The organism is Hominibacterium faecale, from assembly GCF_020734085.1.
Lineage (GTDB): Bacteria > Bacillota > Clostridia > Peptostreptococcales > Anaerovoracaceae > Hominibacterium > Hominibacterium faecale.
The window spans coordinates 173,015-230,685 of record NZ_JAJAGH010000006.1; the positions used below are offsets into that span (position 1 = coordinate 173,015).

The window sequence follows — 57,671 nt, forward strand, 5'->3', positions numbered from 1 at the left end:
AGCTCCAAGAGAATGGGAACGGCTAAGAAAAACAGAGTCTACAAGCTGAAGGCCAAGACCAAGGACGGAAAATGGGGTCAGCTGAAAACCAACGGTTACTGGATTTGTCTTAAGGGCTACACCAAAAAAGCATGATTCAGGGAAGGATAACCATGAAACGACCAATCCGATTTTTTAGCTACTTTATTTGTGTCACACTCATCGCATCGATGTTTTCTTTTGCGCCCGGCGTATTTGCGGCGGAGAAGGATGCAGCCAAAGAGAGCGCAGCCAGCGACCGGGAGACCGTTTCTCAGCCAGCTGATCTGCAAGAAACGAAGGAGATGCCCGGCCTGCAAAAAGCAGCGCCGTTGTCAGAGCCTGCGGATCCGACAAATCCGACGATCCCTACGGACCCGACTGATCCTACCGACCCAACGGAGCCTCCGGCAAAGAAATACTGTAAAATCACGGTCTCTCAGACCAGCGGCGGTATTGTGACGGTGGATCAGACTTCGGTAGAGCAGGGCGCAGCGACAACGATCCATATTACCGTTACTCCCAATAAAGGATACGGAGTTGCATCCCTTACCGTGGACGGCCAACAGGTGGGAGCCACCTATTCCTATGATTACACTTTTACTCCGACAAAGGATGAGATAAAAATCAGCGCATCTTTCCGAAGGAGCAGCAGCTATGTGTTTATCATGCTGGATGCGGGCCATTATGGAAAGGTCAATCGCAGCCCGGTATACAAAAGCTACTATGAATCCTTGATGACCTGGCCCCTGCATCTTTATTTGAAGCAGGAGCTGGAGCAATACAGCAATGTGGTGGTATCCACCACCAGAAGTTCCCAAAGCAGAGACTTGGGCGTTTATGAACGGGGAACAGCGTCTGCCGGCTATGATCTGTTCTTGTCGTTGCATTCTAATGCTGCCGGATCCAGAGCTGCGGACTATCCTTTAGTCATAACGCAGAAAGGGAACACAACGGATCCTTTGGCCATTTCGTTGGGCCAGACCATTGAATCGGTGATGGGAACAAAAGATGGTTACCGAATATGGCAAAAGCTGAACAAGGATAAAAAGACCGAATATTACGGCGTTCTTCGTGGCTCTAAAGCAGTGGGCACGAAGGGAATGATCGTAGAGCATTCTTTTCATACCAACCTGGCTGCTGCCAAGTGGCTGTCCAGCGATGCCAATCTGCGGAGAATGGCCGAGGCGGAAGCTGCGGATATTGCCGCATATTATGGGCTGACCAAAAGCGGCGCAGATGTGATTACGCCGTCAAAGTCCAGTCTCAGCATCGCCAATACCAACTACAATACACTGACGGTCAAGTGGAAAAAATCCATCGGCGCTACCGGTTATGTTCTTTACCGCGCGACCAGTAAAAAAGGTTCCTATAAAAAAGTAAAGACCATTACCAGGGGAGCAACCCTCAGCTATAAGAATAAGAAGCTGAAAACAGGCAAGACTTATTACTATAAAGTACGGCCTTTTAGAAAAACGGCCAGCGGGACCAGATATGGTTCTTATTCCAGTATCAAATCCGCTAAAGTAAAACCCAATACGCCATCGGTCAGCAGCAAGGCGGGCAAACGCAAGATAACGGTTAAGTGGAAAAAGGTTTCCGGTGCCAGCCGGTACGTGGTCTACCGTGCCACGAAAAAGAAGGGCAAGTATAAAAAAGTTGCTACCCTGAAAAGCAATCGAAGAAGCTATACCAATAAAAACCTGAAGAAAAAGAAACGGTATTATTATAAAGTCCGGGTTTATAAAACGGTAAAAGGTAAGAAAATTTACAGCAATTACAGCGGATATACGACGAAAAAAGCCAAATAGGGGCAGAAAACGTTTTGCTGCGACAAGGTTCTCGACTCACGCTTAATCGCTTGCGCGATACCTGAGTCTGCGGAGTTTGTCTACGCAAAACGTTTTCTGTTCACTGATAGATTATGGAATAGGGCAGCGTCTCTTTCAGGATGGTTACGTTGTATACTTTAAGATAGTAGGTCTGATTTGGGTCGACCTCAAATTTGCAATCATATCTGCCGTTTTCCATTTTTATTTCTTTTGATAACCCTCTTTTACGATAATCACATAACTGGATATCCGCAGAATCCACGCTGAGCTGGACGGTCATCATGGAAGTTTGGGGTTTGAGCTTTAAATAGGTTTCCCTTTTTCCTCCTTCTGTAAAGAAATAAAAATCTTTTCCCGCAGGCACTTCATATTCCGGCAGAATGTCGCTACGCCAGCTCTGGTATTCGATTTGCATGTGATCCTTTGGATTTGAAGTGAATAGCCCTATATAATAGGTGCCTGGCGGTACCATAATCACGCCGTCACGCTCATCCGAAATTTCTCTTGGAATGCCAAGTTCCGCCTCTGCATAACTCTCATCACCCCAATCGACAAACAGAGTTTCTTCAACCGGTTGGGACAAATCTTTATCCTGGTAAACGCCAGCTCTCACGTCCTTGCACTGTATCTGATCGCTGCCGTAGATTTCCATCCAAATATTCGTTTCTTTCGTATATGTAACTTTTTTGCGAAACCCATATTTTCCATTCGATATAACGGCTTTATCTTTAAAATTAAAGACAGCCGGTCCCTGATCGGTGTTGATGTTTTCGAGAACTGTCTCCCAGGTTGGGATATCTAATGCTTGTGTATCGCCCTGAACGATTGGTATCTTGCTTATGATTGCAGCTCGCTGCATTGAAAAAAAGATCAGTATTCCAACGAATAAAAGCACGATACAGATACCCATCAACAAGACTGTTCGGCCTCTTCCTGTTTTATAAAACATGAGGTTCCTCCTTTAAAGACGTCTTACGATACAGGACTTCTATGGTCATTATATCGATAAACCATAACCTTTTCAACCAATGCCATTATAGAAAGGAGGGTGCTTGTTTTTTGACGGAATTTTCTTCCTTTAGCATAACTTGATATGCAGGCACAAAAAAACGGAGCCGCCGTACCAGGGAAAACCAGTTTCCACGGCGCGACAGCCCGTTAAGGACATATGCTTGAAAAGCAAACTATTTAATCAATCCGTAATCCTTCATCTGACTCATGATTTCATACAGGGAAAGGTTTTCCGGCTCACAGAGGGGCAGCCGGTATTCGGACTTGATCTTATCCATCATCGAAAGGGCGGCTTTGACCGGAATGGGATTGACTTCTACGAACATGGCGTCAATCAAATGCTTCATTGCAAGCTGCATTTCCATAGAACCTTTCACATCGCCGCGAAGGTATTTGTGTATCATGCTGCTGGTATCCGAAGGAATGATATTGGCGACTGTTGAAATGGCGCCCACGCTGCCCACGGACAGCAGGGGAACAATCATATCGTCATTGCCTGAATAAAGGGCGAAGTCATCGGATACATAGCGGGCGATTTCCACCACCTGGGACATGTTGCCGCTAGCCTCCTTAATTCCCACGATGTTTGGGTGGCGGGAAAGAGCGGCAACAGAAGAAGGACTTATATTCACACCAGTCCTTCCGGCAACGGAATAAAGAATAATCGGAATATTGACCGAATCCGCGATTTTCTCGTAGTGTTTAATAAGTCCTCTTTGTGTACATTTGTTATAATAGGGCGTTACGATCAAAAGACCGTCCGCACCCACTTTTTCCAGTTCCTGCGCCATGAAAACGGCGTGGCCCGTGTCGTTGCTTCCTGCGCCTGCGATGACAGGCACTTTTTTCTTTACTGCATCAACAGTAAACTTTACCGTATTTATATGTTCTTCATCATTAAGTGTAGAAGCTTCTCCTGTGGTACCGCAGCTTACAATAGCGTCGATACCGGAAGAAACCTGCCAGTCCAGCAGACCGGCCAAGCTGCCGTAGTCCACGTGTCCCTCCGAAAAAGGGGTTACAAGAGCTACGCCAGCGCCTTTAAATAAGGTCACTTTGCCTCATCCTTTCACTTAATTATTTGATCAGTTCCTCCGCGATCTGCACCGCATTGGTAGCGGCTCCCTTGCGAATGTTGTCAGAAACAACCCAAAGGTTAATTCCGTTTTCCACAGAAAAGTCTCTTCTGATACGGCCTACATACACTTCGTTGTGGCCGGCAGCTTCCCGAGCCAGCGGATATACGTTATTGGCCGGATCATCCTGCACAACGATTCCAGGGAAATTGGCCAAAGTCTCCCGCACTTCATCCACATCGATCGGCTTTTCGAACTCGATGTTGATGGATTCGCTGTGGGAATCGAATACCGGCACCCGGACTGTGGTGGCCGTTACCTTGATGGTGTCGTCGCCGAGGATTTTATGGGTTTCGTTAATCATCTTCATTTCTTCTTTGGTATATCCGTTATCCAGGAAAACATCGATGTGCGGCAGACAGTTCCCCGCGATCGGGTGGGGATACGCTTCGCACTTGTCGTTTCCCTTCAAGCCTTCTTCTAAATCGCTGATTCCTTTAACCCCTGATCCGGAAACGGCCTGATAAGTAGAATAGATCACTCTCTTTATTTTATATTTGTCATGAAGCGGTTTCAGAACGACCATCGCCTGAATGGTGGAGCAGTTGGGGTTGGCGATAATGCCTTTGTTCCATTCCACATCCTGCGGATTTACTTCAGGAACAACAAGAGGTACTTCTTTATCCATACGCCATGCGCTGCTGTTGTCAACGACGGTTACGCCGTGCTGTGCTGCGATGGGCGCGTATTTCTCGCTGATGCTTCCGCCAGCAGAGAACAGCGCGATATCAATATCCTTGTCAAAAGAATGCTCGTTCAGTTCTTCCACGACATAATCTTTGCCCTTGAAGGTGACGGTTTTTCCGGCCGATTTGGCGGACGCCATCATGTATATGTTTTCAAAAGGGAAATCCCTCTCTTCCAATACTTTGAGGAACGTAGTGCCAACTACTCCCGTGGCGCCCACAATTGCGATGTTTGGTTTTTTGATCATTTCTTCTTCCTCCTATTTATGTTAATATTTTTTGAACGAAATAACAGCGTAATTCGCAGTCCGCATGGCCGTCCGCGTGAATCAATGCGGGTTCCTTTGCGGCACCTGCGCCCAGATGAATGGATTTATTATATCATTTCCAACCGTACTTTGTAAAACCTTTCTTATAATTTTATGCGCCGTCCAGCCTGAACTTGCGGCTAATGGTAATTTGGCCGGCCGACCGGGCGTAATCGAGCAGACCTTGCCGGCCTGTACCCCGGGATGAAGCTTCATAATATATAGAATATAGTATATGTTTTTATCGGGATTTGTGCTATAATATATGTTGATTTTTTATGTTTTTGAGGAGGATGAGATTGTGACGTTTATTCAAGCTATCATTTTGGGGTTAGCTCAGGGGCTGGCGGAATTTCTGCCTATCAGCAGTTCCGGCCACTTGGCATTACTGCAGTATTTTTTTGATATCAGCGCGGAGAACGTACTGCCCTTTGCAGTACTGTTGCATCTGGGCACGCTGATCTCGGTGTTTGTTGTATATTGGAAGGACATCGTCGATCTGATTTGCGAACTCTGCGCGTGCATCAAGGATCTTTGTACGGGCAAGGGGCTGAGGATCAACGCCAACCCCACCAGAAGACTGGGGTTTATGATCATTGTGGCCACCATACCCACGGCTATTATCGGCCTGGCGTTCAACGATTTGTTCGCAGGCCTGTATCTGTCCCTTTATGCCATTGGCTTCGGGCTTTTGATCACCGGAACCATTCTCGTCATCGCGGAAAAAATGGCAAAGGGGAAAAAGCGCGTTGAACAGATGAAATTCAGAAACGCTGTGCTGGTTGGTTTGATGCAGGGGATCGCCATCTGGCCGGGAATTTCCAGATCCGGTTCGACCCTTTTCGGCGGACTGATTTCAGGTCTCAACCGGGAATTCGCCGTCAAGTTCGCTTTTCTGATTTCCATACCATCGATTTTGGGCTCGGTCATCGTGGAAGCGCCGGACGCCTTCAGCGCCGGCATGAGCATGGGCGATCTGGGGCCAGTTATCGTCGGCGTAATCGTTTCTGCAATATCCGGTTTTTTTGCCATCAAAACAATGATTCGAGTGGTATCCAATAAAAAGCTCACCGGATTTTCCATTTATACTTGGGCACTGGGCGCCCTAGTATTACTCTATGCGTTTTTCCTCGCATAGGATACAGAAAGGGATAAAAAATAATGGCAGAAGCAAAGAGAAAGCCTGGAAGACCTCCAGGCTCGAAAAATAAAAACAGCAGCAAGAAGAAAACTGCCGGCCAACCTACCGTTTCTGCAGCAAGGACCATGGATCCGGCCGTCAAGGATGAGATCTGGTCCATCGTAATCATAGCGCTGGGAGCCTTTCTTGTGGTGGCGTTTCAGACCCATGCGGCGGGAGCCGTTGGAGAAGGGCTGTCGCATTTCTTTAAAGGATGCCTGGGGATGATCGCATATGCGTTTCCTTATTACTTGATCCTTTACGGAATCCTGCTCTTCGCAAGGAAAACCATCCACATTGGCGGTAAATCGGTGGTTTTGCTGTTCATCATTTTACTTACCGCGTCCATCATCAATTCGGCCAGGTTTATCGATCCGCAGGTTCTGGCTTTCGGTCTTGCCGATGCGGCGGACTATTACCGGGACGGGACCCTTTTGGACAGCGGCGGACTATTTGGCATGTACATAGGAAGTTTGCTGGTAAAAGCCTTCGGCATTCCAGGGCTTTATATCATTTCCTTTGTGGTGGTCATCATTTGCCTGCTGCTTGTGATCAACACGCCCATCTCCCGATTCTTTGAACGGGCGGCGGAAAAACGCCGGGCAAGAAAGGAAGCCGAGCTTTTGGATGATTTGGCAGACGAACAAGAAACCCGCCCCTTGCTTGCTGAAAGGACGGAGAAAAAAGAAAAGAAGCGGACTCCTATTCGAGAAAAGCTGGTGAAAGATCAGGGGATTCAGGAAAAAATGGATTTGCAGGCCGCAGAAGTGTCCGTGCCGCCTTCTGAGGCAGCCCGGCAGCGTGCCCAGCAAGAGACCGCCTATGTACCGGGAAGGATCTCCCAGGGCCAGCGGAATATTTTAGAATACATGAAGGATGAAGACTTGTTCGCAGGCGGCTCGGAAGAAGCAGGATACGGGCTGGATGAGAGTGAAATGGAACATGAGGACGGGGTTGGTCTTGCGCTGGACTTGGGCCTTGACACTGGCCTGGAACCTGTGATGACGGAGATGGAAGCACCGGACCCGGATCAGAGTCTGGGACTTGTGGAGGATGAAAACCAGGATCGCCAGCAGGAAAATCCGGGATTAACAAAAGGCGTTCAGGAAGTAATGCCTACTTCTGGCACTTTGAAAAAAGAGCCGGATAAAATCACCAACAGCCAGGCGGCCAAAGCCGCGCTGGATCCAAACGAAATTAATACGGCGGCCCCGCCGGCCCATGCTTATAAATTCCCGCCGGCAGAGCTGCTGAATAAAGGCAGCGCTCCCCAGAATCGGTCGGGCGTTACGGCTTCGCTGAAAGCCAAGGCCATGAAGCTGGAAGAAACCCTGCGCAATTTTCATATTGACGCCCAGGTAGTCCAGGTGACCCAGGGACCGGCTGTTACACGGTATGAAATTCATCCCAACGTCGGGGTAAAGGTAAAGAGCATCGTCAATCTGGCCGATGATATCGCGTTGAACCTGGAGGCGAAGAGCATCCGTATCGAAGCGCCTATTCCGGGCAAAGCAGCTGTGGGCATTGAGGTGGAAAACGACAAAGTAAACATGGTCACCATCCGGGAAATCATTGATTCTAAGGAATTCAAGAACGCCAAATCCAAGATCACCTTTACGGTGGGCAAGGATATTGCCGGAAACGCAATCACAGCTGATCTCAAATCCATGCCCCATCTATTGATTGCGGGTTCCACCGGTTCGGGAAAGAGCGTCTGCGTCAACAGCATTATCACCAGTATCCTCTATAAGGCCAAGCCGGAGGAGGTCAAACTGGTTCTGATCGATCCCAAGGTGGTAGAGCTGACCAATTACAACGGGATCCCCCACCTTTTGATACCTGTGGTCACCGAACCGACCAAGGCGGCGGCAGCGCTTAATTGGGCGGTTGCGGAAATGGAGGACCGGTATAAAAAGTTCGCTGAAGAAGGGGTTCGGGAGCTGGCCAGCTACAACACGAAAGTGAAAAAAGACGGAGAAGATGATAAATTTCTGCCCCAAGTGGTTATCATCATCGATGAACTGGCGGATCTGATGATGGCGGCGCCGTCCCAGGTGGAAGAATCCATTTGCAGGCTGGCTCAGAAGGCCAGAGCCGCTGGGATGCACTTGATCGTGGCGACCCAGAGACCATCGGTGGATGTTATCACCGGCGTGATCAAAGCCAACATTCCTTCCAGAATCGCCTTTGCCGTGTCCTCCCAATTTGACTCGAGGACGATCCTGGACATGGCGGGCGCTGAAAAGCTGGTGGGAAAAGGGGACATGCTTTTCAACCCCATGGGCGGTGGAAAACCGACCCGGGTGCAGGGGACGTTCATATCCGATTCAGAAGTCCACGACGTCATAGAGTTTGTCAAGGAACAGGTGGAAGAAGCCGAATATTCCGATGAGGTCATCCATACCATAGAGAAGGTCAACACACCGGAAAAAGCCGACGACACGGACGAACTGCTGCCGGAAGCCATAGAAACGGTTGTTTCAGCCGGTCAGGCATCGGTCTCCATGCTCCAGAGGCGTTTTCGCATCGGCTATAACCGGGCGGCCAGGATCGTGGATATGATGGAAGCAAGAGGGATCATCGGACCCTCGGAGGGCAGCAAGCCCAGACAGGTATTGATGAGCGAAGCAGAGCTTTACGCCCTGCAAACGGATACAGAGGAGATGGAAGAAGAATAGATGAAGATTTTTATCGAAACATTGGGCTGTCCCAAGAATTTTAATGATTCGGAAATGGCAGCGGGAATTCTGGAACATGCGGGACATACCATGGTCCCATCGCCCCAGGAAGCGGATCTGATCATGGTCAATACTTGCGGCTTCATCAACGATGCCAAAACCGAATCCATTGAACGGATTTTCGATATGGCCCAGTATAAGGGGGAGGACAAGATCCTGGCGGTGACCGGCTGTCTTTCCCAGCGCTACGAAAATGAACTGTTCGAGGAAATGCCGGAAGTGGACTTGTTTCTAGGGGTCAACGATTATCAAAGGCTGCCGCAGATTCTGGAAAAGTTTCAAAAAGGAAAGCGGGAAAAACATCTGAGTGATTACAATAAAATATTTATGGAAACCCCATTTCGAAAGCTGGGGAAAAACCCTTATACAGCGACCTTAAAAATCGCAGAAGGCTGCAATAATGTGTGCGCATACTGTGTCATTCCCAGCATACGGGGTAAATATCGCAGCAGGAAGCAGGAGGATATTGTGGCAGAAGCCAGGATGCTGGCGGAAAAGGGCTGCAGGGAGCTAATTCTCATCGCACAGGACGTGACCGCCTATGGCATGGATCTCTACGATGGATTCGTCCTGCCGCAGCTTTTGCGCAAGCTGTGCCGGATCGAAGGCCTTCACTGGATCCGCCTGATGTATTGCTATGAGGACAGGATCTCTGACGAGCTGATTCAGGTGATGGCGGAGGAAGAAAAAATCTGCAAATACATTGATATTCCGCTGCAGCATATCAGCGACCGGGTGCTGAAAGGCATGAACCGCAGATCGACGGCGGCCGGGATCCGCGGCACCATCGAGCGTCTGCGCCGAGCCATGCCGGATATTCATATCCGTACGACTCTTATAACTGGGTTTCCCGGCGAAACGGAGGAAGATTTTGAAGAACTCCTGGATTTTGTAGAGACGACTCGTTTACAGCGGCTGGGCGTTTTCACCTATTCCCAAGAAGAGGGAACGCCGGCGGCGGAGATGGAGGATCAGGTCGATGAGGAAGTAAAAGCTCTGCGGCAGGATGCCATTATGCGCAGACAGCTGGACATCTCTCTGGCAGCCAATCAGGAAAAGATCGGCAAGGCGCTGGAGGTGCTGGTTGAGGCAGAAGAAGGGGACGGAAGTTATCTTGGCCGGACTGCTTATGATGCTCCGGAAATCGACAATTCCGTCATATTTACCGCAAAGCGGCAGTTGGTGCCGGGCGATCTGGTGCAGGTCGAGATAACGGACGCTTTTGATTATGATCTGGCTGGCAAGGAGGTTTAAACATGAATTTGCCTAATAAATTAACAATTCTCAGGATTATCGCAATTCCAGTTTTTATCGTTGTACTTCTTATGGGACACCGGTATATCGCGACGGTTATTTTTATCGCCGCCGCACTGACCGATATGCTGGATGGCCATATCGCGAGAAAATACAATATGGTGACCAACTTCGGCAAGCTGATGGATCCCCTGGCTGACAAGCTGCTAGTCATGTCGGCGCTGCTTTTGCTGGTGCAGCTTGGCAATGTGGCAGGCTGGATGGCTGTCGTCATCCTGGCCAGAGAGTTTGCTGTTACCGGTCTGAGGCAGGTTGCGGCTTCCGAAGGAATCGTCATCGCGGCCGGCGTGACCGGTAAAGTAAAGACGATCCTGCAGATGATCGCCATACCATTGCTGCTTTTGGATAACTGGCCCGGCTGCTATATCGGCATGCCGCTGGATCAGATTTTCCTGTGGGCGGCTGTAATCATGACGATCATTTCCGGGACCGAATATATTGTAAAAAACAGACAGCTGCTTTCCATGTAAGCTTTGCGGCTGAGAAAGAAGGATAGAACATGAAATCCGCTATTTTAAGTGTAGGGACCGAGCTTTTGTTCGGCCAGATTACCAATACCAATACGGTGTTTTTATCCCAGCAACTGAACCTGCTGGGATTTGACGTCATGTATCACTACACGGTAGGAGACAACCCGGACCGTCTGGAAGAGATGATCGCCCTTGCATTCAAAGACTGCGATTTGATTCTGACCACCGGCGGCCTGGGACCGACCCAGGATGATTTGACCAAAGAGATCGCATGCCGGGCGCTGGACGATCACATGGTCCTCCATCAGCCGTCCATGGATAAGCTGGAGCAGTACTTTAAGAAGCAGAACCGCACCATGACGGAAAACAACCGCAAGCAGGCGTATATGCCTTCCAGGGCCGTGGTGTTCGATAACGATGCCGGAACGGCGCCGGGATTTGCCCTGGAAAAGGACGGGAAGCAGATCATCTGCATGCCGGGGCCGCCCAGAGAAATGACCCGCATGTTTCAGCGCCAGGTGCTCCCGTATCTGGAGACAAAATCGGAAGGGACGATTTATTATCGAATGATCCGTACCTTCGGCATCGGCGAATCCATGTTGGAAACAAAACTGCTTCCGCTGATTGACGGGCAGACCGATCCAACTTTAGCCACCTACGCAAAAGAAGGGGAATGCTGTCTGCGCATCGCTTCCAAGCGGGAGACGAAGGAAGAAGCCAAGGAAGCGGTGGATGCCATGCTGAGGCAGGTACAGGATATCATTGGTGAATATATTTACAGCTGCGACAATGAAGAACTGGTGGATGTGGTATGCGCCAAACTGATGAAACAAAGACTTTCCATTTCCAGCGCAGAATCCTGCACCGGCGGCATGTTTGCGGCGGCGCTGACCAGTGTATCGGGCATTTCCAGCGTTTTTGACCGTTCTTTAGTGACTTACAGCAATGAAGCCAAGATGTCCGAGCTGGGAGTAAAGGAAGAAACTCTGGCAGCCCACGGCGCAGTCAGCGAGGAGACGGCCAGAGAGATGGCCGAAGGCCTGAGAAGGGTCAGCGGCAGCGATATCTGCATTTCGGTGACCGGTATCGCAGGTCCTGACGGCGGAACAGAAGAAAAACCGGTGGGCCTTGTTTATATCGGCGCATGTTTCCAGGGAAAAACCACTTGCCGGAAGATTCAAATGCGGAACGTCAACCGCAGCTGGAACCGGAATTTCGCTGTGCTTTCCATGCTGGATGTGATCAATCGATTGATTGAAGGGTAAGCGCAAATGGAACGATTTGATACGTTTTTAGATACGATTCTGGACGGAGAGAAAGACAAGGATCTGCTCAAGCCGATATTTATGGAGCAGATGGTCCGGGACTACAAGTATTACCGAAAAAAAGGCTATGGGGATCAGGAAGCTGCGGACCAGACTCTGTATTACTTTGGAACCAGAGAAGCAGTGCTCAAAAAACGGGATGATTTTGAATTGCAGGATGAGCACAAGAAGTTTTTAGAGTGGTATCCAAAGCTGATTCGGGGCGGCCTGGCCTGTATCGCAGTCATTCCCCTCCTTTTTTTGTTCCTGATCTTTACCTTGGAAGCCAAGCTGCGCTTTCTGGTGCTTTGGATCGTATCCATCATTATAATCGCCGTATTTCTCATACTGGTAGATTATAAGCATTATCAATACAAAGATCTGCTGGAAAAGAGAGAGGACAATCGACCGTGAAGAATATTTTACGCATTTTTTTGAGAGACGTCAATCGGCTGAGAACCAACGTGATCGCCATTGTCGTGATTGTAGGCATGTGTGTCATTCCGGCCCTTTACGCCTGGTTTAACATAGCTGTAAACTGGGACCCTTACGGCAGCACCTCCGGAATACAGGTAGCTGTAGTCAGCCTGGACGAAGGCACGGAGATGGAAAAGGTCCATATTAATGCCGGGCAGCAGATTATTAAAAACCTGCGGGCCAACGACGATATCGGCTGGCAGTTCTTGACCAGCGAAAAAGAAGCCATGGAAAAAGTGGAGAGCGGGGAATATTATGCGGCCATCATTGTCCCTGCTGATTTCAGCCGTAATATGGTCAGTATCTTCACATCCCATGTGGAAAGGCCCCAGTTTGATTACTACATAAACGAAAAAAAGAATGCTATCGCGCCCAAAATAACTGATAAGGGCGCAACCGCCATTCAGACCCAGATTGATGAAACCTTTATCAGTATCGTAACCCAGGCCGCGGCCCAGTTGTTTGATACGGTCAGCGGCACTCTGGAGGCGGACGGCGGCCCCATGGACAAATTAGTCCAATCCTTCCGCGACGCGGAACAGGATTTGGATGGATTCGTCCATACCATCGACGCGTTTAGCCAGACGACCGCGGGGATTCAGTCGCTTGTCAAAACAACCCAGGCCACCCTGCCGGATGTACAGGCGCTGATCAAAGACGGAAAGACGACTGCCACCGATGTGCAGGCTCTGCTGCTTTCCTCCAAACAGGTTGCCAGGGAAACGGTTAAGGCGCTGGACGATATCTTTGCTGCCGCACAGACCGGATATAACGATCTGGCGGACACCCTGGACAGTGCGGCCGCGCAGGCAGAGACCAGTTCCGCCAAGGCGGCCGATGCTTTACTCAAGCTGAGCGATCAGGTCCAGAATATTGTGGAAATCAACGATACCTGCATCCAGCTTCTCCAAAACCTGAATCAGGAACTGCCACAGCCGTCCTCTGAGCTCAGCGCACTGGTCAAACAACTACAGGCAGCCAACGATGCCAATCGCCAGCTGATCAAAGAAATTCCGCCCTTGGCTCAGGAGGTGCGAAGCTCAGGAAAAATGACCAATGCAGCCCAGAAAAAGCTCAGGTCCAGCATTGACAGCGCACTGGCAAAACAGACCAAGATCCGCAGCGACTATCGGACCAAGGTGCAGCCAAAGCTCAATAAAGTGATCAGCAGCATTTATGATTCTCTGACGGATTTTTCCCAGTTGCTGACCGGTGCTAGTACCGGTGTTGCTAATATTCATCAGGTGCTGGATGGTGTGGATGACACGCTTTCCGGCGGAAAGAACGCTTTGGACAGCACAAAAAAAGTCATTGATGGAGCTAAAAACAAATTGGAAAAGGCGGCTGTTTCCTTGGAAAACGTAGGCAGTGACGAGCGAGTGAAGAAGTTGATGGATATTCTCAAGACCGATCCAGAATTGATGGGCGATTTCATGAGCTCGCCGGTGAAAATCGATACACACACTCTCTACCCCATTAAAAATTACGGCTCTGCCATGGCGCCGTTCTACTCGATTCTGGCAATCTGGGTAGGGGGAATCGTGCTCGTTGCCATTATGAAGACTCAGGTCAGCGAAGACCATGAAAGGCTGAGACGGATCCGGCCCTATCAGGCATATTTTGGACGCTATATTCTGTTCATGGTGCTAGGACTGGTGCAGGCTACGATTATTTGCCTGGGCGACCTATTTTACCTGCAGATTCAGTGCGAGCATCCGTTTCTGTTTTTGCTGGCCGGGTGGACCAGCAGCATCATATTTGTCAATATTATTTATACGCTGACAATTTCTTTTGGAGATATCGGAAAGGCGCTTTGCGTCATTCTGCTGGTCATTCAGATCGGCGGAGCCGGTGGCACCTTCCCCATCGAAGTAACGCCCCAATTCTTCCAGAATCTCTATCCGTTCCTGCCTTTTACCTATGGCATCAATGCAATGCGAGAATGTATCGCTGGTGTGTACGGTATGAATTATTGGCTGGATCTTCTGCGGCTCTTTGCCTTCGTTCCCTTCTCGCTGCTGCTGGGATTGGTCCTGAGGAAGCCGCTTGTAAGGCTGAACCGGTTTTTCAACAAACGGATTGAAGATACCGAGCTGATGTAGAAAGGGGAATTTGTATGAAAAAAAAGCTAGCTCTGATTTTTGTGTTGGTAATCGCCATCGCAGCTATGATGTCTTATATGGATGTGGATCTTAAAGCAGGAGGAATTTCCATACAGCTGTTGATTGTGATTGCTGTTGTCATCCTAATCGTCATATTCTTTGTGACTAATATTTTAGGATATCAAAAGTTCAATCAGCAGATGGGAAAAGCTATGGAAGCCATGAAAGGCGGGGATATCAACCTTTACATGGAGCTTTTGGATGAAATGCTCCAATCAACAAAAGATCCCAACAAAAAAAGGATTCTGACGGTGAATCAAGCTTTGGGGTATGCAAAGCAAAAGCGATTCATTGAGGCGGCCGAGCTGATGGAGCAGATTGACCTTCGCGGGCTTGCCGGTCTGAATTTAACCATTTATTATGTCGATTTTGCTTATTATTGTTTCCGCGGCGGCAAGAGCGAACAGGGCCTTGAAATACTGGAGAAAAACCGGCAGCAGATCGAAAAATTTAAAACCCACCCCAATATCGCTGGGCTGGTATGTGTCGTTGGTGTTTACGAGGCGTGGGCAAGAGGCGAGGATACGGCAGACCTTGTAAAAAGAGCTCGGACAGCATGCAAAGGTACAGATTTTGAAAACGATTATAAAGAACTGACGCAGTTTTTAAAGAAACAGACTGAAAAATAGAAAGAAATCCTTGACACTGCGAAAAATAAATGATAGCTTATAAATGTAAAATATTTACATAAAAGAATTTCTCTTGACCTAATGAAAGGAATGGGGTATTATAAGAGGAAAGAACAAATGTTCACATGGAGGTATGAACGTGGCGATCAACAAAGACGATAAAGATAAAGCCTTACAAGAGGCGCTAAAACAGATACAAAAACAGTTCGGCCAGGGGGCGATCATGAAACTGGGCGATGACAGCGCTCGGATGAATATAGAGGCCATTTCCACCGGCTCTATGAGCCTGGACTTGGCTACCGGAATCGGCGGAATTCCCAAAGGCAGGATCATCGAAGTGTACGGTCCTGAATCATCGGGTAAGACAACTTTGACCTTACATATCATTGCGGAAGCACAGAAGGCGGGAGGCCGAGCCGCTTTTATCGATGCGGAGCACGCTCTGGATCCAGAATACTCCAAAAACTTGGGCGTTAATGTGGATGAATTGCTGGTGTCCCAGCCTGATACAGGAGAACAAGCTTTGGAAATTTGCGAGATGCTGGTTCGCAGCGGAGCCATCGATATTGTAGTAGTGGACTCGGTGGCGGCTCTGGTTCCAAAATCAGAAATCGACGGCAACATGGGGGACAGCCATGTGGGCCTGCAGGCCCGGCTCATGTCCCAGGCTCTGAGAAAGCTGGCCGGTGTTATTAACAAATCGGGAACTGCCGTCGTATTTATCAATCAGTTGCGAGAAAAGGTCGGTGTCATGTTCGGAAATCCGGAAACCACGACTGGAGGCCGTGCTCTTAAATTTTACTCCAGCATGCGTTTTGATGTGCGCAGAATAGAGAGTATAAAGTCGGGAGATACATTTTTGGGGAATCGTACCCGGGTGAAAGTAGTAAAGAACAAAGTGGCACCGCCTTTCAAGCAAGCTGAATTCGATATTATGTATGGCCAGGGAATCTCCAGAGAAGGAGATGTGCTGGACTGCGGCGTAGATGCCAAGATTATTGAGAAAGCCGGTTCCTGGTACAGCTTTAACGGTGACCGTATAGGGCAGGGAAGAGAAAATGTAAAGAACTATCTGGCCGAACATCCGCAAACACTGGAAAAGGTGGAACAGATGCTACGGGATCAGCTGAAAGCTGAAACTGAGGCAAAAGCCGAGGATGTGGAAGCGGCTGAAGCCGATCTACAGGTGGACGAAGATGGTGTTATCATTGAATAATCCATCGGACAGAGACCATTGAATGACAGACAGACGAAGTAACGTCTGTCTGCCGATGTTTTTTGGAAAGCAGGAAAGGGTTATGCGGGAAAACAATCCGACTTACAATCAAATACTCAATGAATCCGCCAAATTATTTGACCAAAAAGGCTACGTGAAAACAACGACCAGGGAAATTGCTGACGCTGTAGGAATTAATCGCGGACATCTTCATTACTATTTTCCAAAGAAGGAGGATATATTGGCCTGTCATTTCGGGTTTTATGTGAAAAAAATCAAATATTTTTTTAATGAATCCAAAGTGCAAACGGATGACTACGCTATCTATTACGGTCTCCTGTTTGCATGTCAGCTTCGAACCTTAGAAACAGAAAACTTTATTCATGATTTGTTGCTTTTAGGACGATACGACCTGGATGCTTATTTTCATTTAATTACTGACTCCCTATGCCAAATGATCCTTGAATTTGCAGGCCATCATGGACAAAAGCCCAACAGAAAGCACTTGCAGGACAGCTGTGAGATTGGTCTGAAGATTGCCATACGCATGCTATATGTTAAATTCACCTACCATATGGAACGAGACTTTGAATCGATTTGGCTGACTTCCATGAAACATGGACTTTACCAACTGGGATTTACAGAAACTGCGATTGAACAGACTTTGCTGGCCCTGCAGAGAGACTATCAAGAACTTTCTATGGAACGTTTTCTAGAAATTGTAGCCAGGCGTGATTACGATGTGCTGGCAGAAGAATTTCGTGATCTTTAAAAAATACCAATTTGTAGATAAGAATCGAATAATTCTGAAAAAGCCTTGACTTTTATTGGAAAAGTGTTATTCTATATGCAAAATTAGTGCACGCCTTAGTGCGCGCCCAATAAAACAAGGAGGAATACATATGAATAAGAAAATGAACATGCAGGACAGCCCGATGCAGCCTGTTACAACCTTCAGTGAAATCTTCAGGTACGGATTCGGAGGAGCTACGCTGAACATCATTTATTTTGTTTATGCCAGCTACGTAATCTTTTTCTGGACGGATTATGCCCTCGTCCCAGCGGCAGCAGCCGGTGTTATTTACTCTTTAGGAAGAGTATTTTGTGCTATCACGGACCCCATCGCAGGGATCATTTCAGACAGAACAAACACTAGATTCGGAAAATATCGGCCGTATTTGATGGTTACGACTCCGGTGGTAGTTATTTTGTTCTTTCTCTTGTTTACGAATTTCGAAATATCGGCCACGGCAAAAGTAGCCCTTTATTCGATAATCTATATTGTTTTTTGCATCAATTACGAGCTTCAGACTGTTACATATGAGGCTCAGGTGCCCAGTATGTCTTCCGATCTTTCCAAGCGCAATTTCGTCGTTATGTCCAGACAGGTTTTGGGCACCGGATTCGGTTATTCGGCGATGGCACTGGTGCCGATCTTTTTAAAAGCTTTCGGCGATGATGAAAAGGGATGGCATATCACGATCGGAATCTTTGCAGCAGCAGCATTTCTATGCATGCTCCTCAGTCTAAGCGGTTCAAAAAAACATGATCTGCCCATGCCCAGGCAGGATAAGAAACAGGAGAAAGGCTATTTGAAGGAAGATTTGAAAAAAGTTCTTACCACTAAACCGCTTCTCCTTTTGATCGCTTCCTTCGGATGCGTGATTCTGGCTTTTGAAGTGATTTCGGCCACCAACATCTATGTTTTTAAATATGCGGTCGGCAATGAAGCCGCCTTTTCGGTTGTGTCCTTTGCCACTTTGCCGGCGGCAATCGCAGGAGCTTTTTTAACACCGTTTTTAGTAGCAAAGTTCGGTAAAAAACAAATCTTCATTCTGGCAGGGATTATGAGCTTGATTAAACCGATGATATTCTTGCTCTTCGACCCGTTTGACAGCATGACCGTACTGATTATCCTCTACATGATTCAACAGTATTTCCAGGTTACGATGATCGTAACCGTATGGACCATGGTAGCCGATTGCGTGGAATATGTGGCATTGACAAAAAATGTATATAGTGCGGGGCTTGTAACTTCCTGCAACACATTTATGTTGAACTTTGGAGGCATTGTGGCCGGATTGGCTGTAGGCGGTCTTTTGACCCTAGCCGGTTATACGGGCGCAGATATGGCTTCTTCAGCCACGATCAACGGCATCATTTGGATCAACGCCGGTATCCCAGGAGCCGCATTTCTGATCGCATGTATTGTTTTAAAATTCTATACGGTCAATAATAGAATTCTCCAAGAGCTGGGAGCCAATATCGGAAAACAGGTTGTCAAATAGATAGAGAGGAGATTGCGATGAAACCGTTAGGAGCTTTGAAAGAACAAACATTTACCTCCATCGAAGAGTTGGCCCAGGAAGCTTATGATCTCAACTACGATCTGGCCGACCATCCGGAAATTTCCGGCAAGGAGTTCCATGCGTGCGAACAGATGTGCAGGATTCTGGAAAATCACGGGATACCGGTGGAACGAAGCTTTGCCGGCATACCTACTGCTTTTTGCGGCCAGGTGCGCATGGATCCGGACTCAAAAGTGAAAATTGGTATTCTCGCCGAATATGATGCTTTGGCTGAAATCGGGCATGGGTGCGGACATTGTGCCAGCGGCAGTTTGAGCCTTCTGGCCGCTCTGGCGCTTCATGCCAACGAGAAGGATCTTTATGGAAATATCCATATCATCGGCACGCCAGACGAGGAGCTGACAGGAAAGAAGATCGATATGGCCCAAGCCGGCATCTTCGATGATTATTCTTTTGTGATTATGATTCATATGGATATGGAAAACCGTGTTAAGATGGAGTTCATGGCGCTGACGGCCTTTTATTATAAATTTAAAGGCAGGCCCGCCCACGCATCGGCAGCACCATGGGAAGGGCGGAACGCGCTCAACGGAGCCATGCTGATGATCCATGCTTTTGACATGATGCGGCAACATATCAAGCCGGATGCCCGCATACACGGGATCATAACCAAGGGAGGAGCTGCACCCAACATTATTCCGGATTATGTGGTGACGGATTACACACTGCGATACCCGGACAGCCGCTATCTTTCCCAGCTGGAAAAAATGGCCCATGACTGTGCCAAAGGTGCGGCTATGGCGACACAAACAGAAGTTGAAATTGATCATTACGCACCGACCCTGGATAGCCTGAAGCCCAACCCAGCCGGAGAACAGATTTTGGAAGAAGTTTATGAAGAGCTGGGAATTGATCTGGCCACAGGAGAAAGTGAAAACAAAGGCTCTTCGGATATTGGCAATGTGAGCTGGAGATGCCCGGCTTTTCATCCTACCTTATCCATAGGTGACACAAGCCTGACGCATCACACGCGCCAATTCGCCGCCAAAATGAAAGAAAAAGAGGTCATAGAACCGGTAATCACAAGGGGCGCTCAGGTCATTTCCCTGATGATTCTGAAGGTTTTGACCCAGCCGGACATCTTAGAATCCATTCAAATCGATTTTAATAAAGAGTAGTTTAGAACAGTGGAAGGCGATGATTTTTCATCGCTTTCATTTCATTTGACAAAGAGATTTTAATCACGTATGATGGAATGTATGAGAAAAGATTGCGATGTTTATAATCGAATATTGGAGGTAGCAAAAGAACTCTTTGAGGAAAAGGGATTCGCCGCGACTACTACCCGTCAGATCGCTGAACTTGCAGGCATCAGCAGGGGACATCTGCGCTATTATTTCGGAAGAAAAGAAGAGCTCTTTTTTTCCTATTTTTCCGAGCTGCGGGACAATCAATGGGACAGAATCATAATAAAATGTGCAGATATGGAAGATGCCCCTATCTTTGCGCTGGTGCTTTTGCGGTGTTATACGGATTTAATCTGCCGATTCACCTCGGCCAAAGACTTGGAGACGCTCCAGAGCTATGAAATTTTGTCAAATTATGAAAACAGAGCAGACGCAATAGTCGATCGGATCTGTACCTTTGCGGAGAAAAAAAGCTTAAAAACAGATAAAGAGCGGATCTTTGCCAGTGTTGAGATTGCCAAGATCATTCTTTATAAATTCGCCTTTGATCGCTTGAACCAGCATCGAGAAGAACTGTCACCGGAAGAAATTTGGAAGTGCTCTGCCAGGCATGGTCTTTTTTCATACGGCATATCGAGCAGTGAGATTGAAACCTTGCTTTCAGCTGCCGCTCATTACATAAAAGAAAAACAAATCGATATGCAGGAGTAAAGACAAATGGAAAAGAAGAAAATTGCTCTTATAACCGGCGCTTCCAGCGGATTGGGCCGGGAATTCGCAAGGCAGATCCAACGGGAACCTATTGATGAAATATGGGCCGTCGCCCGCAGAGAAGACCGCCTCCGCGCCCTTGCGCAAGAAGTTTCCCTTCCGGTGCGCGTACTGCCCCTGGATTTGACCAAACAAGAAAGCCTTGACTTTCTTGCAGAACGCCTCAAGGAGGAAGGACCGGATGTACGGCTGCTGGTCAACGCAGCGGGTTTTGGAAAAATTGGGGATTACAAAGAGGTCTCCATACAAGACAGTATGGATATGATCGATCTCAACTGTCGTGCCGCAGTGGCGGTAACCCAGATTGTGCTGTCTCATATGAGTAGCGGAGGCCGTATTCTGGAAATATCCTCGACTTCAGCCTTTCAACCCTTTCCTTCGTTGAATGTATATGCGGCGACCAAGGCATTTCTCATGCGCTACAGCCGTGCTCTGAGATGGGAGCTCTTTGGTCAGGGCATTTTGGTAACGGCCGTATGCCCATATTGGGTCCGCGACACAGAATTCATTCCAACGGCAAAAGACACAAAAAATGGACAGGCGGTCCGCCATTTTCCGATGGCATCCAAATCCAGAACCGTAGTCAGATGGGCTCTCATAGATAGCAAATTGGGACTGGCTGTTTCCACCCCGGGGCCAGTATGCTTTCTCCATAGAATTGCCGCCAAGTTCATACCCCACTTCATCATGATCGCAGGCTGGGAAGGTCTGCGAAGACTATAAAAGAGAGGACTAAAAAATGATCAACAAAGAAATATTGGAAATTAAAAAACAGTTTACGCCTGAGAATTGTACCATTACCCGCATGTGCGGATGCTACGTGGATGCAGAAAAGGTACGTAAATATGAGGTGAATCGCTCCTTTTTGTCCCTTCCTGAAGAAGAGGCCTTTAAATATTTTGAAATCTTCAAGCAGACGCTTACCGGGACCCTGGGTAAAAAACTGATCAATATGGAATTTCCACTGGCCCAAGAGGAGCCGGGGGGAACCCAGGAATTCCTTTTCCGTCTGAGAAACAGCAAGCTGGAGGATGAATCTCTGGTAGACGAATTTTTCAATAAAATTATCGACCATTATGAGTACGGAGAAAACTATTATATCATCCTGATCCATGCGGTTTATGACGTGCCGGGAAGAGCGGAGGACGGCTTGGAAATGTTTGATGCTTCCGAGAACATATACGAATACATATTGTGCAGCATTTGTCCGGTCAAGCTTTCCAAGGCAGGTCTCAGCTATGACGCTGACCAAAACAGTATCGTGGGACGCAGTCGGGACTGGGTAGTGGATCCTCCGGCCAAGGGATTTTTATTTCCTGCCTTCAATGATCGAACCGGGGACATTCATCAGGCGTTGTACTTCTCCAAAAAGCCGGAAGAGCTGCAGCCCAAATTGATCGAAGAGCTTTTGGGCAGCGAGATTCCCCTGTCCGCAGAAAACCAAAAAGTTACCTTCAACGAAATTCTATCCGAGACATTAGGCGAAGAATGTGACTTTACAATGGTCAGATGCATTCACGATAATCTGCAGGAAATGATCGAAGAGAGCAAAGAAGAACCGGAACCCTTGGAGCTGGACAAGTTCGATATGAGAAGGCTGCTGGAGCGGAGCGGCGCTTCGGAGGATAAGCTGGAGAAGGTGGAGACTACCTTTGAGCAGACAGCAGGGGAACGGAGGAAGCTGATGGCTTCCAACATTGCAGAAACGAAAAAATTCAGCATTGAGACGCCGGATGTGGTAATCAAGGTCAGCCCGGACCGGGCTGACCTGGTGGAAACTAAGGTCATTGACGGCAGGAGATGTATTGTCATCGGGATTAACGACCATGTAGAAGTCAATGGCGTGGATATTGACATAAAAGAAGAGGAAGAAGTGTAATTTATAAAACCCGATTGGCAAGCATCAGCTTGAGGATTTCTACGTCGGTCGTTTTCATTCCCTCACGTCCGATATAGCCCATGTTGGCGATGGTGGTTTCAATATCTTCGGTTATAAACCCTTCTCCGGCTTGGAAGCTGCGGCTGCGCATAGACATATTATGAGCCATGATGGCTGCATCCACGGCGGAAGCGATTTTTGCAGCGCAGGAAGCCTTGGCGCCGTCGCAGACGATGCCTCCCACATCAGCCAGCGTATTGACGATGGTGGAGGAAATTTGGGCGAGAGTTCCACCGTGCATATAGGTGATGGCGGCTCCGCTGCCGCAGGCTGCGCTCACAGCCCCGCAGAATGCGGAAAGCTTTCCAATATAATATTTGATATGTATGGAGATCAGGTTGCTTACAATCAAAGCCCTGCATAGTTTTTCACGGCTGACCTGCAATTCTTCCGCGTATTCCACCACCGGCACGGTTACGGTAATGCCTTGATTGCCGCTGCCGGAATTGATCATCACTGGCATGCAGCTTCCGCCCATGCGCGCGTCGGAACCGGCTGCGGCTTTTGCTTTTGCCCTTATCTGCACACAGTTGCCGCCGGTTTCCATCAGCGTCTTACCGACACAAGCTCCATAATTTTCATCCAAGCCAGCCTGGGCGATGGCACAGTTCACTTCGATCTGTCTTTCCAGAAGCTCCTTCAGCGGGGCCAGGTCGCAGCAATCTGCAAATTCAATAATGTCCGTAATGTTGAGGCTGGCTTTCTCATCTTTTTCACAACTGCCGGCGCCTTCTTCTTTTGCAAGGAGGGGCCTTCCATTGCGTTCCATAAAAACGATATTGGTATGGGCGTTTTTTATGATCACCCGGGAAGAATCGGTTCCAGCAAAGACAGAAACGTCAATATAGAGGTTGTCCTCGCCTTCCTGCAGCTCACAGATGCAAAAGTCAGATGCCAGCAGTTGCCTGGCCTGGCGGCGGTCCTCATCGTCAGCCTCTTCCAAGACATTGAGCTCTTTGGACGGATCGCCGATGACAGCGCCTAAGACTGCTGCAGCTTCCACACCCCGAAGGCCTCCGGAATTAGGTACATAGACACCTTTAACGTTCTTTATAATGTTGCCGCTGCAGCTCACTGTCATGCGCTCAGGAGCTTGTTTTAAAATCTCCACGGCTTTGGCGGCAGCATAGGCCAGCGCGCCCGGCTCTGTGCAGCCCAGGGCGAGTATCAATTCGTTTTCTAATATGTTTCTGTAAGAAGCAGCAGTTTCTCCGTTCATGTCCAGACCTCCTTTAACACTTTGATTATATTACTGATAATATCAGAGATATAACCAAGCGTCAACTCTTTTAAGTGCAAAAATTCATGGCCGTTTACTTTAGAGCCGGCCTTATGGTATGATAGTAGTAAGTATCAAAAAGAAGAGGAGCGAAGATGGCAGAAAACGGTAATTTAAAAGATATGATCTATAGCAAGGTCTTTTCCTCAATTATCAAGGGCGAATATTCAGCCAACGATATCATCAGTGAAAAGCAGCTGATTGAAAAATACCAGGTGAGCAAATCGCCGGTGAGAGAGGCCCTGGGTAAGCTTTGCAGCGAAGGCATTCTAAAAAGCATGCCCCGGTTCGGCTATGTGATCGTCCAGCTGACGAGAACCGATATCGAAAATATTCTGAATTTCCGGCTGGTGCTGGAAGGCGGCAGCCTGCGGGAGTGTATCCACCAGATCGAAGAGGAACAGATCGCCAGGCTGAAGCAGATCGACCAGCAATGTGAAAGCGACCAGGCGAAGAATGATTTTTGGGTTCATTGGGAACATAACATGGAGTTTCATTTGGCGCTTATTTCGTTCTGCGGCAATGAGTTTTCCTACAATATGCTCAAGCAGTCCCTGGATACCCTCACACGGGCATATGCCCAGTTTTATTGGGATAAATGGGCAAAGATCGTATTTCCCACCGACACCAAATACCACGCTAAGATTATTGAATGCCTGCAGAATCAGGATATGGAAGGGGCGATCCATTTTCTCAGGCAGGATATTAGTGATTTTGGGAGATAGGGGAGGCAGATCATGACATCAATTCCCATTGAACGAATTTTAAACGCCACCTACGATGGAATCGCCGCCGCAGACCGGGATGGAAAGGTGATTCTTTTCAATGATGCTGCCAGGCGCATCTTTCATGTGGAAGGAGATCCGATCGGCCGCCATGTTTCGGAAATCTCTCCGGTTGCCAGAATGCCGGAAGTCATCAAGGACGCCATCGCAGAAATTAACCATATCATTAAGATCGATGAAGAGACAACCTTGGTTACCAGCAGAATGCCCATCTGGGATGAAGATGGGGAAGTCATTGGCGCAGTGGCGATTTTTAAAGAAGTGCCCCAGTTGGAGGAACTTTCCACGGAAGTCAATCGTCTGGAAGAAATGCAGAGCATGATGGAAGCGATTTTTTCGGCTGCCCAGGACGCCATATCCGTGGCTAATCAAAACGGGATCAATGTAATGATGAATAAAGCGTATTCCAAGCTGATCGGAATGAAGCCATCGGAGCTGATCGGCCAGCCTTGCGACATCGACTGCAAAGGGAAAAGCATTCATCGGGCCGTTTTAGAGTCGGGAAAGGAGCAGCGGGGATTTCATATGGTGGTGGGCAGGCACAACAAGGAAATCATCGCCCAGGGTGCGCCGATCCTGGTCAACGGCGAGCTGAAAGGAAGCGTGGCTGTGGCATATGATTTGACAGAGCTTCTCTCTTTGAGCAGAGAACTGGATGATGCCAAACGGGTGATCCGGGAATTAAAGGGTAAGTACAGTTTTGACGATATCATTGGCAAGAACCGTTACTTAAAAGAAGCCATTGAAAAGGCCAAGCGAGCAGCAAAAACATCGGCGCCGATCCTTCTGATCGGCGACAGCGGCACGGGCAAGGAATTGTTCGCCCATGCCATTCACAACGAAAGCAAGCGGGCGGCCAAACCGTTTGTACGGGTCAATTGTGCGGCCATCAGTGAAGGATTGCTGGAAAGCGAGCTGTTCGGCTATGAGGAAGGAGCCTTCACCGGCGCCAAGAAAACCGGCAAACGAGGCTACTTTGAACAGGCGGACAAGGGAACAATCTTTTTAGATGAGATTGGCAAGATCAGCCCGGCCATGCAGGCAAAGCTGCTGCGGGTTTTGCAGGAACAGGAGATCATTCGCGTAGGTGCATCCAGCCCCATATCGGTGGATGTGCGGATTGTTGCCGCCGCCAATAACGATCTGGAAGAGGAAATTGCCAATGGAAATTTTCGAGAGGATCTCTATTACCGCCTCAACATGGTTCCCATTGAGCTGCCCTCGCTGAAGGAGCGGCCGGACGATATTCCTTTGCTGGCGGAATATATGATTGTGAAATATAATGAGGAGTATGGACGAAATATCGAAGGCATCTCTTCCGGTGCGCTGGCCGTGCTCAAAGAAAAGGAATGGCGGGGCAATGTACGGGAGCTGGCCAATTATATCGGCCGAGCGATCATTGATATGGATCCGGCAAAAACAAGGATTGAGGCGGAGGACTTGCCCGATCTGGGCCTGAAAGAGATGCGTACTTTGGATAAGGAAGAAGAACTGGAAGGAGTGAAACCTTTGAGCCAAGTGGTCCGGGAAACAGAGCGTGCATATATTAAAAAAGTATTGGAAAAGAATGGCGGCAACAAAACGAAAACAGCCAGGGATTTGGGAATTTCGATACGCAGTTTATATAATAAGCTGCAACAGTAACGGAGAGCTGATTTGAAATGCAGATTTTTTCATGGTCTGCATTTTTTTGCAGGCAAAATTCTGCAAATATAGTTTTGCCGCCGCCGTTTAAAAGTCATATTTGACAGAAAAATGTTGAAATTTGCAACACTTTATAGCGGTACAGAGACAAAGCAGCCTGCTGGCACGAAATTTGCTTTATATAGCATTACAACTTTGTGGAAGAGTAGAGGAGGAATACGTTATGGGCGAAAAAAAAGAGAATCTGGATTTTTTTCAGACAACTTACGATTGTGTGATTGAAAACGGAACCGTCATTGACCCAAAAACGGAATTGAGAACCATCGCCAATGTGGCGATTTTAAACGGAAAGATTGCCGGAGTTACCAGAGCGCCGCTGAAAGCTGCGCGCACCATTGATGCTACTGGAAAAATCGTTTGTCCGGGCATTGTGGATCCCCACAGCCATGCGGACGGCCAGCTGTTCAGCGGATATGTCATGGCCAGTATGGGCGTTACCACCATTATTGTGGGATCCTGCGGACTGGGGCCTTATCCGGTGAAGGAATTTTTGACCGGTCTGGATGAAACCGGATATCCGCTCAATACAGCGGCGCTGACGCCCCAATCCTGGATTTTGCGGGAAAAGGCGGGGATCGAGAGCCCCTACCACCAGGCCACGGAAAAGCAGATACGCCAGATGGCCCAGTGGGCGGAAGAAGATTTGCTAAATGGCGCCATTGGACTTTCCTTAGGGCTGGAATACGCTCCGGTTACGTCTTGGGACGAGATGGCAGCCATGGCAAAGGTGGCAGCCAAATACGATAAGGTTATGCCCATCCACTCCAGAGCCGGTGGCTGGAATTCCCTGGAGGCCACAAGAGAAGTGATCAAACTTCAGGAAACGACCGGGGTGAGAGTGCTGATCTCCCACCACGTTTACCAGTGCGGTCAGGGAATGATGGAGGAATCCTTAAAGATTATCGAAAAAGCGAGACGGCAAGGATATGAAATCGCTGTGGACAGCGGGGCTTATTGTGATTTTGCCTGCCCGGTGGGTTCGGAAGTATTCTGTGAAGGCTGGCAGGATATCTATGATTGCACTTATCACGACATTCTTGCAGGGACCGGCAAATATGCCGGGCAGCGGCTGACGGAAGAGACCTTTAATGAGATGAGAGAACAGGATCCTGACGCAAGCGTTACGGCTTTTGTGGGCAAGCCTTATGAAGTGGCGCTGGCCCTGAAACAGCCATATGTCATGATGTCCACCGACGGGGGTTTCCCCAATCTGGCTCCGGGAATCGGGCATCCCCAGACAGCAGGTACTTATCCCAAAATTCTAAAGGATCTGGTTCGGGATCAGGATGTGCTGACCCTGATGGATTTCGCAAAGAAGTCATCCTGGATGCCGGCACAGCTTTTCGGCCTGGAAACAAAAGGATTCATCGGCGAAGGGGCGGATGCGGATATCTTGATCTTTGATTTGAAGCGAGTCAAGGATAACGCAGCCTTCCCGGGACTGGGCGACCCGATGGCCCAGCCGGACGGCATTGATTATGTATTAGTAGCCGGGGTTCCGGTCATCGACGGCGGCGAGATTAAAAAGGACGCAAAGCCTGGCAAGAGCATCTTTGCAAAGACAGAACTTTGGAAAATTTAGCGGAGGAAAATCATGGATTTAGGAATATTGACCTTACTGCCAATGGTAGTATTATTCGTACTAATTTTTACAACAAAACGTATGCTGCTGTCGGTGACGGCGGCGACCATCACCGGTTCGATCCTGCTGGGCGGCTGGAAGTTCGCGGCTGTTTGGCTGGAAAAAGTTCAGGCAGCCTTTTCCGGCGGAACGCTTGGTTACTTGTATTTGCTGCTGGCTCTCTTCGGTATTCTGATCGCCCTTTTGGACGCATCAGGGTCGGTCACGGAATTTGCCATGTGGCTGAGCAAATACGCCAACACCAGGAAAAAGGCTTTACTCATTACTTATATTTTAGGATGGTTGATCTTTGTGGATGATTATCTGAACAACATGGCTATCGCTACTGCCATGAAAAAGGTCTGCGACAGTCATCGGATTCCCCGGACCTTCCTCGGATATGTGATCAATTCTACGGCAGCGCCGGTTTGCATCGCCATTCCGATCTCCACTTGGGCGGTTTTTTACAGCGGTCTCTTTGAAGATTTCGGTGTGACCACAGGCGGCAGCGGAGCATCCGCCTATATAGCGGCCTTGCCATATATGTTCTTTGCCTGGATATCTTTAATCATCATGGCCCTGGTAATTTTAGGAGTTATTCCCATGTTCGGGATCACAAAAAAGCATACCAAGCTGGCGGAAGAAACCGGGGTTGTCTGCCCGGCAGATGTGAGTTATACCGGAGAAGCAATCATGGCTCCCGACTTTGCATCCATTCAGGCGGAAAATGAAGGGAAAAAGGCCCATCCTTGGAATTTCCTCGTTCCATTGATTATTCTGGTTGTCGTAACCCTTCTGACGGATATTAATGTAATGCTGGGCTGCATGGCGGCGATTGCGGTGACCGGAATTTTAATGCTCCTGCAGAAAAAAGTGAAGCTGACCCAGCTGTTTGATAACGCATATAATGGAGTTGTGAGCATGGTGGCCATTTGTACGCTGATTACCATGACTATGACGTTGGTGGAGGTAAATACGGCCACTGGTATGGCTGATTATGTGGTTGAAACCTTAAAGCCCTTCCTCAACGGGGCTTATCTGCCGGCATTGGTTTTCGGATTCTGCGCTGTTTATTCCTATTTCGGCGGCGGTTTTTGGGATATGGCAATGATCTTTATCGCCATTGTCGTGCCCCTTGCCAACGGGCTGGGCGTGGACCCGCTGATCTCCTGCGCGGCGCTGGTTTGCGCTTCTGCGGCAGGCAGCACCACTTATGTGTGCGGAGATGCGGTCATGGTATCTTCAAGGGCGGTGGACATCAAGCCTTATTATCAGATGAAAGGTACGCTCCCATATGCGATTATATCCTACGTTCTTACCACAATCGCATTTTTAGTGGTATCCTTTATATAGAAGTACCAGAAAGAGAGTGAAACATGAGTGATCAAGCAGAAAAAAATTTTGATCGGATTTTGGAGGGGTATCATCAGGAAATGATCGATAACCTGTGCCGTCTGATTCGGATAAAATCGGTTTTCGGCCCGGAAGAGGCTGAGGCGCCTTTCGGCCGGGGGCCAAAGGAAGCTTTTGACTTTGCCATGAAGCTGGGCAGGGAAAAGGGCTTTCAATGTGTTAATTTTGATAATTATGCCGGAGAAATCAACTTCGGCGAAGGGGCCGAGGCTGCCGGGGTTATTTGCCACATGGATGTGGTTCCGGAAGGGGAAGGCTGGACGTATGATCCCTATGGCGGGCAGATTGCGGACGGCAATATTTACGGGCGCGGTGCTGTGGACGATAAGGGCTGTTTTATCGCGGCTTTTTACGCCTGTCTGTCCTTGAAGGAAAGCGGCGTGCCGCTGAAACGGCAGATCAAGCATATCATCGGTACCAACGAAGAATTGGGCTATTTCCCCTGCATCCGCTATTATAAGGAGCATGTTGAAAAAATGCCGGTCTGCGGCATTGTGCCTGATTCCTGGTTTCCGGCGGCTTTTGCTGAAAAGGGCATCCTCAATTATGAATTCAGCAAAACCTTCCCAGTGGAATCGTGCGGAAAGGAGCTGCCGACCCTGAACAGTATCCACGGAGGCAGCGCCTTTAATGTGGTGATTCCGGAGGCCAAGGCGGTCTTTGAGGGAAGCAAAGAGCAGCGGGCGGCCATTGTAAAAGCAGCAAAGGAAACGCTGCCCATAGACAGAATTAAGGCTGTGGAAACAGGAAACCTGCTGGAGCTGTATACGGTTGGGAAATCGGCACATGCATCCACGCCGGAAATCGGTGTCAATGCGGTTTCTCTGATGCTCCAGCTTTTGAAGAAGCTGGATTTCTTCCCGCAAAACGTCTGCCATACACTGCACGCATTGGCGGATTCGATCGGCTTTGATACGGACGGAAGCGGCTTGGGCGTTTCTTTTTCTGACCGAACCGGCCCGCTGACCAATAATTTGGGGATTTTCCGATTGGACGGAAACAGCCTCTATGCCGGGCTTAATATCCGCTATCCGGTTACGCAGAATACGAAAGCCCTGGAGGAACAGCTTGCGCAGGCGGCGGAGCGATCAGGGGTTTTCTGTGAAGTGACGATGCGCAATCCGCATTTTTATGTTGATCCTGAAAGTTCCCTGGTCCAGACCTTGGTCGATATATATCAGCAGATGACCGGCGATCTGGAAAGTCAGCCGGTGGCCCACGGCGGCGGTTCTTATGCGAGGATTTTGGAAAACTTTATTCCTTTTGGGCCTTCAATCCAGGGGGAAGAACTGAGTTTCCACAAACAGGATGAGCATATATCCTGCGAACGTCTGCTCCAGCTGAGCAAAATCTATGCCCGGGCGCTCTATGCCATGGCCAGGTAGGCCCGATATTACGCCCGGATCACGCCTATTGGCATGAATTTATAAAAACGAAAGCAAATCTCTTTGCTAATTTGCTTTCGTTTTTTGTTGATTTTGTTTGAAAAGTTTGTTAAAATAAAGAAACAAACAAATTAACAAACAAAAGGGGTGGTTTTATGCTAATAGCAGAGCTGGTCGAATTGGCAGAACGGATACAAAAGGGGCAGACGGATGCCCAGCTGGTCGAAGTGAAATCTGCCCGCGAAGACTGTCCGAAAAAATTATATAATACCCTGTCCGCATTCTCCAATCAGGATCAGGGCGGAACGCTGGTGTTCGGCCTCAATGAAAAAACGTGGTTTAAAGCCGTCGGGGTGTACGATCCGCTGGATCTGCAGAAAAACGTAACGGACCAGTGCAATCAGATGGAACCGCCGGTGGAGGCGGTATTCACTGCAGCCGAATACCAGGGTGTAACGATCTGCGCAGCAGAGATTCCGGGAATCGATCTGGCCCAGCGGCCTTGTTATTATAAAGGGGCGGGCAGGACAAAAGGTTCCTGTCTGCGGGCCGGGGGTGCGAATTTGCAGCTGACCGATTATGAACTCTACGCTTACGAAGCATATCGCAAGCAGCTTCATGATGATGAGCGGCCGGTAACGCGCGCTTCTTTGAAGCTGCTGGACCCGGATCGGCTGGCTGCATATATCAGCAAAAAGGAAAAGCAGAAATCGCAGCTCTCCCTGGCGGATGAGGAGCAGGTCTATGAAATGCTCAATGTGACAAGAAACGGTGCACCTACATTGGCGGCGCTGATGAGTTTCTGCGTTTATCCCCAGGGGCTGTTCCCGCAGCTGGGGATCGAGGCCGCAGTGATGTCCGGATACGGGACAGGAAGTACGAACGCAGTCGATCATAAAAGGATCGAAGGGCCCATTTCCGATATGATGGAAGAAGCTGCCGAATTTTGCAAACGCAATATGAAAACAAAGATCACTATCAATCCCGATACCGGCATGCGTGAGGACAGAACCGATTATCCCATCAATGCCGTTCGAGAAGCAATTCTCAACGCCTTAATCCACCGGGATTACAGCGCTCATACAGAAAGGATTCCCGTACAGGTCCTCATCTTTGCGGATCGCCTGGAGATCCACAGCCCCGGAACGCTCTACGGACGTATGACCATCGATCAGCTGGGGAAAACCCGGCCTGTGCTTCGGAATCCCGCTCTGGCGGTGATGGCTGAAAGCCAGCTTGGTCCTGAGATCCGATATTCGGGCATTCCTGCGATCCGTGAGGAAGTGAAAGCATATGGCCTTCCGGATCCTGTCTTTGAAAACAGAAGGGATGAGTTTGTGGTCATATTTTATAACGATATCCGAAGTCCCCTGGCAATGCGGGTGGCAGAGGACCAGGCTCCTTATTATACGGATGCTGAAAACACCACTGGAATAGACATCCCGGCAGACGCGGATTTTCCTGCCTGCTCTGATAAAACCACAGGTGACCTTTTGGAGTTTTGCAGAAAGCCGCGGACCAGAAAAGAAATCGCAGATTTCCTGGACGTCAAGACAATTTTCTATGTGAGCGGACACTATATCAAGCCGCTGCTTGATAGCGGCTATCTGGCCATGACCATGCCGGAAAAGCCCAAGAGCAAGCTGCAGAGATATTATACGGCCGGCTCGGGCCCTGCGCCGGAATGCTGAATGATGATGTGAGCGGGCCGATTGCTGAAAGGACAGGAGTGGGGTATAATAAAAGCAAGCATCATCAGTGTCGGATCGAAAAACTTGTAATGGAGAAATAAGAGCGGAAAGGGGTCTATGTTATGGCACAGGAAAAGGCTTATCTGGAAAAACTGCTGCCGAAATATCTGGAACAGGATTTGGCGGCCTACAAGAAGGGACTTGCAGAAAATTCTCCTTTCCTTGATTGTCTAATTAATGAGCTGCAGGGATCGATCAACAGTGCCTTTGTGAATGGCGCAATAACCGAAGAACAGTGCGATTATTTGTATACCACGTATGTTTATGAAGAGGGGAGTTTTCAGTGATTGACTTTTCAGCCTGCAAAGTGAACCGCTATAAATACTATGGCGGCAAGAACGGACATAAGATGAGCATTCTTTATCAGGATGAGCGGTATATGCTCAAATTTCCGTCGCTGAATCCTGCGAAAAACAACAGCCGCTTTACGAACAGCTGCTATTCGGAAGATATCTGCTGCCGCATTTTCAACAGTATGGGGATTCAGGCACAGGAAACGATGCTGGGGACTTACCTGGAAAAAGGCAAGGAAAAGATCGTCGTGGCCTGTAAAGACTTCGAACAGTCTCCGTGGAGGCTTCAGGAATTTGCAGAACTGAAGAACGCCTGTATTGAATCATCGCAAAGCGGTTATGGCACAGAACTGGATGAGGTCCTTAAGGCCATCTCCCAGCAGCAGATCATCGATCCTCTTGTTCTGGAATCTTTTTTCTGGGATATGTTCATTGCCGATGCCCTTGTTGGAAACTTCGACAGGCATAATGGCAACTGGGGATTTCTTGTGAATGAACAGGAAGAAAAAGCAGTGATTGCGCCGGTATACGATTGCGGCTCCTGCCTGTATCCTCAAATTTCTGATGAAAATATCGCTGCAATCATGGAGGATAAGGATCAAATCGACGCAAGGATCTTTGTTTTCCCTACTTCTGCCCTGCAGCAAGACGGAAAGAAGATCAATTATGCAGACTTTATAACCGGGTTAAAACACGAAGGCTGCAACAGGGCGCTGAAAAGGATTTTTCCCCGCATCGACATGGAGATGATTAACAGAATCGTCGATGAAACGCCGTATATCAGTGAAATCAGGAAGCAGTTTTATAAGAAGATGCTGGATGTGCGCAGAGAGGCGATACTGGATGCTGCCTATTATGCGTTGCTGGAGCGGGAGATTGACAGCAGGGATAGTAAACTAAGATAGTCCCGCTGATGGCAAACGGGCCGCTACAAAATAAAATATCGTGTCTATGGCCAAAAGACTGTTATATTGATAGTTTTTCGGCCTTGTCTTACAGAAATCACAACTTACAGTTAAAAAAGTATCAAAGATCAGTTTAAAACTTTCTGATTTTGATACTTTTTTAACCTTTCTCAAGCTTCAGGATAAATTATGCCCTGATTGTCGTAATCTCTAAATCATCCAAACAGGAAGAATATAATTGTCAGCATCGATCGCCGACAATTCCGGGCGCATACAGATGATTGCCCCTTTTCCCCGTGGAATAGAGCCTTTGTCCAACACGGAGAATGTGCGGATCAGCTCACTTCCGGGATTTACAGAGCGTTTGATTTCCAAAGGATGCAATTGGCCGTCGCTTTCGATTACCAGATCCACTTCATTGCAGTCCTTATCCCGGTAGTACCAGAGGAGGCACTCCTCTCCATTGTTGTGATAGCTTTTCCGGATCTCCGCAACCACATAATTTTCCAAAATAGCCCCATTGATAGCGCCGTTTGCCAGAATCTCAGGACTGCTGTATTTGGTCAGATAGGCGACGAGGCCTGTATCAAAGAAATACATTTTGGGCGTTTTCACCGTTCGTTTCAGCAGATTGTTGGAGTATGGACGCAGGTAAAAAATAACATCGGACTTTTCCAGTATCTGAAGCCATCGCTTGGCAGTATCAGCGGAAACACCCACGTCGGATGCGATATCATGGACATTCAGCATCTGTCCGGTCCTGCAGGCCGCCGCCCGGACAAAATCACTGAACAGCAGTTTGTCAATACCGGGCACCAGGTCAGTTACATCCCGATCAATATAAGTTTGCAGATAACTGGAGAAAAAAACAGTTCGATTGGTGTATTTGCCGCTGACCAAGCCGGGAAGAGAGCCTTTCCAAATTCGCTCATATAGCTCGTAAAGATCCGCCTGTTTTCCAGCCGGTTTTCTCTTTTTCAGAGCTTCCAGCTCAATGGAAAGGGGAGCCTGTTTTCCTTCTCCATAGATTTCGTGCTGAGAAAGAGAAGACATGTGCAGCAGAGCAACCCTTCCGGCAAGAGATTCCTGGGCCAGGCTCATCATGCGAAAAGCCTGAGAACCGGAAAGCCAGAACGAACCAGGCTCAGCTCCATGGTCGATGGCGATCTTAATATAAGAAAAAAGTTCCGGTGCGTACTGGACTTCATCGATGAAGATCGGGAGCTGATGAAGCTGCAAAAATAATGCCGGATCTTTTTTTGCCAGGCTGCGTTCCTCCAGATCATCCAGCGACACATAAGTCCTATCAGGATGCATCAACCGCTTCAATGTGGTGGTCTTTCCAACCTGCCGCGGTCCTGTAACCAGGATACAGGCGTATTCCTGGGACAACTCCAGAATCACGCTTTCCAAATCTCTTTTTATATAATCCATCCTAACCTCCTTTTGACTAATCTGCAATTTAATCTTATTTTAACCTAAAATCAAAACGATATCAAGGCTAATAAACGATACAATCTTATTTTAGCCGAAAAAGGAACTTGTCATTACATTATGAAGAAGATTTTGTAGTGTGGATAGTTTCCCATGAACGTCCAGGCCAAAACCAGCCTGACCCGCCAACCCTTGAAATTCCCATGAAACCCGGCAAAAAACCTTTGACATCAGCCTGTCCCTGTGATATCATACATTATTGTAAGCCGCACAAACTGGGCTGTTTTGTAAAGCAAGAAATTGCTGCCCACACTGGCGAGACTGGATAGAGGAGGTAACATACCAAAATGTACGCAATTATTGAAACAGGCGGGAAACAGTATCGTGTCGCCGAAGGAGATCAGATCCGAGTAGAGAAATTAAAGGTGGACGACGGTCAGCAGATCAAATTCGACAAAGTACTGGTTCTCGGCGAAGGAACAGACGCAAAAGTAGGAGCACCTTATGTAGACGGTGCTGCTGTATACGGAGATGCGCTTGAAACCGCAAAAGGCGACAAAGTCATCATCTTCAAGTACAAAGCAAAGAAAGACTACAGAAAAAAGCAGGGCCACAGACAGCCATATACATTAGTTGAAATCACAGGAATTTCAGCCGATGGAACTGCTCCGGCAAAGAAGGCCGCAGCCCCTGCGAAGGAAGAAGCACCGGCAGAGCCGGCTGAAGATTCCAAAAAGCCGTCTTTAAAATCCATGAAGAAGGCTGAACTCATTGAATTTGCAAAAGAAAACAGCATCAGCATCGATGAAAAGGCTACAAAGCCGGTTATTCTTGAAGCAATTGAAGAAGCGTTAAAGTAATTTCCTAAGTAGATTGATATAGCGAGGAGGTGTCTTTTCATGGCAAGTAAAAAAGGTGTAGGAAGCTCGAAGAACGGTCGCGACAGTGAGTCGAAACGGTTAGGAGTTAAACGTGGAGACGGACAGTACGTGAGCGCCGGAAGCATTCTGGTAAGACAGAGAGGAACCAAGTTCCACCCTGGCAACAATGTCGGAATCGGCGGAGACGATACCTTATTTGCAAAGATTGACGGAGCCGTAAAGTTCGAAAGACTCGGCAAAGAAAGAAAGCAAGTAAGCGTATACCCGAAAGAAGCTTAAAAACGTTTTGAAAGAGGGCTGTCGCATGAAGATTGAATTCGTGCTGCAGCCCCATTTTTTTGTTCTGCAGCCGCACCGCAGGACCTATCGGGATAAATACCCGATAAACTGGGATTTGAGCGGCTGAACGATATATTTTCATGAAATTCATGGCATACTAAGAAAAAAAGGAGGTTCTGATGTTTGTAGACAGAGCCAAAATTATCATCCGATCCGGCAAAGGCGGCAACGGAGCCGTATCTTTCCGCAGGGAGCCCTATGTTCCGGAGGGCGGCCCCGACGGCGGAGACGGCGGCAAAGGCGGAGATGTGGTGTTTCAAGCCGACAGCAGCCTGCGCACCCTGATGGATTTTCGGTATAAACGGAAATACGAAGCCGAAAACGGCCAGGATGGTATGAAAAAGAAAAAATTCGGCAAGGATGGAAACGACCTGGTCATCAAGGTTCCGCCGGGAACCGTAGTCATCGACGAGGAAACGGGCTTGGTGATGAAGGATCTGGTCGAGGCCGGAGATTCCTTCGTAGCCGCCAAAGGGGGCAAAGGGGGCAAAGGCAACGTACACTATAAAAATTCAGTGAGACAAGCTCCCAATTTTGCTGAGGCCGGCGGTTTTGCCAAAGAACGCAGCGTGATCCTGGAGATGAAGCTGATCGCCGATGTAGGGCTGGTGGGATTCCCCAACGTGGGCAAATCGACCCTGCTTTCCGTGGCAACCAGCGCCAAACCCAAAATTGCCGACTATCATTTTACGACCATTGATCCCAATCTGGGGGTGGTGCAGATCTATGACACCAGCTTTGTAATGGCCGATATCGCCGGTATCATCGAAGGCGCGCATCAGGGCGCCGGTCTGGGATTCCGGTTCCTAAAGCATATTGAGCGGACCAAAGTTTTGATCCATGTGGTGGATGTCTCCGGCAGCGAAGGCAGAGACCCGGTGGAAGACTTTGATAAAATCAACAAAGAGCTGGAGGAGTACAATCCCCAGCTGATGAAAAAACCGCAGATCGTGGCAGCCAATAAGATTGATATGGTCGATGAGGACGGCCCCGAATACCAGCGTTTTAAAGAATACGTGGAGGAAAAAGGCTACAAAGTCTTTCCTATGTCAGCGCCGATCAACGTGGGCGTCAAAGAAGTGCTGGCCGAGGCCGCCGCAGAGCTGGATCGCCTGGCAAAGCTGCCGCCTGAGGAGGAATACATCGAAACCTTTGACTTTGAAAAGGACGACCAGGATCCGGATTACCGGGAAGTCTACGTTTCCCGCGACGAGGACGGATTTGTCATCACCGGTAAGCAGCTGCAGAAGATCTTCAATTCCACCAATTTCAACGATTCCGGTTCCATGCGCTATCTTTACAAATATATTGAAAAGAGCGGTGCCTTTGAAAAGCTCAAAGAACTGGGTCTGGAAGAAGGGGATACGGTCAAGGTCATCGATTACGAATTCGAGTATTACGACGAATTTTAGATAAAACCCGATAGAAAAAGGAGGTAAAGCGCCTTCTTTTTTTATGGTTTTCACATAAGATGTACCAGGAGGGAATCATATTATGTGGAAATCGAAATTATTAAAACAGACAGGCGTCTGTGTGATCATTGTCCTGGCCCTGCTGCTGGCCCGCAGCGTCAATGTGCCCCAGCTCAACCGGGGAAGCGAGGCCGCCATCGCCTATCTTTCAAAAAATTATACAGTATCCGACGCCATGACTTTTGCCAAAAACAGCATCACCACCATAGCCAAGACCCCGGTTACCGTGACCAACGCCGTTTTGTCCACAAAGGATGAAGGAAAATACGGCAAACCGGCCGACGAAGCAAAAGAAGGGGAAACGGTATCCGTTTACGCTGTGGGAGCCGGAACCATATCGGCTGTAGGCGAAAACGAAAAGATCGGAAAATTTATCAAAATCAACCACGGCGATGAAGCGGAGAGCATCTATGGAAACTGCGCCAGCATCTATGTCAAAGAATTGGATCGGGTCAAAAAGGGCCAGGTAATCGCCACTTTTAAAAAAGAAGGCGATACGGAATTTTATTATTCTTTTCGAAATCTGGACTAAATTTATGGTATAATAATTCCGCCGTTTGAATGCGGATTTGCCGCAAGGAAGGACTGATTTTAACGATGAGAAAAAAACACCCCAGCAGGCAGGACTGCCTGCGCCTATTGGAAGAATATAAAACGCCGGAACATGTGGTAAAGCACTGCAAAGCGGTGGCTGACACGGCAGTGAAGATGGGAAAAGCGCTGAATGAACACGGTTATCATCTGGATTTGGAACTGATCGAAGCTGCCGGGCTGATCCACGATATTGCCCGGGTCGAGGACGAGCATTGGGAAAAAGGCTATGAGCTTGCAAAGTCTCTGGGCTATGAGCAGGAGGCCGATATTATCAAAGTGCATATGCGCTATTCTCCTTTTTCCGCAGTAGAACACATCAATGAAACCGACCTGGTCTGCCTGGGCGACCGCATTGTCAAAGAAGATGCCTATGTGGGGCTTGACAAACGTATGGAATATATCATTGAAAAGGCCAGAAAACAGGGACACGCGGATGCGGAAAAGCGAATACTGGAAAAGAAAAAAGAAGCTCAGGCCCTCATCGAAGGTATTGAAAACACCATCGGAATGACGTTAGATCAACTTATGAAAGGTATATAAATGGAAATCAGTAAAGAACTGGACAAGCTATTGAAACAAGTAGAAAAACCGGCCCGCTACATTGGCGGGGAGATCAATGCGGTGATCAAGGATCCCCAGCAGGTCCGATACCGGTTTGGATTCGCTTTCCCGGATACCTATGAGATCGGAATGTCCTACATGGGCATGCAGATCCTGTATCATATCTTGAACAAGGAAGCGGATATTTATTGTGAACGGGTTTTCGCACCGGCCATGGATATGGAGAAGCTGATGCGAAACAATGGGATGGAACTGTTCACGCTGGAAACAAAGACGCCGCTAAAGGAATTGGACTTCCTGGGATTCACCCTGCAGTACGAGCTTTCCTTTACCAACCTGCTCAATATGCTTTCTCTGGCCAAGATCCCCCTTCTGGCGGAGGAACGGGACGATTCCTTCCCAATCATCCTGGCCGGCGGGCCGTGCGCCTATAACCCGGAACCTTTGGCCGAAATTGTCGATGCCTTTCTCATCGGCGATGGAGAAGAGCTGCTGCCGCAAGTGGTCAAGATGAAAGAGGACGAGCAGACCAAGGAAGACTATTTGAAAGCTATCTGCAAGCTTCCCGGCGTCTATGTTCCACGGTTTTATGAGCCTGTCTATGATGAAAATGGAACGATCAAGGAGATTGTCAAAACTTATGAAGGGGCGCCGGACCGCATTGAGCGGGCGCTGATTGCGGATTTGGACAAGGCATTTTTCCCGGAGGAACCGATCGTTCCTTTGATTGAAGTGGTCCACGACCGGGCAGTAGTTGAGACCTTCCGCGGATGCACCAGAGGGTGCAGGTTCTGCCAGGCAGGTATGATCTACCGGCCGGTCCGGGAGCGGGAGCCGGAAACCATCAAAGAGATTGTGAAACATCAGCTGGACAATACGGGGCATGAAGAACTTTCCCTTCTGTCCCTGTCCACCAGCGATTATTCCCGATTTGAAGAGCTGGCGCTGGATTTGATGGCCATGTGCAAGGAGCAGAACGTTTCCCTTTCGCTGCCGTCTCTGCGGCTGGATTCCTTCTTTTTCAACGTGCTGCAGGAGATTCAGGGGTACAAGAAGTCCGGGCTGACCTTTGCCCCGGAAGCGGGCTCTCAGAGGCTCCGCGATGTAATTAACAAAGGCATTACTGAGGAGGATATTTACGGAGCCGTGCGCCAGGCCCTGGAACTGGGATGGAGCAATGTGAAGCTGTACTTTATGATCGGACTGCCGACAGAGACTTATGAGGATCTGGACGGAATCGCCGAAATCGCACGCAAAATAAAAGCCATCAATTATGAAGTGAAAGGGCGGAAAGGCGGACGCTTCAATGTTACGGTCAGCGTCTCCAACTTTGTGCCCAAAGCCCATACGCCCTTCCAATGGGAGGCGCAGGATACAGAAGAATCCTTCTTCAAAAAGCACGATTATTTGACAAAACAGCTGACTATGAAGGGAGTAACCTTCAATTATCACGACACAGAGGTCAGCGCCCTGGAAGCCGTTTTCGCCAGGGGAGACCGGAGGGTGAGCAGGGCTCTGATCCGCGCCTTTGAGCTGGGATGTAAGTTTGACGGATGGTCGGAGCATTTCAGAGGCGGTCTGTGGAAACAGGCCTTTTCTGAAACCGGAATCGATCCTGCCTTTTACACCACCCGGGCCAGAAGCTATGATGAAATTCTGCCGTGGGATCGGATCGACTGCTATGTGACCCGTGAGTTTCTCATTCAAGAAAACGAAAAGGCAAAAGCAGAAACGACCACCCAGGACTGCCGCAAAGGATGCGCGGGATGCGGTATGAACCGAAAAGCCAATTGTATGCCGGAGGTGAACCAATGAGCCAATATGTGATCAAATTTTCCAAAGAAGGATCAATTTGCTATACTTCCCATTTGGACATGCTGCGGCTGTTTAAAAGAGCGCTGAAAAAAGCAGGAATCAAGCTTTCCTATTCTCAGGGGTTCAATCCCCATCCCAAGATGGGATTCGCCCAGCCTTTGTCCCTTGGCTATTCCAGTATCGCCGAGTATCTGGAGCTGGAGACGGAGGAGGATTATGACGAAAAACAGCTGAAGCAGGCGCTGGACCTGCAGATGCCGGAAGGCGTGAAGCTCTTCAGCTGTGAAAAGACAGCCGGCCAGCAGAAAAGCCTTGCGGCAAGGGCCGAATCGGCAGAGTATATCATCGGCATTCCCATGGGCAAAGAACCGGAAGAAAGCGGACAAGCCCTTTGTGAAGCCTTTTTAGCGCAAAAAGAAATTCTGGTTCCCAAGAAACAGAAAAAGTCCAAACAAATGAAAGAAGTGGATATCCGGGATAAGATCCGCTCCATGAACTTTGTCCTTGCAGGCGAAAATCTGCTTGTCACAGCGCTGCTGGACTGCGGGAGCCATTCCAATCTCAGTCCGGAGCTGGTAATCCAGGCGCTGGCCCGCTTTCTGGAGATCCCCACGGACCGGTGGGAGATGGATGTGATGCGGACAAAACTTTTCTTTAATAACTGACAGAAATTACAAGTAATATATTGACATTTCTTTTCGTGAATTGTAAAATAATGTAAACATTCACGAAAGGGGATTTAGAGATGAAACAATACCTGAACAAAGAATTTCTGCTCAGCAACAAAAAATTGATTATCAAAGCAGCTGCAATCGCTGTTATGCTTGCGGCTGCTTTTTTTGTTTTTGTTCTGGGCGGAAACAGCAGCCAAGAAGAGCTGGCCGTTTCCCAATCCGCGCAGCAGGCTTCTGCCAGTGGTGAGGCTGGGGAGGAGGCAGAAGAACCGGAGACGATTATGGTCGATGTGGGCGGGGCTGTGAATACGCCTCAGGTGGTAGAGCTGAAAGCGGAAAGCCGGGTGGCGGATGCAGTTTCAGCGGCCGGAGGATTGAAAAGCAATGCGGATACGGCCGGAATCAATCAGGCGGCCTTTTTGTCCGACGGCGAAAAGGTCTATATACCGGAAAAGGGGGAAACGGTTTCCGGGCTTGTGGATTTGCCTTCTTCTGACGGCGGCAGCGGCGCAAAATCAAAAGTCAACATCAACACGGCCACTGAAGTAGAACTGCAGACCCTCAATGGAGTAGGCCCGGCAACTGCGGAAAAGATCGTGGACTACCGAAAAAGCAACGGATTTTTTAAGAAACCTGAGGATTTGAAAAATGTCAATGGAATTGGGGACAAGACATTTGAAAAATTAAAGGAACAAATTATGGTTTAGGGGGATATTATGAATAGGAACAAAAGGGTGTTTACCTGGATCCTGGTCATCTGCGTGACCATGTCCATGTTTCCTGCTGCGGCTTTTGCCGCCTGGGAGCATGGAGACAAGGGGTCGGCGGATTTTACCAAAATCCTGGTAGGCAAAGATGGGAAACAATATTACATAAATGAAGATGTCAAAACTGTCTTTTACAACAGCGACGGCACAAAGAAAGTAAAGGCGGGCAACGGCCGCAGCAAGGTCAGGTGGCGGTACCTGAAAATCAGCGACAAGACGGACGGTACGGCCAGATACGGCTACTGCATCGAATTCGGCGCCAACTTTGCGGATACGGCCAATTACAAGGCGTATGACTCATCCAAAGATAAGACGCTGTTTCAAAACCTTCCCGCTGATGCACAAAAGATTATTTCCGCAGCCTTGTGTTACGGCAGAAACGGTTCGCGCAAAGTGCCCGTTTCAGGGGCAAACGATGCTGATTATTATTTCGCGACACAAGTTCTGGTTTGGGAAGCGCAGCAAGGGCTGAGGACCATTGCGTCGAAGGAAGGCAAACCTAATGGAACCAAGCTGGCAAAGGCCCACAGCATGCCTGCCAAACATATGTACAATTTTCTCAAAGGCCGGCCGGCAGAAAAGTGCTACAACTGGCTGCTGAAAAAAGTCAACGATCATTTGAAGGTCCACAGCTTTGCGTCACAATCGAAAAAAGGAGCGCCAGTATACGATATGACGTATGACCAGGCATCCGGCGGATGGGCGGTAACCCTCACCGATACCAACAATAAAACCAGCGGAATTAAGAGCAATGTTTCAGGGGTAACCGTAAGTCGCAGCGGCAATCAATACACCTTTAAAAGCGCATCACCCATGAAAACGCCGGTTGTTCTGACTGGGAAAAACACACTGGAAGGGGGCAGCGCCTCCGGCAAGATCCTGGTCTGGAACTGCACCACCAATTCGGCGTACCAATCGATGATCATGGGATCGGAAGATCAATTCGCCATGTATTTGGGTTTGAAAACCGTCGATACGCCGACTCAGGTTGTGATCGAAAAAAAAGACCGGGAAACCGGAAAAACGATCACCGGTGCTCCCACCGTGTTTCGTCTGGTAAATGGAACTGGCGGAAGTCTCGTTGCAGAAAATTTGACTACGGGAGCAGACGGCAGGGCCGCGCTGCCGCAAGCACTGCCGGCCGGTACATATCAGGTTCAGGAAGTTCAGGCGCCCGATGGATACCGTCTGGAAAAGGAGCCGGTAGTCTTTTCCGTGGCTGACAATACGGCGGGCACCGTTGTAGTGGAACAGACGGATATGCCTCAGAAAGGGATCATCCGTCTGATGAAAAAAGGGGATACCATTGAGTATGAGAGCGGTCAGGCAAAAACAGGAGAGAAAAAACTTTCAGGAGCAGTCTTTCAGATTATGGCCGCTGAAGACATTGTAACAAAAGACGGCACCGTCCGTCTGAAAGCCGGAGAGCTGGCCGATACTGTCACCACGGATGAGCAGGGAAACGCAAGTTCTAAGGAATTATATCTGGGAAAATACAATATAGTGGAAAAGGAAGCGCCTTTAGGGTATACGGCCCTGACAGAGCCGACAGCGGTAGAATTGCGGTTCGCGGGCCAGGAGGCGGCAATCGCTTCGGTCGATGTGGAGCTGACCAATGAACTGAAAAAGGGCGGAGCAGAAATCCAAAAGACCGATCTTTCCACTGGAAAGCCTCTGCCTGATACAGGGATTGAGATCCTGGATACCGACAAACGTGTGCTGATTCAAACCAGAACTGATGAGAATGGAAAAGCATTTTTTGAAAAGCTACCGGCCGGGAATTATTACTTTCGGGAATTTGATGCTCCCAAAGGTTATCAGATTGATGAAACCGCATTCCCATTTGAAGTAAAGGAGCACGGAGAAATCATCAAATGCGAAATGACCAATCAAAAAATCCCTTCGCAAGCAGCGCCGAAGAAAACGGATCATTCTCCGCAAACAGGCGATCATTTTCCGTTCTGGATCTGGATTGTTATGCTGTTTGCCGCAGTTTTCTTAATTTTTCTTGCGGCATATCGCCATAGGAGGTATTAAATTCTAATTATTAGATAATACTACCAACTGAGGTGGTGTTATGTTTAGTAATCAAAAAAAGAGTTTTTTTAAAAGTAAATGGTTTTACGGAATAATCGCTGCGGCGCTGCTGGCCTTCGGAATATGGATCAATTATGATGGCGGCAGCCAGAAAGCCAATACAGCTACCAAAGTAGACCAACAGACACAAAGTACGACACAAAGTCCTGATGTGGTTGACAGCAGGGATGATGAAACTTCGGAAACAACCGACGAAGAAACAACCGATGAAGAGGAAACAAAAGAAACCGAAGAAACACAACAAACCTACTTTCTCATACGTGAGATCGAGGGTGTTGTGAAAGTGTTCTACTGCAATGGAAATGGTGAGGAAAGTCTTTATCAGATCACGACGATCCCTTTTGCTTTACTTAGTAAGGAAGACCAGCAGATGCTGGCGGAGGGCGTTCAGGTTAACTCAAAAAATGAGCTGGCGGACTTTCTGCAAAACTTTGATAGCTAGAGGAGGCAGCAATGAAGAGTGCGATTAAAAAAGGAGGCCTGATCTTTATGGGCCTCCTCCTTACGATTATTATCATCGGCCAGTTTACAATGAAGGACGATGATACCGCCAGTGTGGATGTGGTATCAGAAACCGTGCTGGTGCCGGGCGGACATTCCGTAGGCGTTCGAATGGATGTTAAAGGAGTATTGATCGTAGGGCTGGAGGAAATTGAGACGGCAGACGGAAAGAAAGTGAATCCGGGGATCCAAGCCGGACTGCAGATCGGAGACATGATTCTGGAAATCGACGGTACCAAGGTGTATAAAGCCGAAGAAGTGCAAGCTTTAGTGAACAAAATACAAGGCGATGTAAAGCTGAAAGTAAAACGAAAGTCGCAAAAACTGGATATTAATCTTACTCCAGTCGTGTCCAAAGATGATAATCTCTATAAACTGGGAGTCTGGGTTAAAGACAAGACCGCCGGTATTGGCACTCTGACCTACTATAACCCGGTGAATCAATCCTTCGGAGCATTGGGCCATCCGATTGTAGACCCGGAAACAGGCTCCATTCTATCAGTGGATAAAGGGCAGCTGCTGCAAGCTCAAGTACAATCCATTCAAGAAGGTACCGCCGGAACGCCGGGAGAAATCAGAGGCGTCTTTTATGAAGCGGACTCTCCACTTGGCGGATTGGAGAAAAATAGTTCTTACGGCGTTTTTGGAAACGCTTATCATCCAATTGAAAATCCGCTGTACACAAAGCCTTTAGTCGTCGGAAGACAGGACCAGATCGAAAAGGGAAAAGCCTATATTCTGACCACCCTGGACGATAATAAACTGGAACGATTTGAAATTGAAATTGAAAAGATCAACCATCAGAGCGAACCAGCGGATAAAGGCATGGTAATTAAAGTAACCGATAAGCGGTTATTGGAAAAGAGCGGCGGTATTGTCCAGGGAATGAGCGGCAGTCCAATCATACAGAATAATCGCATTATCGGCGCTGTAACCCATGTATTTGTCAATAATCCTCAGAAGGGCTACGGGATTTTTATCGAGTGGATGCTGCGTGCATCTGACTCATAAATAAGAAATTTGTCGAAATACTACGCAAATTGACTTTCTTTTTTCGTTGCTATTTTTACAGGATAATCTAAAATTATATATGGAATAGCAAGCCAAAAGAGAGAAAAAGAGGAAAACAAATGTTTAATGCGTTTATTGACAAAGGAGGATTAAATGAAAAGAATTAAAATCGGTATTGCTGACGATAACAAAGACTTTTGTGACATTCTGTCGGATTTTTTCCAGGATAAGGACAATATCGACATCTCGTTCATTGCCCACGACGGAATCAAGACAGTAGAAGCCATAAAAGAACATATGCCTGAGGTTTTAGTTCTGGATATGATAATGCCCCATTTAGATGGACTTGGCGTTCTGGAAACGATCAGCGGCATGGATTTGCCAGTGTATCCGCGGACAATCGTGCTTTCTGCCGTAGGGCAGGAGACAATCACCCAGAAAGCCATCAATCTTGGAGCAGAATATTACATCGTTAAACCTTTCAGCCTGGACATTCTGTTGAAAAGAATCAATCAACTGGCCGGCAACGACGCTCAGGAAGAAGGGAAGATCAGTTTCGCAAGAGCCATACTCAATAATCAAGAAGAAAACTCGCGTGAAGATCTGGAAGTGGATATCACCAACATTATCCACGAAGTTGGGGTTCCGGCTCACATCAAAGGATATCAATACTTACGGGACGCCATCACCATGGTGGTAGAGGATATGGATTTGCTGGGAGCGGTAACAAAAGAGTTATACCCGGCAATTGCCCAGCTCAACAATACAACTCCCAGCAGGGTGGAACGGGCGATCCGGCATGCGATTGAAGTTGCATGGAACAGAGGAAAAATTGAAACAATCAACAGCCTGTTCGGCTATACGGTGCATAACGACAAGGGAAAACCAACCAATTCGGAATTTATTGCAATTATTGCAGACAAGCTGAGACTCGAAAGAAAGGCCGGCTGAACAAAGGGAATAATATTGTAATTATTTTAGGATATCAAGCAAAGTAATTGAAAAGGAATAAAGGATTAGATGGAATTATTGTAATGGAAATACTTATTATTCGTATGGGATAAACTCCTTTTATCAGTCGATAAAGGGAGTTTTTTAAATGCATAACGAAATTATTATTTCGCGTATTCAAGACAAAAGAAAAAGCGCCTCTGCGCAGGATACGACAATTTCTAACAAAGGGACATGGTATAGTTGGGATAAATGTTTTCTTTATTTCTCAACATCTATATATTGAAGAATTTCCGATATGGAACATTGTAGGATACGACAAAGATCATTCAATGTAGTTGTGGTAACCGGCTTATTGTTCTTAAGCCTTGAAATTGTAGAACTGCTGATATTATAGCGGGTGATCAGGGCATAGGTGCTGACGCCTTTTTTTTCTAATGTCTTCCAGAATGGATCATAGATGATCATAATGCACCTCCACTTTTATAAAAGTATAGGTTAGTATCATTTAATTGACTATACTCGATAAAGCGACTATAATAGTTTTAGACTAGTTTCACAAAATATGCATGGAATAACCATCCTGCTATACGAGGATAAATAATATGGATTTTATTTTTAGCTACATAATTGCCCTAGAGATGGTAATTGTGAGTCTGTGTATCGTTAATACATGCCTTCATAAGCGATATAAAGCGATCAATGTCTATCTTCTCTTAATGGTGCTTTCGGCAATAGCGGTTACGATTAGTGTTAATCTAATTCAAATGACCGGTTTTAAGATCGAGAGCAGTTTATTCATACTCAGCTGTCTGATCTTGTTGTACCCTGCATTTTTCTTGTACAAAGAACCTTATTCCATTTTTCTGACTGTTTTATCAGCGGCAGGAGTCTATACGATGCTTGTTTTTTCCATGTCTGTACATATTGGGGCACTCCTGCCCGGCCCGTCTCCATTAATGATACTTGCGGTCCAATCCTTCATTCATGCAATCTGTATCTATTGGATTTATCGGTTTCTTAAAAATAGATCTTTCTATCTGCCCAATCATATCTCCTGTAAAATTCATGGTTACTTTCATTGGGTAAACATATTCTGGCTGTTACTGATTGTTGTATTAAATTTGGCCTTTCATTATACGGAAAACGAGTGGCTGCCGGCAGCTGCATTGCTGATACTTTCTGTAAACCTGTTTTTCTCCTATGTGTTTTTGTATTATTTACTCAAAAACGATAAAGACATGCATTACTTGAAAAAGGCGATTTATCTCGACGAGATGACAGGGTTGTGCAACCGGTCGCGGATGTTTTTGGATGCGGCGGAAAAAATTAAGGATAAAATACCGTTCTACTTATTCTATATTGATTTGAACGATTTTAAATCTGTCAACGATTCCCACGGACACTTGGCAGGGGACAACTATTTATGCAGAGTCTCTGGTGTGGCGAGGAGAATTATCGGAGATCAAGGAAAACTCTACCGGATGTCCGGAGATGAGTTTATTTGTATTTACATAGGCACAGACGTCATGCGCTGTCTGACACAGCTGAATGAGTATCCTTGGGATGAACAGTTCCACGATATGGAATTCCTCGGATTCAGCCTGGGGTATTCCAAGTACCCTGATGACTCGGAAGAGCTGGATGATCTAATTTATATTGCCGATAGCAGAATGTATCAGCAAAAGCGCCATGACAGCAGCCAGACAGCTAAAGAAATGTGAAAGAATAAAAAATGCGCCATCTAAGAACGGACGGCGGAAAAAAGCTTTCCCTTTTTCATTGAAAAAAACATCGATCATAGTATAATATCATATTAACGAATACTTGAAAAAGGAGAGATGCAATTATGAAGATAACCGCTGTATTAGGAAGCCCCAGAGATGCCAGTATTTCTACCAGGATTGCCATGAGAGCAATCAAGGGCGCAAGAGATGCCGGACATAAAGTTAAGATTTACAATGTAAACGAAATGGACATCTTAGGCTGTCATGGCTGCGGATGCTGCCGAAAATATGATACGGACTGTGTCATCGAAGACGATATGGAAGAATACTTTAAAGATTTGAGGGAGAGCGGAGCACTGATTCTGACCTCTCCCAACTATTATTCGCAAGTAACGGGACCGATGATCACATTTATGAACCGCCATTACTGCCTTTCCGACAAAGAACGCAAACCCCGTGTTCCGTCTGGGATTAAATTGATCGGGATTTTTGCTCAAGGAGCCCCGGCTGATTATGAAAAATACCAGGCGAATTACGATTGGTATCTGGGGACCTATATTGGCAAAGATATGGACTTAGTGGGCAAACTCATTGCCGGAGGAGATACAGATACGGATGATGACAGCGCGATTATGAAACAAGCCTATGAACTGGGCATGTCTTTATAGGATAGTTTTTCGTTCTTTGTTTTCATCAATTTCATTGTTTCAGAGACCAAAAACGCCAATTCTTCCAAATTGCTGCAGAACAGATGGATATCGCCGGACTCTAATCCGTTGATTACCCCGGACGTATAAGTTTTCAGCTGTTGTTTTACGCCGCAGGAACCTGCCTGCGATTCCAATAGAGGCAGACCAAGAATCAGCGTTTCCCGCAGTTTTAACCAAAGTTCTTTTAAGGCCGGGCAATCGTTGTCAAACAGAAGAAAATCCAAACAAAGATAGAAGCTCTTGAATGTAACGCCTTGTTCCTGCAGGGATTGAAGCTTGGAGGTATATTGTGAAAACCTGTGCTTTGATCTTGATGAATAGCGCTTTACAATATGGTTAAAAGCGAAAAGAATCATTTGCATTGCTTCCTGAAACATGGAAGCAATTTTTTTCACTGCCGGGGCCTTCAGTAATATGTTATCTTCTCTTATGGCAATTACAGAAGCTCTTAACCCCTGAGATGTAGTAACAACTCCAAATACTTTTAAAAGATCGACAACCCTTCGTACTGTACTAAAGGACACGCCATAGGTGTTAGCGATCGTGCTGTAAGAAGGAAGTTGATCCCCTTCTTCGTATACAGAATCAAGCATAATCAGTCTGATCAACTCTGCTGCTAAAGAATAGCAATGCTGGGGGCGTCCCCGGTAGACATTCCACTGAAAAGGGATTTGTTTCTGAGGTGGCACATCTGTCTGTGCCTGCCGAATAAAAGACTGAATTGTTCCACCGATTTCCTGTTCGATTAGAAGGTAAATACGATAAAGTTCCTCACGGTCGTTAGACTCACAGGCCGCGATCACCTTTCCAGATAACAATCTAAGGTGTTGTAAGTTTTGCGTATTGGGAAGTTTCCTATTTAATGTGTGTGGAAATTGGTAGAAGGAAACAGTTTCATTGTATAAATCCAGCGCAAGACGATTATTCATCGCTAATATAATTTCCTGACCCAATAAAAAAGAAACGTAGAGATCTCCATTTTCCAGTTTAGCAGCCACTTCTTTAATGAAGTTCATTTGACTTTTGCACAGTCGCAGACACCCTTGGTGCATCAGAGGCACGAGCAGGACCTGCCAAGCTTGGCCCAAAGATTTAATCGCCTCTTTTCTAGACAGGTAATACGCCTTTGCGTTTTGGTTGCATGCTTGCTCTGATTGATCATATACAACCAAAGTCTTTCTGCCGGAAGAAAGGCTGATGTATCCTTCTTCCTGGAGCTGCAGATAAGCATTTCGTATTGTACGGAACGCAGCGTGGTACACTTCATGCAGAAATTCCATCGACGGCAAAACATCTCCTTTTTTATAGTATCCAAATTCAATTTGAACTTTAAAAAATTCATAGATTAAAGTGGTTTTGCCATACTTCACAACATATCCTCCTCGTATCGAACAATTGCATGGGAAAAATAGTATACCATTTTTTTTAAACCAGATCTACTATAAGCTTGTAAAGCACCAATATGTTTGATAGAATTATACAAAGATACCTATGTGAACAAAGTAAATATATCAATTTATTTGACGTGTGCAGTTTAGCTGCAAAGGTAGGCAAGGAGGAAAGGCTATTGGCTACGGAAACAGAAAGTAAACAGGCGAAAGCAGATGAGAGCTCGGATTACGAATATCGTACGTTGATGAGTCTGCTGGGAGTTAGTGTAAGCAAACATCTTCTGGATGAACATTATACGGTCATATGGGCCAATGATTTTTATTATCAGTTGATTGGATGGACAAAAGAGGAATATGAAACCAGGTTTCACAACCATTGTGATCTCTACTATAAAACGGACCCGGAGGAGTGGAACCTATTGGTAAATACGGTTACAAAGGCTTTAGAAACAAAGCAGGAAGGATACCAGCTGGTCAGCCCTATACGTAGAAAAAACGGCGAACGTATCTGGGTAAAATTTTCCACCGCATTTGCAGATGAATATGTAAATGGCTATCAAGTTGCCTATTCAGTCCTCACCAATATTGACGATTTTGTACGAATGCAAAAGGAACAGTCCGTAACATATGATAATCTTCCTGGATTTGTCGCCAAATTTCGAGTGGAAAACGGAGGTTTCGAATTTTTAGAAGCCAACGGGCGTTTTCGTGACTTTTTTGGCAGTGATGGACAGGAATGCCTGCCCTACGGCCTCACGAATTATGATACGGAAAAGAATCGTGCAACCTTTCGTCAAAATCTTCCGCTTATGGAAAAGGGAGAACCAGTTCATTTTACCTTGCAGTCTAAAGATCCATCCGGTAAAGATATGTGGATGCAGGTTAACGCTGAGTGCATTGATTGGGTAGATCAATCTCCAATATATCTGGTCATTTACATTGATATCACAGACATAACAGAACAGCGCGAATTGCAAAAGCAATTGGAAGAACGTTCCAAATTGCTCAACGAAGCCCTTCAGGCCGCTGAGAAAGCCAACAAATCCAAATCGGATTTTTTGTCTCGGATGAGTCATGATATTCGAACTCCAATGAATGCGATTATGGGTATGACTGCTATCGCCTCATCCCACATTGATGATAAGGAACGGATTCAAGACTGTCTATCTAAGATTGAAGTTTCTTCAAAACTTCTTCTAAGCCTGATCAATGAAGTCCTGGATATGTCCAAAATTGAAAGCGGACGAATCACAATGGCAGACGAAGAATTCAGTCTGAGTGATATTCTACAGAGCATGATAACCATTATTCATCCCTCAGTTCTGGAAAAACAGCATACTTTTGATATTCATGCTTACCAATTGAAACATGAAAACGTCATAGGCGACCCCCAGCGTATCGAGCAGGTCTTTCTCAATATTCTTTCCAATGCGATTAAATATACGCCGCATAAAGGAAAGATCGTCCTGGATATTAAAGAAAAGCCCTCAAATCGTGATGGTTACGGCTATTATGAATTTATTTTCAAAGACAATGGGTACGGTATGACGCCGGAATTCGTGAAAAAAATCTTCCTGCCTTTTGAGCGTGCGGAAGATGATAATATACATACGATTCAAGGAACGGGCTTGGGAATGGCTATCAGTCAGAATATTGTCCGTATGATGGGAGGCGATATTCAGGTTAGCAGCAGCTATGGACAAGGATCGGTCTTTACCGTAACCATGTATTTAAAACTACAGGAAGAAAAAGAATTTGATCTTAAAATAAAGGCCGTTGCGCCGGTTCTGGTCGTAGATGACGATCAGATTTCTTGTGAAACGACTTGTCAGCGACTGGAGGAACTCGGACTGGACAGTCAGTGGGCCCTTTCCGGAGAAGAAGCGATAAAAATGGCTGCTTCAGCACATCAAGAATCGTTGGATTATCAAGCAATTATCATTGATCTGAAGATGCCGGGAATGGATGGAATTGAAACGGCGCGGCAGATTCGAAAGCGAATAGGAAAACACATTCCTATCATTCTGCTTTCGGCGTATGACTGGACGGAATACGAAGCATCTGCAAAGGCCGCCGGAGTGGATGGTTTTGTAGTGAAGCCGATGCTGCGGTCCAGTCTCGCCTATGCGCTCAAACGTTATGTACTCAAAGAGACGAAAGAGCCGGTCGATCAGTCTCGGTCAAAACTCCGAAAGGGAATTCATACAGGAAAACGTTTGCTTCTAGTAGAGGATAATGATCTGAACCGGGAAATTGCGGTGGAAATTTTGCAGCGAACAGGAGCTCTTGTGGATATCGCACGAAACGGACAGGAAGCAGTCGATATGTTCCAAGCAGCCCTTGAAGACACCTATAGTCTGATCTTTATGGATATCCAAATGCCGGTTATGGGCGGGATTGAAGCCACCCGTATCATCCGCAATCTGAAAAGAGCAGATGCGAAAAAAGTGCCCATCATCGCAATGACGGCGAATGTATTTACAGAAGACATCGCAGAAAGCAAGGCTGCGGGAATGAATGAACATCTGGCCAAGCCTTTGGACCTGGAGCAGATTTATCAGATCATGGAACAATATTTATGCGATGTGGGCCAACAGAGCAAAGAATGATCTTAATTTCCTAAAAGTATCTGGCTATCTGGAGGTTCCTGTAAGATACGATCCTCTATTGCCGGCCTGCAAGGTTGGACAAAAAGACCCGTCGCTGCAATCGTTTTTTGCGGCAACGGGCCTTTTTATCTGCTTTACTAAGGCCGTTCCAGTCTTTTTTCAGCCAGATCTTCGGCAGCCATTTCTGCCACTTTATAATGCATTAATTTTCCGGTGGCTGTGTGAGGAAGTTCGTCTACAAATCGATAAAAGCGCGGACATTTATAAATTGAAAGCATGGGATGCTCCAGGCAGTACATACCCAGTTCTGCCGCTGTAAGACTGCTGTCTGCAGGCACGATGTAGGCAGCTACCGCTTGTTCCCTGAGCCTGTCTGCAACGCCTACAACGGCCGACTCTGCGACCTTTGGGTGCTGATTGAGGATTTCTTCCACCTGTGAAGGATAGATATTTTCTCCGGCAGAAACGATCATATCGTCCTTTCTCCCTACTATAGTAATAAATTGGCTTGCATCCCAGGTGGCCAAATCTCCGGTATACATAAAACCTTTATAAAACTTTTTCTTCATTTCCGAAGGGTTGTTATAATAGCTGTAAGAGGATTTTGCCGGAGAACAAAGAATGACTTCTCCTACATCCTGTCCATCCATATCCGCAAGATCGTCCGGCTCGGCTTTTCGATCGTCATAGACTTTTACGACCCGCACATCATCGTCCGTGCAGGAGCGTCCGGCGCTGCCGGCCATTTCCGGCAGGTCATAAGGACGCAAAAAGGTGTTCCAAAAGGTCTCTGTAGTGCCGTAACCGTTAAAAATATTCGGACTGAGCACCTTATGAAACCGCTGGCAGGCAGCTTTTTCTAGGGGACTGCCCATGGTTACGATCCCTTTCAGGTGGGAAAGATCGACCGGGTTGCGCTCCTGAACCTGTGTCAGCAGCGTCAGAACAGCAGGAACACCGATTAAAAAGGTGATTTCATATTTCTCGGTGTATTTCAGACATTTTTTTGGTGTAAATTCCCGGAGAATGATTACCTCGCCGCCTGCGTAAAGGGTAGGGCAGGGACCGCCGGAATGAAGTCCGCCTCTGTGAAACCACGGTGTCATATTCATTGTCCGGTCCATTGGGGTCAGCGGGAAGTGCATCATAACATCGTGGGCGGACAGCACTTCATTAATATTGTTAAGGGGGACGCCCTTGGGTCTGCTTGTCGTACCTGATGTGTAGAGACGAGTCGTTTCATCATAGATATGAGCCGGTACCGGTAAGAGCGGATTTTCCTCTGATTGATCTTTTACGTAGTCCTCATAGGTGATATGACCGCGGGGAAGTTCCTTTTTATCAGTGCACCCGGTCATAATGAGAATATCCGGCCGGTATGCGCACATGGCAAGGGCCTCCTGAACCATTTCCCGAATTTCCATATCGTAGATAAATACTTTTGGTTTGCTATCGTCAATAGAAAGGGCGGTTTCACCGGGAGCCAGCCGGTAGTTAATCGGGGAGTTGATGGCCCTGATCTTCTGAGGTGCTAGGTAGCAGAATACAAATTCAGCACAATTGGGAAGCTGGTACATAATCACATCGTTTTTCTCAATCCCGTCCTCAATCAGTGCATTTGCCAAGCGATTGACTTCCGAATTTAGCTGCCGATAAGACCATTGCCGCTCCAGTTCAGGATCAAACAGAGCGGGACGGTCTGCGAACCGCGAAACATTACGCATAAATCCATTTAAATAAGTGAACGATGTTTCAAAGGTTTCTTTAAACATCGTTACGTCATAAGTAAAGGACATTGTACTAAAACCTTCTTTCTGATCTTCTATTTTTCATATTTTTTTACAATAATGCTGGAGTTCTGTCCGCCGAAACCCAGCGCATTGGACATGGCGGCATGGATGGCCGATGTCCGCGCCTGGCCCGGAATATAATCCAAATCACATGCTGGGTCAGGAGTCTGATAGCCGCACGTGGGCGGCAGAGTTGCAGTCTGGAGCGCTTTGATACAGGCGATAACTTCAGTAATACCGCCTGCGCCCATCAGGTGTCCGGTCGCGCCTTTTGTCGAACTGACAGGGGGGATATGGCTGCCGAATACGTCTTTGATGGCCTTCGTTTCAATGGGATCCCCCAGAGGAGTGGATGTACCGTGGGCATTGATATAGCCAATCTCTTTCGGCTCCATTTCCGCAAGCTCAAGTGCGCGCTTCATACATGCTACGGCGCCTTTTGCTGATGGGTCGGGAGAAGTAACGTGGTAGCCGTCGGATGTATTTGCATATCCCGCCAGCTCGGCCAAAATATTAGCTCCGCGTGCCCGCGCATGAGTCTCTGTTTCCAGGATCAGCGCTCCGCCGCCTTCGCCCATGATGAATCCGTCTCTGTCAGCATCAAAGGGCCGGCAGGCTTTTTTGGGATTGTCGTTGTTTCTGGATAGCGCTTTTGCCTGGGCCAGACTTCCCAGTACCACCGGGCAGAGGCTGCTTTCACCACCCATCACGACCATAGCATCTGCTTCACCGCAGTGGATAATCATGGCTGCCATGGCCAGCGCATCCCCGCCGGAAGAGCAGGCCGTGTTCAACGTATAGCTGGGGCCGTGGATCCCCTTTGCGATAGATAGCTGGGCTGCGGCCAGATTGCCTAAAATCTTGGGTACGAAGCGTGGGCTGACTTTTTTGGCCTTACCTGCGGTCAGCTCCTCCTGAGTCGCTGCTGTTGTTGCCACTCCATTCATAGCAGTTCCCATGACAATGCCTATCCTGCTGGGCTCTTGCTGTATCGGAAAGGAGCTTTGCTCCAAAGCCTCATCAGCCGCCGCAAACGCGTATTGCTGGAACAGATCCATTTCCCGGATCAGTTTGGGCGATATATAATCTTTCGGGTTAAAGTCTTTTACCTCGGCTGCGATTTGCACGGCCAAATCCTGTGTATCAAAGCGGGTGATGCGATCGATCCCGCAGACTCCTTGTACCAAGTTGTCCCAATAAGTGTCTATACCGGTTCCGATGGGTGTAACAGCTCCCATGCCGGTTATGACTAGTTTTTCTTTCATTTAATTTCCTCCAAGTGTGTAATTACATTCACCATATTTTATCATATTTTTTGTAAAAATCCACAGTCAGGTTGACAAAAAAAGTGGGATTTTATATACTGAATCCGCAAATACAATGATATTACGGAATACAAAGGCGGATGTCCGTGCCGTCTGCAATCAGCCAAACTGAGGGGATGCGCCGGACTGCCGAATGTGAATTAAAATAAAAAGGAAGTGGATGAAATGATTGGAAAAGAAAAGATCGATCGAATCAACGAGCTGGCTAAAAAGCATAAAGAAGAAGGTCTGACGGATGAGGAGCATAAGGAACGAGAATCTTTGCGTCAAGAATATCTGTCAAAGTTTCGTGAAAATTTCAAAGGACATTTGGATCGAATCAAATTTGTAGAGGATATGAGCGAGGAAGAATTGAAGGAATACAACAAAAAGCACAAAAAAAAGATTTGATCGGACGGCGGGAAAAGACAAATTTCCCGCTCTCTTTGTTTTATGATACAAGTATCGAAAAAAACAAAGGGGAGTATACAAATGAAAAAAAAGTATTTTAATTTGCTGGCGATTCCTGCGCTGGCTGTAATCGTTTTCTGTCTGTTCAGCGGTTTTTCCTCACAGGATCCCAAGCATGCAGTTCAGTCATTGATCGACCAGAGGACGATAACGATGCAGAGTTTTTCATTGGGCGAAATTCCTTATCGGGAAGCGGAAAAGCGCCTGCGCCAGATCGAAGATGAAACAATCCTGAAGCAGGATTTGAAAGATCTCGCGGCTGAGGAGACCAGCAGCATATCGAGAGTAAGCTCCGTCAGCTTTGAAGAATTGACTAAGAAGAAACAATTCTTTCAGTACATAACCTATGAGGCGAAGATTGTTTGGGATACTGGGACCTCTACTTCAGAGGGGCTTTATAACGTGGTCATTAAGGAAGAGGACGGCAATTATAAGCTGACCGTATTTGAACCGGCAAAACTTTAAAAAAAGTGTGAATGACGGGAGCACAGCTCCCTATGCACACATGTCGACCGCAAGGGCCGACACTTTGCAAGGTACTTTCTTTGAAACTCCGTCAATATCGATTGCATCGATATTTCCTGTATTATAAAAAAATTTGGCAAAAAGTGTTTAAATGCGGCTGAATATTGGTATAATAGTATATTGTATTGAAAGGAATCGAATTACAAAGGAGTAGAAAATGCGACAGGTTTATTTAGATTATTCAGCAACTACGCCGGTAAAAAAAGAAGTTTTAGATGCGATGC

General features: G+C 47.4%; 51 protein-coding genes and 1 pseudogene (2 of these 52 running past the window's edge). 43 read left to right on the forward strand and 9 right to left on the reverse strand.

The genetic code is table 11. The features are described 5' to 3' along the window. Together LG211_RS08690 and LG211_RS08695 are read left to right on the forward strand one after the other, a co-directional pair. On the forward strand, positions 1 to 135 hold the end of the coding sequence (locus LG211_RS08690) for an N-acetylmuramoyl-L-alanine amidase (protein ID WP_227755135.1). 1,845 nt of this gene lie to the left of the window's left edge; only the last 135 of its 1,980 coding nucleotides appear in the window; the start codon falls outside the window, past its left edge; its stop codon occupies positions 133 to 135. Positions 136 to 152: 17 nt separating this feature from the next. Next, complete coding sequence (locus LG211_RS08695) at positions 153 to 1,829, forward strand: N-acetylmuramoyl-L-alanine amidase (protein WP_148395256.1); 1,677 nt, start codon at positions 153 to 155, stop codon at positions 1,827 to 1,829. 100 nt (positions 1,830 to 1,929) lie between these two features. Here LG211_RS08695 and LG211_RS08700 read toward each other — a convergent pair whose 3' ends face one another. The 3 genes from LG211_RS08700 to LG211_RS08710 all read right to left on the reverse strand — a co-directional run bounded on the left by LG211_RS08700 (position 1,930) and on the right by LG211_RS08710 (position 4,931). Beyond that, entirely contained in the window at positions 1,930 to 2,799 is an 870-nt protein-coding gene (locus tag LG211_RS08700; RefSeq protein ID WP_148395255.1) for a hypothetical protein, read from the reverse strand. A 235-nt stretch (positions 2,800 to 3,034) separates the two neighbouring features. Further along, positions 3,035 to 3,916 (reverse strand): 4-hydroxy-tetrahydrodipicolinate synthase, encoded by an 882-nt coding sequence (gene dapA / locus LG211_RS08705; protein ID WP_148395254.1) that lies wholly within the window; start codon positions 3,914 to 3,916, stop codon positions 3,035 to 3,037. A 22-nt stretch (positions 3,917 to 3,938) separates the two neighbouring features. Beyond that, positions 3,939 to 4,931: an aspartate-semialdehyde dehydrogenase gene (locus LG211_RS08710; RefSeq protein ID WP_265333457.1), complete on the reverse strand. Its 993-nt coding sequence runs from the start codon at positions 4,929 to 4,931 to the stop codon at positions 3,939 to 3,941. A 361-nt stretch (positions 4,932 to 5,292) separates the two neighbouring features. Between LG211_RS08710 and LG211_RS08715 the strand changes: the two genes are divergently transcribed. From LG211_RS08715 to LG211_RS08785, 15 genes are all read left to right on the forward strand, one after another. After that, a complete protein-coding gene (locus tag LG211_RS08715) occupies positions 5,293 to 6,129 on the forward strand; it encodes an undecaprenyl-diphosphate phosphatase (protein WP_148395253.1) in 837 nt (278 codons plus the stop codon). Between the two features lie 23 nt (positions 6,130 to 6,152). Further along, positions 6,153 to 8,849 carry an FtsK/SpoIIIE family DNA translocase gene (locus tag LG211_RS08720; RefSeq protein ID WP_148395252.1) on the forward strand — a complete coding sequence of 899 codons (2,697 nt, stop codon included), beginning with the start codon at positions 6,153 to 6,155 and terminating at the stop codon, positions 8,847 to 8,849. Further along, positions 8,850 to 10,163 (forward strand): 30S ribosomal protein S12 methylthiotransferase RimO, encoded by a 1,314-nt coding sequence (gene rimO, locus LG211_RS08725; protein ID WP_269477352.1) that lies wholly within the window; start codon positions 8,850 to 8,852, stop codon positions 10,161 to 10,163. Positions 10,164 to 10,165: 2 nt separating this feature from the next. Then, a complete protein-coding gene (pgsA, locus tag LG211_RS08730) occupies positions 10,166 to 10,693 on the forward strand; it encodes a CDP-diacylglycerol--glycerol-3-phosphate 3-phosphatidyltransferase (RefSeq protein WP_148395250.1) in 528 nt (175 codons plus the stop codon). Between the two features lie 29 nt (positions 10,694 to 10,722). Then, positions 10,723 to 11,958 carry a competence/damage-inducible protein A gene (locus LG211_RS08735; RefSeq protein WP_227755137.1) on the forward strand — a complete coding sequence of 412 codons (1,236 nt, stop codon included), beginning with the start codon at positions 10,723 to 10,725 and terminating at the stop codon, positions 11,956 to 11,958. A 6-nt stretch (positions 11,959 to 11,964) separates the two neighbouring features. After that, the gene (locus LG211_RS08740) at positions 11,965 to 12,411 is read left to right on the forward strand and encodes a hypothetical protein (protein WP_227755138.1); all 447 of its coding nucleotides are present in this window, start codon (positions 11,965 to 11,967) and stop codon (positions 12,409 to 12,411) included. Further along, entirely contained in the window at positions 12,408 to 14,576 is a 2,169-nt protein-coding gene (locus LG211_RS08745; RefSeq protein WP_269477353.1) for a YhgE/Pip family protein, read from the forward strand. The genes LG211_RS08740 and LG211_RS08745 overlap by 4 nt, the downstream gene beginning before the upstream one ends. Positions 14,577 to 14,590: 14 nt before the next feature. After that, entirely contained in the window at positions 14,591 to 15,265 is a 675-nt protein-coding gene (locus LG211_RS08750) for a hypothetical protein (protein WP_148395246.1), read from the forward strand. 133 nt (positions 15,266 to 15,398) lie between these two features. Continuing rightward, positions 15,399 to 16,481 carry a recombinase RecA gene (recA, locus tag LG211_RS08755; protein ID WP_148395245.1) on the forward strand — a complete coding sequence of 361 codons (1,083 nt, stop codon included), beginning with the start codon at positions 15,399 to 15,401 and terminating at the stop codon, positions 16,479 to 16,481. Positions 16,482 to 16,503: 22 nt separating this feature from the next. Continuing rightward, positions 16,504 to 17,253, forward strand: coding sequence for a helix-turn-helix domain-containing protein (locus LG211_RS08760; RefSeq protein ID WP_253019698.1), 750 nt, complete (start codon positions 16,504 to 16,506; stop codon positions 17,251 to 17,253). Positions 17,254 to 17,383: 130 nt separating this feature from the next. Then, positions 17,384 to 18,769, forward strand: coding sequence for an MFS transporter (locus LG211_RS08765; RefSeq protein WP_227755141.1), 1,386 nt, complete (start codon positions 17,384 to 17,386; stop codon positions 18,767 to 18,769). A gap of 17 nt (positions 18,770 to 18,786) precedes the next feature. After that, positions 18,787 to 19,968: a M20 family metallopeptidase gene (locus tag LG211_RS08770; protein ID WP_148395242.1), complete on the forward strand. Its 1,182-nt coding sequence runs from the start codon at positions 18,787 to 18,789 to the stop codon at positions 19,966 to 19,968. A gap of 81 nt (positions 19,969 to 20,049) precedes the next feature. After that, positions 20,050 to 20,688 carry a TetR/AcrR family transcriptional regulator gene (locus LG211_RS08775; protein ID WP_269477354.1) on the forward strand — a complete coding sequence of 213 codons (639 nt, stop codon included), beginning with the start codon at positions 20,050 to 20,052 and terminating at the stop codon, positions 20,686 to 20,688. Positions 20,689 to 20,694: 6 nt separating this feature from the next. Next, complete coding sequence (locus tag LG211_RS08780; RefSeq protein ID WP_148395240.1) at positions 20,695 to 21,471, forward strand: SDR family NAD(P)-dependent oxidoreductase; 777 nt, start codon at positions 20,695 to 20,697, stop codon at positions 21,469 to 21,471. 16 nt (positions 21,472 to 21,487) lie between these two features. Next, entirely contained in the window at positions 21,488 to 22,627 is a 1,140-nt protein-coding gene (locus LG211_RS08785; RefSeq protein WP_148395239.1) for a DUF4317 domain-containing protein, read from the forward strand. Between the two features lies 1 nt (position 22,628). On the opposite strand, the gene LG211_RS08790 is transcribed toward LG211_RS08785, so the two are convergent. Next, complete coding sequence (locus LG211_RS08790) at positions 22,629 to 23,906, reverse strand: L-cysteine desulfidase family protein (RefSeq protein WP_227755143.1); 1,278 nt, start codon at positions 23,904 to 23,906, stop codon at positions 22,629 to 22,631. A gap of 155 nt (positions 23,907 to 24,061) precedes the next feature. On the opposite strand from LG211_RS08790, the gene LG211_RS08795 reads away from it, so the two are divergent. The 8 genes from LG211_RS08795 to LG211_RS08830 all read left to right on the forward strand — a co-directional run bounded on the left by LG211_RS08795 (position 24,062) and on the right by LG211_RS08830 (position 33,823). After that, positions 24,062 to 24,691: a GntR family transcriptional regulator gene (locus tag LG211_RS08795; RefSeq protein WP_148395237.1), complete on the forward strand. Its 630-nt coding sequence runs from the start codon at positions 24,062 to 24,064 to the stop codon at positions 24,689 to 24,691. Between the two features lie 12 nt (positions 24,692 to 24,703). After that, positions 24,704 to 26,395, forward strand: coding sequence for a sigma-54 interaction domain-containing protein (locus LG211_RS08800; protein ID WP_148395236.1), 1,692 nt, complete (start codon positions 24,704 to 24,706; stop codon positions 26,393 to 26,395). A 223-nt stretch (positions 26,396 to 26,618) separates the two neighbouring features. After that, positions 26,619 to 28,037 (forward strand): amidohydrolase family protein, encoded by a 1,419-nt coding sequence (locus LG211_RS08805; protein ID WP_227755144.1) that lies wholly within the window; start codon positions 26,619 to 26,621, stop codon positions 28,035 to 28,037. A gap of 12 nt (positions 28,038 to 28,049) precedes the next feature. Further along, complete coding sequence (locus LG211_RS08810) at positions 28,050 to 29,429, forward strand: Na+/H+ antiporter NhaC family protein (RefSeq protein ID WP_227755145.1); 1,380 nt, start codon at positions 28,050 to 28,052, stop codon at positions 29,427 to 29,429. A gap of 23 nt (positions 29,430 to 29,452) precedes the next feature. After that, positions 29,453 to 30,874 (forward strand): Sapep family Mn(2+)-dependent dipeptidase, encoded by a 1,422-nt coding sequence (locus LG211_RS08815; RefSeq protein WP_269477355.1) that lies wholly within the window; start codon positions 29,453 to 29,455, stop codon positions 30,872 to 30,874. Positions 30,875 to 31,029: 155 nt separating this feature from the next. After that, complete coding sequence (locus LG211_RS08820) at positions 31,030 to 32,565, forward strand: ATP-binding protein (protein ID WP_148395232.1); 1,536 nt, start codon at positions 31,030 to 31,032, stop codon at positions 32,563 to 32,565. Positions 32,566 to 32,687: 122 nt separating this feature from the next. Further along, positions 32,688 to 32,912, forward strand: a complete 225-nt coding sequence (locus LG211_RS08825; protein ID WP_148395231.1) for a hypothetical protein — start codon at positions 32,688 to 32,690, stop codon at positions 32,910 to 32,912. Next, on the forward strand, positions 32,909 to 33,823 hold the full coding sequence (locus LG211_RS08830; protein WP_148395230.1) for a HipA domain-containing protein: 915 nt from the start codon (positions 32,909 to 32,911) through the stop codon (positions 33,821 to 33,823). Before LG211_RS08825 ends, LG211_RS08830 begins: the two co-directional genes overlap by 4 nt. Before the next feature lie 210 nt (positions 33,824 to 34,033). Here LG211_RS08830 and LG211_RS08835 read toward each other — a convergent pair whose 3' ends face one another. Continuing rightward, positions 34,034 to 35,257 (reverse strand): ATP-binding protein, encoded by a 1,224-nt coding sequence (locus LG211_RS08835; protein WP_269477356.1) that lies wholly within the window; start codon positions 35,255 to 35,257, stop codon positions 34,034 to 34,036. Positions 35,258 to 35,604: 347 nt separating this feature from the next. Here LG211_RS08835 and rplU point away from each other — a divergent pair. The 12 genes and pseudogenes from rplU to spo0A all read left to right on the forward strand — a co-directional run. Then, positions 35,605 to 35,913 (forward strand): annotated as a pseudogene (gene rplU, locus LG211_RS20225) (50S ribosomal protein L21); the annotation flags it as partial. Between the two features lie 243 nt (positions 35,914 to 36,156). After that, positions 36,157 to 36,417 (forward strand): 50S ribosomal protein L27, encoded by a 261-nt coding sequence (gene rpmA / locus LG211_RS08845; RefSeq protein WP_148395227.1) that lies wholly within the window; start codon positions 36,157 to 36,159, stop codon positions 36,415 to 36,417. A 179-nt stretch (positions 36,418 to 36,596) separates the two neighbouring features. After that, positions 36,597 to 37,889: a GTPase ObgE gene (gene obgE / locus LG211_RS08850; protein WP_227755150.1), complete on the forward strand. Its 1,293-nt coding sequence runs from the start codon at positions 36,597 to 36,599 to the stop codon at positions 37,887 to 37,889. An 82-nt stretch (positions 37,890 to 37,971) separates the two neighbouring features. Further along, a complete protein-coding gene (locus LG211_RS08855) occupies positions 37,972 to 38,481 on the forward strand; it encodes a M23 family metallopeptidase (RefSeq protein ID WP_148395225.1) in 510 nt (169 codons plus the stop codon). 65 nt (positions 38,482 to 38,546) lie between these two features. After that, positions 38,547 to 39,083, forward strand: coding sequence for an HD domain-containing protein (locus tag LG211_RS08860; RefSeq protein ID WP_269477357.1), 537 nt, complete (start codon positions 38,547 to 38,549; stop codon positions 39,081 to 39,083). Next, on the forward strand, positions 39,084 to 40,919 hold the full coding sequence (locus LG211_RS08865) for a TIGR03960 family B12-binding radical SAM protein (RefSeq protein WP_148395223.1): 1,836 nt from the start codon (positions 39,084 to 39,086) through the stop codon (positions 40,917 to 40,919). Continuing rightward, positions 40,916 to 41,584 (forward strand): TIGR03936 family radical SAM-associated protein, encoded by a 669-nt coding sequence (locus LG211_RS08870; RefSeq protein ID WP_269477358.1) that lies wholly within the window; start codon positions 40,916 to 40,918, stop codon positions 41,582 to 41,584. The genes LG211_RS08865 and LG211_RS08870 overlap by 4 nt, the downstream gene beginning before the upstream one ends. A gap of 80 nt (positions 41,585 to 41,664) precedes the next feature. Then, the gene (locus tag LG211_RS08875) at positions 41,665 to 42,300 is read left to right on the forward strand and encodes a helix-hairpin-helix domain-containing protein (RefSeq protein ID WP_148395221.1); all 636 of its coding nucleotides are present in this window, start codon (positions 41,665 to 41,667) and stop codon (positions 42,298 to 42,300) included. 9 nt (positions 42,301 to 42,309) lie between these two features. Next, positions 42,310 to 44,397, forward strand: a complete 2,088-nt coding sequence (locus tag LG211_RS08880; RefSeq protein ID WP_269477359.1) for a thioester domain-containing protein — start codon at positions 42,310 to 42,312, stop codon at positions 44,395 to 44,397. A 40-nt stretch (positions 44,398 to 44,437) separates the two neighbouring features. After that, complete coding sequence (locus LG211_RS08885; RefSeq protein ID WP_148395219.1) at positions 44,438 to 44,899, forward strand: BofC C-terminal domain-containing protein; 462 nt, start codon at positions 44,438 to 44,440, stop codon at positions 44,897 to 44,899. Between the two features lie 11 nt (positions 44,900 to 44,910). Next, positions 44,911 to 45,969, forward strand: coding sequence for a SpoIVB peptidase (gene spoIVB, locus LG211_RS08890; protein WP_148395218.1), 1,059 nt, complete (start codon positions 44,911 to 44,913; stop codon positions 45,967 to 45,969). Between the two features lie 153 nt (positions 45,970 to 46,122). Next, positions 46,123 to 46,920, forward strand: coding sequence for a sporulation transcription factor Spo0A (gene spo0A, locus LG211_RS08895; protein ID WP_148395217.1), 798 nt, complete (start codon positions 46,123 to 46,125; stop codon positions 46,918 to 46,920). A gap of 261 nt (positions 46,921 to 47,181) precedes the next feature. On the opposite strand, the gene LG211_RS08900 is transcribed toward spo0A, so the two are convergent. Next, positions 47,182 to 47,388, reverse strand: coding sequence for a helix-turn-helix domain-containing protein (locus LG211_RS08900; protein WP_148395216.1), 207 nt, complete (start codon positions 47,386 to 47,388; stop codon positions 47,182 to 47,184). 137 nt (positions 47,389 to 47,525) lie between these two features. On the opposite strand from LG211_RS08900, the gene LG211_RS08905 reads away from it, so the two are divergent. Together LG211_RS08905 and LG211_RS08910 are read left to right on the forward strand one after the other, a co-directional pair. Continuing rightward, positions 47,526 to 48,644: a GGDEF domain-containing protein gene (locus tag LG211_RS08905; protein WP_148395215.1), complete on the forward strand. Its 1,119-nt coding sequence runs from the start codon at positions 47,526 to 47,528 to the stop codon at positions 48,642 to 48,644. Positions 48,645 to 48,769: 125 nt separating this feature from the next. Further along, complete coding sequence (locus tag LG211_RS08910; RefSeq protein ID WP_148395214.1) at positions 48,770 to 49,315, forward strand: flavodoxin family protein; 546 nt, start codon at positions 48,770 to 48,772, stop codon at positions 49,313 to 49,315. On the opposite strand, the gene LG211_RS08915 is transcribed toward LG211_RS08910, so the two are convergent. After that, a complete protein-coding gene (locus tag LG211_RS08915) occupies positions 49,291 to 50,727 on the reverse strand; it encodes a GntR family transcriptional regulator (RefSeq protein ID WP_269477360.1) in 1,437 nt (478 codons plus the stop codon). The two genes, LG211_RS08910 and LG211_RS08915, sit on opposite strands and share 25 nt — an antisense overlap. A gap of 197 nt (positions 50,728 to 50,924) precedes the next feature. On the opposite strand from LG211_RS08915, the gene LG211_RS08920 reads away from it, so the two are divergent. Beyond that, positions 50,925 to 53,357 carry a PAS domain-containing hybrid sensor histidine kinase/response regulator gene (locus LG211_RS08920; RefSeq protein ID WP_227755155.1) on the forward strand — a complete coding sequence of 811 codons (2,433 nt, stop codon included), beginning with the start codon at positions 50,925 to 50,927 and terminating at the stop codon, positions 53,355 to 53,357. Positions 53,358 to 53,494: 137 nt separating this feature from the next. On the opposite strand, the gene LG211_RS08925 is transcribed toward LG211_RS08920, so the two are convergent. Then, complete coding sequence (locus tag LG211_RS08925) at positions 53,495 to 55,153, reverse strand: class I adenylate-forming enzyme family protein (protein ID WP_227755156.1); 1,659 nt, start codon at positions 55,151 to 55,153, stop codon at positions 53,495 to 53,497. A 26-nt stretch (positions 55,154 to 55,179) separates the two neighbouring features. After that, positions 55,180 to 56,412 carry a beta-ketoacyl-ACP synthase II gene (gene fabF / locus LG211_RS08930; protein WP_148395211.1) on the reverse strand — a complete coding sequence of 411 codons (1,233 nt, stop codon included), beginning with the start codon at positions 56,410 to 56,412 and terminating at the stop codon, positions 55,180 to 55,182. A gap of 225 nt (positions 56,413 to 56,637) precedes the next feature. Here fabF and LG211_RS08935 point away from each other — a divergent pair, with 225 nt between their 5' ends. The 3 genes from LG211_RS08935 to nifS form a co-directional block, all read left to right on the forward strand. Next, positions 56,638 to 56,862, forward strand: a complete 225-nt coding sequence (locus LG211_RS08935; RefSeq protein ID WP_148395210.1) for a DUF896 domain-containing protein — start codon at positions 56,638 to 56,640, stop codon at positions 56,860 to 56,862. 81 nt (positions 56,863 to 56,943) lie between these two features. Beyond that, positions 56,944 to 57,387 carry a hypothetical protein gene (locus tag LG211_RS08940; RefSeq protein WP_148395209.1) on the forward strand — a complete coding sequence of 148 codons (444 nt, stop codon included), beginning with the start codon at positions 56,944 to 56,946 and terminating at the stop codon, positions 57,385 to 57,387. Between the two features lie 217 nt (positions 57,388 to 57,604). Beyond that, positions 57,605 to 57,671 carry the 5' portion of a cysteine desulfurase NifS gene (gene nifS, locus LG211_RS08945; protein WP_148395208.1) on the forward strand. 1,103 nt of this gene lie beyond the right edge of the window, so 67 of the gene's 1,170 nt are visible here — the first part of the coding sequence; it begins with the start codon at positions 57,605 to 57,607; its stop codon lies beyond the right edge, outside the window.

Excerpts from the sequence above, each read along its gene's own strand:
- LG211_RS08695 (WP_148395256.1), top strand. The coding sequence starts at position 153 with ATGAAACGACCAATCCGATTTTTTAGCTACTTTATTTGTGTCACACTC.
- LG211_RS08700 (WP_148395255.1), bottom strand. The coding sequence starts at position 2,799 with ATGTTTTATAAAACAGGAAGAGGCCGAACAGTCTTGTTGATGGGTATC.
- LG211_RS08710 (WP_265333457.1), bottom strand. The coding sequence starts at position 4,931 with ATGATCAAAAAACCAAACATCGCAATTGTGGGCGCCACGGGAGTAGTT.
- LG211_RS08720 (WP_148395252.1), top strand. The coding sequence starts at position 6,153 with ATGGCAGAAGCAAAGAGAAAGCCTGGAAGACCTCCAGGCTCGAAAAAT.
- rimO (WP_269477352.1), top strand. The coding sequence starts at position 8,850 with ATGAAGATTTTTATCGAAACATTGGGCTGTCCCAAGAATTTTAATGAT.
- pgsA (WP_148395250.1), top strand. The coding sequence starts at position 10,166 with ATGAATTTGCCTAATAAATTAACAATTCTCAGGATTATCGCAATTCCA.
- LG211_RS08735 (WP_227755137.1), top strand. The coding sequence starts at position 10,723 with ATGAAATCCGCTATTTTAAGTGTAGGGACCGAGCTTTTGTTCGGCCAG.
- LG211_RS08740 (WP_227755138.1), top strand. The coding sequence starts at position 11,965 with ATGGAACGATTTGATACGTTTTTAGATACGATTCTGGACGGAGAGAAA.
- LG211_RS08750 (WP_148395246.1), top strand. The coding sequence starts at position 14,591 with ATGAAAAAAAAGCTAGCTCTGATTTTTGTGTTGGTAATCGCCATCGCA.
- recA (WP_148395245.1), top strand. The coding sequence starts at position 15,399 with ATGAACGTGGCGATCAACAAAGACGATAAAGATAAAGCCTTACAAGAG.
- LG211_RS08760 (WP_253019698.1), top strand. The coding sequence starts at position 16,504 with ATGACAGACAGACGAAGTAACGTCTGTCTGCCGATGTTTTTTGGAAAG.
- LG211_RS08765 (WP_227755141.1), top strand. The coding sequence starts at position 17,384 with ATGAATAAGAAAATGAACATGCAGGACAGCCCGATGCAGCCTGTTACA.
- LG211_RS08770 (WP_148395242.1), top strand. The coding sequence starts at position 18,787 with ATGAAACCGTTAGGAGCTTTGAAAGAACAAACATTTACCTCCATCGAA.
- LG211_RS08775 (WP_269477354.1), top strand. The coding sequence starts at position 20,050 with ATGAGAAAAGATTGCGATGTTTATAATCGAATATTGGAGGTAGCAAAA.
- LG211_RS08780 (WP_148395240.1), top strand. The coding sequence starts at position 20,695 with ATGGAAAAGAAGAAAATTGCTCTTATAACCGGCGCTTCCAGCGGATTG.
- LG211_RS08785 (WP_148395239.1), top strand. The coding sequence starts at position 21,488 with ATGATCAACAAAGAAATATTGGAAATTAAAAAACAGTTTACGCCTGAG.
- LG211_RS08790 (WP_227755143.1), bottom strand. The coding sequence starts at position 23,906 with ATGAACGGAGAAACTGCTGCTTCTTACAGAAACATATTAGAAAACGAA.
- LG211_RS08795 (WP_148395237.1), top strand. The coding sequence starts at position 24,062 with ATGGCAGAAAACGGTAATTTAAAAGATATGATCTATAGCAAGGTCTTT.
- LG211_RS08800 (WP_148395236.1), top strand. The coding sequence starts at position 24,704 with ATGACATCAATTCCCATTGAACGAATTTTAAACGCCACCTACGATGGA.
- LG211_RS08805 (WP_227755144.1), top strand. The coding sequence starts at position 26,619 with ATGGGCGAAAAAAAAGAGAATCTGGATTTTTTTCAGACAACTTACGAT.
- LG211_RS08810 (WP_227755145.1), top strand. The coding sequence starts at position 28,050 with ATGGATTTAGGAATATTGACCTTACTGCCAATGGTAGTATTATTCGTA.
- LG211_RS08815 (WP_269477355.1), top strand. The coding sequence starts at position 29,453 with ATGAGTGATCAAGCAGAAAAAAATTTTGATCGGATTTTGGAGGGGTAT.
- LG211_RS08820 (WP_148395232.1), top strand. The coding sequence starts at position 31,030 with ATGCTAATAGCAGAGCTGGTCGAATTGGCAGAACGGATACAAAAGGGG.
- LG211_RS08825 (WP_148395231.1), top strand. The coding sequence starts at position 32,688 with ATGGCACAGGAAAAGGCTTATCTGGAAAAACTGCTGCCGAAATATCTG.
- LG211_RS08835 (WP_269477356.1), bottom strand. The coding sequence starts at position 35,257 with ATGGATTATATAAAAAGAGATTTGGAAAGCGTGATTCTGGAGTTGTCC.
- rpmA (WP_148395227.1), top strand. The coding sequence starts at position 36,157 with ATGGCAAGTAAAAAAGGTGTAGGAAGCTCGAAGAACGGTCGCGACAGT.
- obgE (WP_227755150.1), top strand. The coding sequence starts at position 36,597 with ATGTTTGTAGACAGAGCCAAAATTATCATCCGATCCGGCAAAGGCGGC.
- LG211_RS08855 (WP_148395225.1), top strand. The coding sequence starts at position 37,972 with ATGTGGAAATCGAAATTATTAAAACAGACAGGCGTCTGTGTGATCATT.
- LG211_RS08860 (WP_269477357.1), top strand. The coding sequence starts at position 38,547 with ATGAGAAAAAAACACCCCAGCAGGCAGGACTGCCTGCGCCTATTGGAA.
- LG211_RS08865 (WP_148395223.1), top strand. The coding sequence starts at position 39,084 with ATGGAAATCAGTAAAGAACTGGACAAGCTATTGAAACAAGTAGAAAAA.
- LG211_RS08870 (WP_269477358.1), top strand. The coding sequence starts at position 40,916 with ATGAGCCAATATGTGATCAAATTTTCCAAAGAAGGATCAATTTGCTAT.
- LG211_RS08875 (WP_148395221.1), top strand. The coding sequence starts at position 41,665 with ATGAAACAATACCTGAACAAAGAATTTCTGCTCAGCAACAAAAAATTG.
- LG211_RS08880 (WP_269477359.1), top strand. The coding sequence starts at position 42,310 with ATGAATAGGAACAAAAGGGTGTTTACCTGGATCCTGGTCATCTGCGTG.
- LG211_RS08885 (WP_148395219.1), top strand. The coding sequence starts at position 44,438 with ATGTTTAGTAATCAAAAAAAGAGTTTTTTTAAAAGTAAATGGTTTTAC.
- spoIVB (WP_148395218.1), top strand. The coding sequence starts at position 44,911 with ATGAAGAGTGCGATTAAAAAAGGAGGCCTGATCTTTATGGGCCTCCTC.
- spo0A (WP_148395217.1), top strand. The coding sequence starts at position 46,123 with ATGAAAAGAATTAAAATCGGTATTGCTGACGATAACAAAGACTTTTGT.
- LG211_RS08900 (WP_148395216.1), bottom strand. The coding sequence starts at position 47,388 with ATGATCATCTATGATCCATTCTGGAAGACATTAGAAAAAAAAGGCGTC.
- LG211_RS08905 (WP_148395215.1), top strand. The coding sequence starts at position 47,526 with ATGGATTTTATTTTTAGCTACATAATTGCCCTAGAGATGGTAATTGTG.
- LG211_RS08910 (WP_148395214.1), top strand. The coding sequence starts at position 48,770 with ATGAAGATAACCGCTGTATTAGGAAGCCCCAGAGATGCCAGTATTTCT.
- LG211_RS08925 (WP_227755156.1), bottom strand. The coding sequence starts at position 55,153 with ATGTCCTTTACTTATGACGTAACGATGTTTAAAGAAACCTTTGAAACA.
- fabF (WP_148395211.1), bottom strand. The coding sequence starts at position 56,412 with ATGAAAGAAAAACTAGTCATAACCGGCATGGGAGCTGTTACACCCATC.
- LG211_RS08935 (WP_148395210.1), top strand. The coding sequence starts at position 56,638 with ATGATTGGAAAAGAAAAGATCGATCGAATCAACGAGCTGGCTAAAAAG.
- LG211_RS08940 (WP_148395209.1), top strand. The coding sequence starts at position 56,944 with ATGAAAAAAAAGTATTTTAATTTGCTGGCGATTCCTGCGCTGGCTGTA.